Source organism: Aliirhizobium smilacinae (genome assembly GCF_006335145.1).
In the GTDB taxonomy this organism is placed as follows: Bacteria; Pseudomonadota; Alphaproteobacteria; order Rhizobiales; family Rhizobiaceae; genus Neorhizobium; species Neorhizobium smilacinae.
Genome location: NZ_VDMN01000008.1, coordinates 1 through 57,117, shown reverse-complemented (window position 1 = coordinate 57,117; position 57,117 = coordinate 1). Strand labels below are relative to the sequence as shown.

Below are 57,117 nucleotides of genomic sequence, written 5' to 3'. Positions count from 1 at the left end.
TACGCGATAGCGAAAAACTATCGATACCCCCTTATGGGCCACATCCTTGTGGACGAGAATTTCTCTCCACGTTTCTACAGGTAGAGATGATGTACACGCAAAGATTGTTTTTCGCGCGCTGGCAGTTTCATCTCTGATGGCTGGGGCATACGCCTTTCAGCAACAAAATTGCGTCAATCCGCTTCAACCGAGAGGATAGATGTTCTTGGCATTTCTTCCTTGTACGTAAGATGTCGCTAATGGCTTAGGATGATGCCTAAGCTGTTTGGGTGGAGTGCTTAATCTCGACCAGAATCACATTTATCTTATGCAACCCTGACGTTTTTCCGAGGCACCATAGTTGTCTTTTGAACAGAGCTGCGGCGAGAAATGCCTTGCAGTCCATGGCTTTCTGTCATTCATTCCTGCAACTCAAACAAAATAAACTGGGAAAGGATAAAGGTCATGTCTTCTCGTCTTCTCAAACTTTCTGCGGCTGCGCTGCTGGGCTCTGTGCTCTTCGCCGGCGCTCCTGCATTCGCCGAGACCGTCCTTCATCGCGGCAATTCCGGCGAGCCGCAGACGCTCGACCAGGCACAGACTTCGATCAATATCGAAGCTTTCATCCTCAAGGATCTTTATGAAGGCCTGACGATCTACGATGCAGCCGGCAAGATTATTCCAGGTGCGGCCGAGTCCTGGACACTATCGGATGATGGTGTAACTTACACGTTTAAGCTGCGCGAAAATGCAAAGTGGTCGGATGGATCGCCCGTTACTGCACAGGACTTCGAGTTTTCCTTCAAGCGCGTAGAAGATCCGAAAACCGCCGCGAAATACGCCAACATCCTCTACCCGATCAAGAATGCCGAGGCGATCAATAACGGCAAGGCCGAGATCGCAACACTCGGCGTCAAGGCAGTCGATGCCAAGACGTTCCAGATTACACTTGAGCGCCCGACGCCCTTCTTCCTCGAGCTGCTTGCCCATCAGACTGCCCTGCCTGTTTCCAAGGCAAGCGTCGAAAAGAACGGCGCCGACTTCGTCAAGCCTGGCGTGATGGTCTCGAACGGCGCTTTCAAGCTCATCAGCCACGTTCCGAACGACAGCCTTGTGGTGGAAAAGAATGAAAATCACTGGGATGCCGCAAATACCAAGCTCGACAAGGTGATCTTCTACCCGATCGACGATCAGGCCGCCTCCGTCCGCCGATTTGAAGCGAAGGAAATGGACCTCGCCTACAATTTTTCGGCCGACCAACTCGAACGCCTGCGGACCAGCTACAAGGATCAGGTCCACGTTTCACCGACGCTGGCGACCTATTATTACGTGTTCGATGGCAGCCAGGCACCCTATAATGACGTGCGTGTCCGCCAGGCGCTCTCCATGGCTGTCGATCGCGACTTCCTCGCCAAGGAAATCTACCGCGGATCGCAGATCCCTGCCTATTCGTTGGTCCCGCCGGGTATCGCGACCTATGGCGAACCGTCCAAAGCTGATTTCGCCACGCTTTCGCAGCTCGACCGTGAAGACAAGGCGCTCGCGTTGATGAAGGACGCCGGTTACGGTGAAGGCGGCAAGCCGCTTGAAATCGAGATCCGCTACAACACCAATCCGAATCACGAGCGTGTCGCAACTGCCGTTGCCGACATGTGGAAGAACACGTTCAACGCCAAGGTGACGATGACCAATCTCGATGTCTCGTCGCACTACGCCTACCTGCAGGAAGGCGGCAAGTTCAACGTTGCCCGTGCCGGCTGGGTTGCCGACTATGCGGATGCTGAAAACTTCCTGGCGCTCAACCTGTCGACCAACAAGACCTTCAATTACGGTAAGTACAGCAATCCGGAATTCGACGCTTTGATGCAGAAGTCCTATGCGGAAGAGAAGCCGGAAGCCCGCTCCAAGCTGCTTCATGAAGCCGAAGCGCTTCTGTCGCGTGATCAGCCGGTCGCCCCGCTTCTGACCCAGGCCGATCTCTGGCTCGTTTCCAACCGCGTCAAAGGCTGGGAAGACAATGCTGCCAATGAGCACCTGAGCCGCTTCCTCAGCATTTCCGAATAATCCGACCATCCGAGACGGCGCCCGCAGACACGCGGGCGCCGTTTTGCAGGAGACACCCGCATGCTGGCTTTTGTCCTGCGCCGCCTTGCGAGCGCCGTACCGACGCTGTTTATCGTCGTCACCATTTCCTTCTTCCTGATGCGTTTTGCTCCGGGTGGCCCCTTCAACCTGGAGCGTCCGCTTCCGCCCGCAACGATGGAAAACATCATGCGGACCTATCAGCTGGACCAGCCCCTGTGGCGGCAATATGTGACCTACATATCCAATGCCGTGCAGGGCGATTTCGGCCCGAGCTACATCTACAAGGACAACACGGTCGCCGAACTGATCGGCAAGGGCCTGCCCTATTCGATGGAGCTCGGCCTCTACGCACTCCTCCTGGCGTTGATCGGCGGCGTAACACTCGGCACGATCGCGGCGCTGAGGCAGAACAGCGTGCTGGATTTCTCCATCATGTCGCTGGCGACCGTCGGTACCACGATCCCGAATTTTGTTGTCGGCCCGGTCCTGACGCTGATCTTTGCGATCGTTCTGTCGCTGCTACCGGCCGGGGGCTGGGGGGACGGTTCGTTCTCCTATCTGCTGCTGCCTATGATCGCACTGGCTTTGCCGCAGCTTGCCGTCTTTGCCCGTTTGACCCGCGGTTCAATGATCGAGGCTTTGCATGCCGACCATATCCGCACGGCTCGCGCCTATGGTCTGCCGCCGCGGATCGTCGTCATCACCCATGCGATGCGTGGCGCCCTGCTACCGGTTGTCTCCTATCTTGCACCCTGTGCCGCAGCGCTGATGACCGGCTCTGCCGTGGTCGAGACGATTTTTACCATTCCCGGCATTGGCCGCTATTTCGTGCTCGGCGCCTTGAACCGTGACTATACGCTGGTGATGGGCACGGTCGTGCTGATCGCCATCTTCGTTATCGTTTTCAATCTCGTGGTCGATCTTATTTACGGCCTGCTCGATCCGAGGGTCCGCCATGACTGATATGATCGTTGACCCGACACCCGCGCTGCCGGAAAACCCGGACAGCAAAAGCCGCAGCCTTTTCCAGCTTGCCGCCATTCGTTTCCGCCGTAACAAGGCAGCAATGGCCGGCTGCGTCATGATGCTGCTGATCGCTCTGTTTTCGTATCTCGGGCCGTTTTTCGTGCCGCATCGCTACGATCAGGTCTACTCGTCCTATGTGACTGTCGCTCCGAGCCTTGAGCCGCGGCCCGACGAGGCTTCGCTGGAAGATGCGATGCGCGGGGTTGCCACGCGTGCGCGCGTCAATCTCGATGAATTCAATGTCGAGGGGCAGACCTTTACCGCGACGCTGAGTGCAGAGAACCCGATCGATCCGCGTGCCACCCGCTATTTTGATCGTGCCAACGAATTCAACAATACCGAAGTCGTGGCAGCGGAAAATGACGGCCGGGTGCTGAAGGTCCAGGGCCATGTCAGCCGTGAATATTTCTTCTTCGGCACCGACCCGAACGGGCGCGACATGCTTGCCCGCGTCATGCTCGGCGGCCAAATCTCGATCGCGGTCGGCCTGCTCGCCAGCCTCGTCTCACTCGGTATCGGCGTGTTGTACGGTGCGACATCGGGTTATCTCGGTGGCCGTGTCGACAATGTGATGATGCGGTTTGTCGAAATCCTCTATTCGCTGCCCTTCGTCTTTCTCGTTGTCGTGCTGGTCGTCTTCTTCGGCCGGTCGTTCATCCTGATCTTCCTCGTCATCGGTGCGGTGGAATGGCTGGATATGGCGCGTATCGTGCGCGGGCAGACGCTGGCACTGAAACGCCGAGAGTTCGTCGGTGCCGCACAGGCGCTCGGATTGAGCGACTGGCAGATCATCCGTCGTCATATCATTCCGAACACGATCGGCCCGGTCATCGTCTTCGTCACCGTCGTGGTGCCGAAGGTGATCCTGCTCGAAAGCTTCCTCTCCTTCCTCGGCCTCGGTGTCCAGGCACCGCTGACGAGTTGGGGAGCGCTGATCTCGGAAGGGGCAAGCAATATCCAGTCGGCCCCGTGGCTGTTGATCTTCCCGTCCATCTTCTTCGTGGCAACGCTGTTCTCGCTGAATTTCATCGGCGATGGCCTGCGCGACGCACTCGACCCGAAGGACCGTTGATATGATCGGAACAGAAGAAAACATTCTCTCCATCCGTGATCTGAAAGTCGACTTCTCGACGCCTGATGGCACCGTCAATGCGGTGAAAGGCATCGGCTTCGACATCAAGGCGGGCGAGACGCTGGCTGTGGTCGGTGAAAGCGGTTCCGGCAAGAGCCAGACGATGATGGGTATCATGGGCTTGCTTGCCAACAACGGCAGCGTCCGTGGTTCGGCGAAATATCGCGGCAAGGAGCTGGTCGGGCTGCCGAAGTCCGAACTCAACAAGGTACGCGGCGCCAAGATCACCATGATCTTTCAGGAGCCTATGACCTCGCTCGATCCGCTCTACACGATCGGAAGGCAGATCGCCGAACCGATCCTCTATCACCGCGGCGGTTCGCGCAAAGAAGCTCGCCAGCGAGTGCTGGAACTGCTGGAACTGGTCGGCATCCCGGACCCGGCACGGCGGATCGACAGCTATCCGCATGAATTGTCCGGCGGGCAGCGCCAGCGCGTGATGATCGCCATGGCGCTCGCAAACGAACCGGATGTGCTGATCGCGGACGAACCGACCACTGCGCTCGACGTGACGATCCAGGCACAGATCCTGAAACTCCTGCGTTCGCTGCAGGAACGTTTCGGCATGGCGATCGTCCTGATCACCCACGATCTCGGCATCGTGCGCCATTTTGCAGAACGCGTCGTCGTGATGCGTCGCGGCGAAGTGGTGGAGCAGGGCACGACCGAGCAGATTTTTGAAAGTCCGACGTCGTCCTATACCCGCATGCTGATCGACGCAGAGCCGCATGGCCGCAAAATGCCGCCGGCGAAAAATGCGCCGATCATTCTGGAAGGTCGGGACGTGACGGTCGATTTCCAGATCGGCAAGGGCCTGTTTTCCAAGGGCCCGAAGGTCTTCCGCGCCGTCGATGGCGTCACGATCAGATTGCACGAAGGCCAGACGATCGGCGTCGTTGGCGAGAGCGGCTCCGGCAAGTCGACCCTTGGGCGCGCACTGCTGAGGCTCCTGCCAAGCGACGGTGCCTACCGCTTCGGCAAGCAGGACATCTCGTGGCACGACCGCAAGCAGATGCGTTCGCTGCGCAAAGAGATGCAGCTGGTTTTCCAGGACCCTTATGGTTCGCTTTCGCCACGCCAGACGGTCGGCGAAGTCATCACCGAAGGCCTGCTCGTCCATGAGCCAGGTCTCAACAAGGCGGATCGCGACCGGCGCGCCATCGCGGCACTTCAGGAAGTCGGCCTTGATCCGAAGGCGCGTAACCGTTACCCGCACGAGTTCTCAGGCGGACAGCGGCAGCGCATCGCAATTGCACGCGCAATGATCCTCAAACCTCGGGTCGTGATCCTCGATGAGCCGACTTCGGCTCTCGATCGATCGGTTCAGGGGCAGGTGATCGATCTCCTGCGAAAGCTGCAGGCGGATCATAATCTCTCCTATGTGTTCATCAGTCATGATCTCTCGGTGGTCAAAGCCATCTCGGATTATGTGATCGTGATGAAGAACGGCGAGATCGTCGAACAGGGCGAAACGGATGCGATCTTCGAGACGCCTAAGGCCGACTATACCAAGGCATTGATCGGCGCTGCTTTCAGCGTGTGATCTTTTGTCTTATCCGGTTGATTTTGAAGGGGCGGGTATCTTACGCCTCTTCAAAATCCGGCTTGGATGCCGCGGATTGCAAACAAATTTGGTCGCATGGCTCATCGCAAACTGCGTGGTTGGGGATCAATCACGTTAGGGATCGGCCCTCTGCCTCGCCATAATTTGGCAGCTCCTGTGTAGTATCCACTGGGATACCGCTTCTACGAAACTTGCGATGCCGCATTTGTGGGCATCCCGTAAGCGCTTCAGGTCAAGCTCAGTACTTTGTGCATAGCTGCGCTGCAGCAATATCGCTTCTAAACATCCCGTCCCGCTGTATAATCGAAACATCAGAGCGATGCATCTCCTCCCGCAAGGCTCTGTGTTTCAGGTAGCCCACTCCTCCTCCCAAGGGCGCCTGAAGGAACAGCGGCACTCCTCCTCCCAGTCGCTGTTCAAATCTTTTCGAAAAGCCTGCCGTACCTCCTCCCGCGGCAGGCTTTTTTGTTTTGGGCACGGCTGTGTCGCTAAGGGTTTTTCACAAAGCTACGCCGTTTAATCTCTACCTGCAGGGAGATATGCGTGTGGCCAGGGATGAGGAGCGCGCACCCGTTGCACGCCATTCGACTCAATCCGTCAGGACAATATCTGCCAGACGGCAGTGCTCGCGGATCAAGGCACCATTTTTCAGGTCATTTCCCTCGGTTTTTGCTCTGGCGTCTTCCTCGCTGAAACCATAACCGCGCCAGCGGTTCATGAGCCGCTCTTCGAGTGTGGCAACGGGCGGAGAAATCAGGATGGAGTAGTCGAATTCTCTCTCCAATGCAGACCAGGGCGCTTGATCGAGAAGAACATAGTTTCCTTCGACCAGAACGAATCGCGTTGAGGCGTCGATGATACGCGCCGCGGCGATGGCGAGTTCCCGTGAACGGTCGAAGACGGGAACAAGGACCTCTTCTCCGGCAGTCTTCACCGCACGGATGATATCGAGAAATCCACGGACGTCGAACGTCTCGGGAGCACCCTTGCGAGCCAGCAGGCCCTTTGCCCGCAGCACATCGTCATCCATGTGAAAGCCGTCCATCGGCAAAACTTCGGCGCTTTCACCGAGCGTTTTCAATGCTGTCGCCAGCTCGTCGGCAAGCGTTGACTTGCCGGCACCCGGTGGGCCTGCGATCGCCACGACAAAACGTTGCCTTTTGCCCGCACGGCCAATGATCGTGCGGGCAATTTCTTCGGTCGTCGGTGTCATGCGGCAATCGGCTCCGGTGCCTTGGCGCCGGTCATGAATGCGACAGCATCCGACATCGTATAATCCTTCGGATTGATCACGGTCAGCCGCTTGCCGAGCCGATGGATATGGATGCGGTCAGCGATTTCGAATACATGCGGCATGTTGTGGGAAATCAGCACGATCGGGATACCGCGCGAGCGAACGTCGAGGATCAGCTCCAGCACGCGCCGGCTTTCCTTGACGCCAAGCGCTGCGGTCGGTTCATCGAGAATGATGACCTTCGAGCCGAAGGCGGCCGCACGGGCCACCGCCACGCCCTGACGCTGGCCACCCGACAGCGTTTCCACTGCCTGGTTGATGTTCTGGATGGTCATCAGGCCAAGCTCGGAGAGCTTTTCACGCGCCATCCTTTCCATCGCGGCATGGTCGAGCTTGCGCAAAACCTTGCCCATGAAGCCCGGTTTGCGGATCTCGCGGCCGAGGAACATGTTGTCGGCAATCGAGAGTGCCGGCGACAGCGCAAGGTTCTGGTAGACGGTCTCGATACCGGCCTTTCGCGCTTCGATCGGTGAGGCGAACTGAACGAGTTCGCCATCCATGCGGATCTCGCCCTCGTCCGGGCGGATGGCACCGGAAATCGCCTTGATCAGCGAGGATTTCCCGGCGCCGTTGTCGCCGATCACGGCGAGGATTTCGCCCGGATAGAGGTCGAAATCGGCATTGTCGATGGCGGTCACGCGACCGTAGCGCTTGATCAGGCCACGGCCGGTCAGGAACGGCTTTCTTGTCTGTATGTCGGTCATCAGCGGGCTGCCTTTCTGATCCATTGATCGGCTGCGACGGCGACGATGATAAGGACGCCGATCAGGAGATAGGTCCATTGCACGTCGGTGCCGAGAAGCCTCAAGCCGAGCGAAAAGACGCCGACGATCAGCGCGCCGAACATCATGCCGAGAATGGAGCCGCGGCCACCGAAAAGAGAGATGCCGCCGATCACCACCGCGGTAATCGATTCGATATTGGCAAACTGGCCAGCCGTCGGCGAGACGGAGCCGATGCGGCCGATCAGCGCCCATCCGGCCAGCGCGCAGATGATGCCGGACAGCATATAGACGGAAATCAACATGCGCTGCACGTTGACACCGGAAAGATCGGCCGCTTCCGGGTCGTCGCCGACCGCATAGAGATGCCGGCCCCAGGCCGTGTGATTGAGGACATACCAGAGCACCCCGACAAGCACGATCATGGCAATCACGCCATAGGTGAACACCGCACCACCGAGGCGGAACGTCTCACCGAAGAATTGCAGAATCGGCGCGGTCGCCTCGATTTCCTGGGCGCGGATCGTCTCGTTCGCCGAGTAGAGGAAGTTGCTGGCGAGAACGATCTGCCACATGCCAAGCGTGACAATGAAGGGCGGCAGTTTTACTCTTGCGATCAGTACGCCGTTGATGAAGCCACAGAGGGCACCGGTTGCGAAACCACAGAGAATGGCAAGTTCCGGGGGCAGTCCGTAACGAAATGTGAATTGCCCCATCACCACCGACGACAGGACCATGATCGCACCAACGGAAAGATCGATGCCGGCGGTCATGATAACGAGCGACTGGGCGGCCCCGACAATGCCGGTGATGGCCACCTGCTGCAGGATCAAGGTCAGCGAAAACGCCGAGAAGAACTTTCCGCCGAGCGTCAACCCGAATACGGTGAGCGAAACCACCAGCACGATGAGAGACACGGCGGACGGGTTCGAGTGCAGGAAGTGGCGGAATTTGTGCAACGCCGACGGCTTGTCGGTGTCGAACGATGCGACATCCTTGGAGCTGTCCTTCAGCACTTTTTCGTAGTCGTGATGCGGTGCGCCTGCAACTGGCTCGCTCATGGAATCCTCCTCCCGCGTTTCCTCATGCCCCGGCCGAAACCGGGGCTGTAAAATCTTCCGGCGAAGTAATGCTTCGCCGGAAGATGGATGTGGTTCTAGGAGATCAGCCCCAGCATTTTCCAAGGCCTTCCTTGGTGTCGATCGACTTGATCGACGGGACAGGCTTGTCGGTGACGAGCGTGACGCCGGTATCGAAGAAGTTCTTGCCTTCGGTCGGCTTCGGCTTTTCGCCGCTATCGGCGAACTTCTTGATTGCTTCGATGCCAAGTGAGGCCATCTGCAACGGGTATTGCTGTGAGGTGGCACCAATTGCACCATCGGCGACGTTCTTGACGCCCGGGCAACCGCCGTCGACCGACACGATCAGCACGTCCTTCTCGCGGCCAACCGACTTCAACGCTTCATAGGCGCCTGCTGCGGCGGGTTCGTTGATCGTGTGGACGACGTTGATGGTCGGGTCCTTCTGCAGAAGGTTCTCCATCGCCGTGCGGCCACCTTCCTCGTTGCCGTTGGTGATGTCGTGGCCAACGATACGCGCGTCATCCTCGTCGCCGATCTTGTTAGGATCCTTCGGGTCGATGCCGAAACCGATCATAAAACCCTGGTCGCGGAGAATATCGACGGAAGGCTGCGAGGGGGTGAGGTCGAGGAAGGCCACCTTGGCATCCTTTGCCTTATCGCCGAGCGTATCCTTCGCCCACTGACCGATCAATTTGCCGGCAAGCAGGTTATCGGTGGCAAAGGTCATGTCGGCAGCGTCGATCGGCTCCAGCGGTGTATCGAGCGCGATCACCAGCAGGCCCGCATCACGCGCCTTCTTGAGGTTGGGCACGATGCCCTTGGTATCCGATGCGGTGATCAGAATACCCTTGGCGCCATCGGCGATGCAGGTCTCGATTGCCGCGACCTGACTTTCCGAATCGCCATCGATCTTGCCGGCATAGGATTTCAGCGTGACGCCAAGTTCCTTGGCCTTGGCGGTCGCGCCTTCCTTCATCTTGACGAAGAAGGGATTGGTATCGGTCTTGGTGATCAGGCATGCCGAAACATCGGCGGCCTGAGCCGGTGCGGAAAAGACGACGCCAAGCGCCAGAGCCCCGAACGACAGGGACAATACGGATTTTTTCATGATCTCCTCCCAGAGACGAAGTCCGCACACTGCGGACGGGTTCGCTGAGAATGCAGGCCGGATCGTGCCCCAGTGCCTCCTCCGGCATCCCTGCATTCTTACAATCGTCAATAATCGCGAAAGAAAATCGTCTGTCAATAATTAATTCCGATTGAATTATTTATTATCCGGCTGCATGTTCGGACGACAGATCGAAATCGCATGCGGGAGGAGGTTCGGATGTCGATGATGGATGGTCCGCCTTCCGGACCTGTCACTCCGCCGAATTTTTCCGGCGGCTCTAACCAGACACGGGTGCGCGCCTATAACGAGCGGCTTGTCCTGTCGCTGGTAAGGTTGCACGGTGCCTTGTCGAAAGCGGATATTACGCGCCTCAGCGGTCTCTCTGCACAGACGGCCTCGGTCATCATGCGCGCCCTGGAGAAGGATGGTTTGCTGCTTCGCGGCGAGCCTTTGCGCGGGCGTGTCGGCCAGCCATCGGTCCCGATGCGTCTCAACCCTGATGCCGTCCTTTCCTTTGGGGTGAAGATTGGCCGCCGCAGCGCCGATCTGGTGCTGATGGATTTCGTCGGCAATATCCGCCAGCGTTATCACGAGACCTATGCCTATCCGCTGCCGCAGGAAATCCTTCGGATCATCACGTCTGGTATTGCCGACATCGAAGCCCAGATGAGCGTCGAGGAGCAGGCTCGTATCGCCGGCGTCGGCATCGCGGCGCCTTTCGAGCTCTGGAACTGGGCGGATGAGATCGGTGCACCATCCGGTGTGATGGATGTCTGGCACGGGTTCGATCTGCATGCCGAAGTGACGGCGCGGGTGGCTCATCCCGTCTACCTGCAGAACGATGCGACCAGCGCCTGCGGCGCAGAACTGGTATTCGGCGCTGGGCCTATCTATCCGGATTTCATCTATCTTTTCATCGGCTCGTTCATCGGTGGCGGCATCGTGCTGAATTCGAGCATATTTTCCGGACGCACAGGCACGGCCGGCGCAGTCGGTCCCTTGCCGGTGCGGGGAAAGAATGGCGAAAACCGCCAGCTCCTGGACATCGCTTCGATCTTCGTGCTGGAAAACATGCTGCGCGAACGCGGCATCGATCCTCAGCCGCTCTGGTATTCGGCTGATGACTGGGTCGATTTCGGCGAACCGCTGGAACTCTGGATCCAGGCGGCTGCCGCTGCATTGGCACAGGCTATCGTTGCGGCCGCGTCGATCATCGATTTTGGTGCGGCCGTCATCGACGGCGGTTTTCCGGCTTGGGTGAGGCAGCGAATCGTCGATGCCACAAACGAAGCCGTCGCTCGGCTCGACCTGCGCGGTGTCGTCATTCCCGATATCATCGAGGGCAAGGTTGGATCGCAGGCACGCGCCATCGGCGGCGCCAGCCTGCCAATTTTTGCCCGATACCTGACGGATCAGTCAGTTCTGTTGAAGGATTTCAGCGGGGAATAAGCGCCGGTTACCGCATTTTCGGCCTGTCGCCATATGGGCCGGTCATCACTTCCGATAAGACCGCAAGAGCGTCATGGAATTCAATGCGGTCGCATATGATTACCGAGCTGTTTGCCTCCTAAGTCTTCGCCTTTGAAACCAGAACGGGATTGGCTCTGAAGGTTGCCGGGAAAATGGCTTTCAGATTGTCGATCTTCGGCATGTCGTTGTAGACGATATAGGGATGGTCCGGGTTCAGCGTCAGGAAATCCTGATGGTATTTTTCCGCCGGATAAAAGCTATCCAGTTTCGAAAGCTTGGTCACGATCGGTGCATGAAACAGCCCGGCCTTGTCCAGTTGGGCAATATAAGCCGCAGCGACCTTCCGCTGGTCGTCGCTTCCAGCGAAGATCGCGGATCGGTACTGGGTACCCTGATCGGGCCCTTGATAGTCCAGCTGGGTCGGGTTGTGGGCGACGGAGAAAAAGATCTGCAGCAGCGTGCCGTAGCTTACCTCGTTTGGATCGAAGGTCACTTCGACAGCTTCCGCATGGCCCGTCTGGCCCAAGCTGACCGTTTCGTAGCTGGCTGTCTCCTTGGCTCCGCCGGAATAGCCCGAGACAGCGTTTTTCACGCCCTTCACGTGCTGGAATACGGCCTGAATACCCCAGAAGCAGCCACCGGCAAACACCGCCGTTTCGCTGTTTCCCTTCGCGGCCTCATCGACGGATGGAGCCGGGATGACGACGGCCGCTTCCGCAGCGAGAGAGGCCGTTGCCGGAACGGCAAACAGCAGTAACGCCAACATCGCTCCAAGGCTTCGGCTTGTAAATGTCGTCATGGCAACTCCTCCGGTTGTCATGACTGTGTTCCCCGTTAACGTTCCGGTCAACTCACATCGGCATAGAGAGCCGGCCGTCACAGGAGATCGCGGGCGTATCAATCTCTTGAAGCTCAATTTGGAAGATTGTTTCCCTCGGTCATCGGCTGGAACCGAGGCACCGATCAGCCATTGCCGATCGGGAAGCTTAATCGCGCGCTATTGCATGGAAAAACGTGCCGGTCACAGACCCTCGTTTTCCACCTGATGGGCCCATTTCGACGCCGCGGCCGTCTGCAATCATGGCAAGAGGTTGGTCGGTGCCGGCGTCAACGACACGTGCATAGTGGAATTCATGGCCACGCACCGCGTCGCCCACCCTACCGATTGCGCAGGTGCCGAGAAGTCGTGCCTGACGATAACCGAGATTCATCTTGCGTTGTGCAAAGCTTGTTGCGTGGGAGAGCAGTCCGGTCATGGCATGGGTCACTCCGTCGGCATCTTCCAAAGCCTCACCCAACACCATGTAGCCGCCGCATTCGCCGTGAATGGGCTTGGCTTCGGAGAAAGCTTTCAGTCCGGCTTTGAAGTTCTGAGCGGCGGCCAGCCTGCCTGCGTGAAGTTCCGGGTAACCGCCGGGCAGCCAGCAGATGTCGCAATCGGCCGGCGGCGCTTCGTCGGCAAGCGGCGAGAAGGTCATAATCTCTGCGCCCATGGCCCGCCATTGCCGCTTGATATGCGGGTAGAGGAAGGTAAAGGCCGCGTCTTCCGCCAGCGCGATCCGCTGGCCGGGCGGCGAAAGTGCCTTCTCGGTCGAGCCTTGCGGAATATCGAAGGGTTTGGCGGCCTTGAAGATCGCGTCGAGATCGAGCGATCGCTCCATCGCATCCGCAAGCCTGTCGATATGCGCGTCCATTTCCGGATGTTCACTTGCCTGTACGAGGCCGAGATGGCGTTCCGGCAAAGTCAGCGTCGGATCGCGCAGAACGGTGCCGACGACAGGAAGCCCCAATGCCTCGATCGCGTCTCCGGAAAGCTTCCTGTGCCTTTCGCTGCCCGCGCGATTGAGCACGCAGGAGGCCATTCTTACTGACGGATCATAGTTCATGAAGCCGCAGGCAATCGCTGCCGCGGTTTGGCTCTGGCCGGAGACGTCGAGCACGAGAAGCACGGGCAGGCCGAAAAGCCTGGCAAGATCCGATGCCGCGCCGGAACGGTTCGGCTCGGTAACAATGCCGTCGAACAGGCCCATGGCGCTTTCGATCAGGATCAGGTCGGCATCCTCGGCCTGTTCGCGCGCCAAGTGCCTGAGCAGGTCGGGCGCCATGGCCCAGCTGTCGAGATTGAGGCCAGGCAGGCGGGTTGCCGCCTCATGGAAACCCGGATCGATATAGTCCGGGCCTGTCTTGATGCCGCGTACCTTCACACCGCGGCGCTGGAAGGCACGCAGCAGTCCGATCGTCACGCTGGTCTTGCCGGAGCCCGAGCGCGGCGCGCCGATGATCAGTGCGCGGGCGGTCATGCGCTTTTGCCCGACAAAACGGCCTGCATCGAAACGATCCTGCCGATGACGATCAGCGCCGGTGCGGCAAAATTCTGCCTTTCCACTTCCGCTTCCACCGTTGCGAGCGTTGCCGTCATCGAACGTTCGTCAGGCGTCGTTGCCGCCATAAGAACCGCGACCGGCGTGTCCGCAGCGAGACCGCCTTCCATCAAAAGCCTTGCGATAGTGCCGATCGTGCTGACCCCCATGTAGACGACGATCGGTTCGCCGGTCTTTGCCAGCGCCTTCCAGTCGAGATCGCCCGGCGTGCCGGCAGCGTGGCCGGTTGCCAGCGTGATCGAGCGGCTGATGCCGCGCATCGTGGCGGGAATGTTGGCGGACGCCAGCGCCGCGAGCGCAGAGGTCATGCCGGGCAACACCCGGAAGGGGATGTTTTCCTTCACCAGGGCCTCGGCCTCCTCGCCGCCACGACCGAAGATGAAAGGATCGCCGCCTTTCAGCCGCAGCACGCGCTTGCCGGCCTTTGCCAGTTCGATCAGCTTGGCGGTTATATCGTGTTGCGCGACCGAAGGTTTGCCGCCTCGCTTTCCGACGAAGATAAGGTCTTTCGTTTTCGCCAGTGCCAGAACTGCGTCCGAGACCAGTGCGTCATGGACGATCACATCCGCCTTCGCCAATGCGTCGGCAACTTCCAGCGTCAGATAACGCGGATGGCCCGGCCCGGCGCCTGCAAGCCAGACATGGCCGGGCGTAAACTCGGGCGCATCGACGATCGTTTCGAACAACTCATTCACGGACATATGCAAACCTTTTGCCGGCCGGTTGCGGTCGGGCTATAGAAACGGCCATGGAAGCGGCCATTGAAGAAGAAAGCAAGAACCTGCGTCGTGGCTGGACCACGGGAACCTGTGCGGCGGCGGCCAGCAAGGCAGCCTGTCTTGCGCTGATAACCGGTGAATTTCCGGCCTTGGTCGATGTGACCTTGCCTGGTGGACAACGGCCGGCTTTCGCTCTGGCGATCGAGGAAAAGGGCAGCGGCTTTGCCAAGGCAGGCATCGTCAAGGATGCCGGTGACGATCCCGACGTAACCCACGGCGCGCTTATCATGAGCACGGTGCGTCGTGGACCTCCCGGCACCGGCATCACCTTCAAGGCGGGACCGGGTGTCGGCACAGTGACCCGGCTCGGCCTGCCGTTGCCGCCCGGCGAACCGTCGATCAATCCGGTGCCGCGCAAGATGATCGCTCAGGCGATAAGCGAGGTCTGCCATGGCGAGGAGGATTTCGAGGTCGAGATCTCCGTCGCAGACGGCGAAAAGATTGCCGAGCGGACTCTCAACGGCCGGCTCGGAATTCTCGGCGGCATATCGATCCTCGGCACGACCGGCATCGTTATTCCGTTTTCCTGCGCGTCTTGGATCCATTCCATCTGGCGCGGAATCGATGTCGCCCGCGCGGCCGGCCTCGACCATATTTCCGGTGCCACCGGCAACACGTCGGAAAAGGCGGCGCAGGCGCATCATGTCCTGTCCGAGATCGCGCTGATCGACATGGGCGATTTCGTCGGCGGCATGCTGAAATATCTCCGCAGCCATCCGGTGCCGAAAGTGACGATCGCAGGTGGTCTCGCCAAGATGACGAAGCTCGCCCAAGGTATGCTCGACGTGCATTCCAAGCGCGGGCTGGCCGATCTCGAAGCCCTTGCCAAGGTCGCGGCCGAAGCTGGCGCGAGCGCCGATCTGGTGGCCCGCATCGCTGCGGCGAACACTGTGTCGCATGCCTTCCAGCTTGCGGGAGAAAGCGGACTTGCTCTCGGTGACCGCATCGCGGCGCTCGCCTGGAAAACTGCGGCCAAGGCGCTCCATGATCCGGACATCGCGCTGGAAATCCTGGTCTTCGACCGGCAGGGCCAGTTGCTCGGCAGGACGGAATTTACGCCTTCCGATCATTCCGAGCCCTTATCCGCCTGAATTGGGTCCGTCTGATCCTTGCTCAACTGATCCCAGCCAGGGCGAAAACGCCTTACATAGTCGGCATTGTATAGCTGGCTCTCGACGAAATCGGATGCTCCCAATCCCTTGCCGACAAAGATCAGCGCAGTGCGCTCGGCTGGTTCTTCGGCAAGCTTCGCTTCGATATCGGCAAGCGTGCCGCGAATGATCCGTTCTTCCGGCCAGGAGGCGCGCACGACGATCGCCACCGGGCAATCGGCGCCATAAAGCGGCGTAAGTTCCTCGACGATCCTGCTGAGCGCATGAATGGCAAGATGGATCGCCAGCGTTGCACCCGTCGCGCCGAAAGCCTTCAGCGTTTCGCCTTCCGGCATTTTTGACGCGCGGCCCGAGACACGGGTGAGCACAAGGCTTTGCGCCACTTCCGGGATGGTCAATTCGCGCTTCAGCGCCGCGGCCGCTGCAGCGAACGAGGGGACACCTGGCGTAAGCGTGTAATCGATCCCATGCTTGTCCAGCCGGCGGATCTGCTCGGCAACTGCGCTCCAGACGGAAAGATCGCCGGAATGCAATCGGGCGACATCCTTGCCAGCCTTATGGGCGGCAACATATTCCGCCTCGATCTCGTCCAGCGACAGCGAGCCGGTATCGACGATCCGCGCATCCTTCGGGCACCAGTCGAGCAATTCCTTCGGCATGATGGAGCCGGCATAAAGGCAGACCGGCGAACGGGCGAGAATGTCGCGGCCGCGTACGGTGATCAGGTCTGCAGCACCCGGCCCGGCGCCGATGAAATGGACTGTCATGCAGGTTCTTTCATTTCAGCAAGCGCGCAGGTCGCACCCTTCGAGATCAGTCGTGGGACGATGATTTCCGATCGCTCGCCGGCGACGGCCAGCGCTGCGGCTTCCGAAAGGCTGGAGGACAGCGTCTTGGCAAGGCTGTGGCGGGAAACGGTTTTCGTCCGCGGTTCAGCATCCATCAATGCGTCGTCATTGACGATGTGGAGCGGCAGGCCCAGCGTTTCCGCCAGTTGCAGAATGCCGGGTTCTTCCCGCTTGATGTCGCCGGTTGCGAGTGCGGCGATGGATGAACGTGAAATCCCCGCTTCCGTGCAGGCGGCATCGAGCGCAGACAAAAGCTCTTCGCGTGTGCTGCCCTTGCGGCAGCCGAGACCAGCCACGATCATGATTGCATTCCTTTTGTCCATGTCCATTGCGTTACCGGCATGGCCGGCTTCCAACCCTGCATCGATCCGACGGCTGCTGCACGGGAAACATCGATGCGGATCAAGCTGCCGCCGAGTTTCGCCTGTGCCGAAAGCAGAACGGCTTCCATTTCCAGCGTCACGGCATTGGCGACCAGTCGGCCGCCGGGCTTCAGGGCCTCAACGGCTGCATCGAAGACGCCCGGCTCGCTGCCCCCGCCACCGATAAAGATCGCATCAGGTTGCGGCAGGCCATTGAGTGCTGCCGGTGCCTCGCCTTCAACAAGAACCAGTCCGGGCACGCCCAACCGGGATGCGTTGCGCCTGATGCGGGCGGCGCGTTCGGGATGGGCTTCGATGGCGATCGCCTTCATCGACGGATCCGCCAGCATCCATTCGATGCCGATCGAGCCGGAACCGGCGCCGATATCCCAGAGGAGTTCGCCGCGGCGAGGGCTGAGGGAGGACAGCGTCAGGGCGCGAATCTCGCGTTTGGTGATTTGACCGTCATGCTCGAAGAGGGAGTCATCCAGACCGAAACCACGCGGCAAAATACGCGCACCGGCATCTGCCGTCACCTCCACCGCGACGACATTGAGGACATTGATATCCTGCAGTGCAAATTCACCGGCATGGCAGGAGCGAATTCGCTCAGCCTCGCCGCCCAGCGCTTCCAGCATGGTCATTTCTGACCGGCCGAACCCGCTTTCCGCCAGCAATTCCGCCAGTTCCCGCGGACCTTTTTCGTCGGACGTCAGCGCAATGATCCGCCGGCCGGGATGCAGCAGCGGCCGAATCAGGTCGAGTGATCGACCGTGCAGAGAAACGGTTTCGATATCCTGCAGCGGCCAGCCAAGCCGCGAGGCTGCCAGCGAAAAGGCCGAGGGCGATGGATACGTTGTGAATTCGTCAGAACCGACATGGCGCGACAGGCTCACGCCGACGCCGTAAAAGAAGGGATCGCCGGAGGCGAGGACACAGACTTTTTGCCCCCTCAATGCCACGACGTCGCGCATCGCCGCATCAAAAGGGATCGGCCATGGCCGCGCATCACCTGTTATCAGCGGTGCCGCGAGTTCCAGATGCCGCTTGCCGCCAAAGACGACCGAAGCATCGGCAATCGCGGCTTTGGCATTGTCGCCCAGCCCTTTGACGCCATCCTCACCGATGCCGACGATGGACAGCCAGCGACTTTGGTTTAAAGCTCTTGTCTCTGATTCAGGAGGCAATTTGACTTACTCCATCCTCATCTTGGGCGGCACGGCCGAAGCCAAGGCTCTTGCTGCGATGCTTTTGGCGAGCCCCGATTACGAAATCCTGCTCTCGCTTGCCGGCCGCACCAAGACGCCGGCCGAGCAGCCCGTGCCGGTGCGCATCGGTGGTTTCGGTGGAGCAGAAGGACTGGCGGCGTTCATCCGTGAAAAGGGTGTGGACCTGCTGATCAATGCGACGCATCCGTTTGCGGCCCGGATTTCCCGCAATGCTGCGGAAGCGGCCATCTCTACAGGCGTGAATATCCTGGCGCTTCGGCGTCCCGCATGGTCGCGGCAAAAAGGCGATCACTGGCAGGAAGTCGCCGACATTCCGGCGGCCGTCGCAGCACTCGATATCGCCCCGCGCCGGGTGTTCCTGACGCTCGGGCGGCAGGAATTGGTGCCCTTCGCGGCCATGAAGCAGCATCGTTATCTGGTCCGCAGCGTCGATCCTGTCGAACCGCCACTCGACCTGCCGCATGTGTCCTATATCACCGCCCGCGGGCCGTTTTCCGAATCTGACGAGATCGCGCTGCTCAAACAACACGAGATTGATCTGATCGTCTCGAAAAACAGCGGCGGTACCGCCAGCGCAGCCAAGATCAATGCTGCCCGGCGTCTCGGTATCGAGGTCGTGCTGATCGAGCGTCCCCGCCTGCCGGATGTGCCGTCGGCAAAAAGCGTCGAAGAGCTTGCCGGCATGGTGCGTCACTGGGAACTCTCCGCCAGGAAGCGTGGCGAATAAACGATCGGCCTCTGGCCAATCCGTTCTATCTGCCGGGTTTCGGCCGTACCGACGATGACGCAGGTGGCCATGTCAGCCATGTCCCCTTGTGCTTCCGCCAGCGGCACGATGTGGATCGCTTCGTCGGGGCGGCCAGCCGCGCGGCCGAAAATCACCGGTACGGTGCCGGGCAGTTGGGCGCGCAGAATGTCGAAAGCCTCGCCAAGCTGGTGCGGACGTGCCTTGCTGATCGGATTGTAAAAGGCCATGACGAAACCGGCCGTCGCCGCGGCCACGAGACGCTTTTCGATGACCGCCCAGGGCTTCAGGTTGTTTGAAAGCGATATGGCACAGAAATCATGCCCGAGCGGGGCACCGGCCTTGGCCGCGACGGCCAGCATGGCAGTCACGCCGGGTACAACGGAAAGCTCGATCTCCCGCCATTCGGCCGGGCCATCGTCAATCGCTTCGCAGACGGCCGCCGCCATCGCAAACACGCCCGGATCGCCGCCGGAGACGACACAGACCTTGCCACCGTTCGCCGCCATTTCCAGTGCCGCCTTTGCGCGGGCCAGTTCCTCGCGGTTGTCGGAAGCATGCCGGAGTTGGTCAGGCCTGAGGTTTAAACGATCGATATACGGGAAATAGCCGAAAAAGTCGGTCGATGCCGTAACTGCCGCCAAAGCCTCCGGCGTTATCTGGTCTGGATTGCCGGGGCCGAGGCCGACAACGGTCAGCGACCCGGTCATTTCTTTTCCCCTTGCGGCCTGGTCGTCCAGCCGGGAACAAGCACGATGGAGAAATAGGGTGCCGGGCTTTCGTCGCGTGTTTCCAGCCGTTCCGCCGCGCCGTTTTCCATTGTGCCGCGCTCGACATAAAGCGCGCCGGAAAGTTTTCCGACGGATGCCAGCGCACGGCGAATCTTCGGCAAGTTACGGCCAACCTTCATAATCACGGCACCATCCGTAACTGCGAGCCGTTCTGCCAGTTTTTCCTCCGGCAGCGTACCGGGTAGCACGCTCAATATGTCGTCGCCCTGGACCAAGGGTAGGCCGGTCATCGACCAGCAGCCGGACATGGCGGTAACGCCTGCGATTACGTCCGCCTGATAACGATCCTTCAGCCGCAGATGCAGATGCATGTAGGAGCCATAGAACAGCGGATCGCCTTCGCTCAGCACGGCAACATTCTTGCCGGCGTCGAGATAGGCGGCGATTTCCTCGGCCGAGCGATCGAAGAAATCGTTGATTGGGTTCTTGTAGTCGGCCTCGTCCTTGTGGGTCTCGATCGTCACCGGGTAAACGAGCGGCAGTTCGATCGTGCCGGCGCGGATATGCGCCTCGACGATGGCGCGGCCATTGCCGGTCGAGCCCTTCTTGCAGAAGAAGGCGATCACATCGGCTTCATTGATGGCGCGCACCGCCTTCAGCGTCAGCAGTTCCGGATCGCCCGGACCCGTGCCGACGCCGGTCAGTTTGCCCTTGATGACGACCGCGTTCACAGTCCGGCCCTCGCAAGTGCGTTGACGGCGGCGGCGGTCATGGCCGATCCACCCATGCGGCCGCGCACGACGGCATAAGGAATGTCGTGGACGGATTGCATCAGCGCTTCCTTGCTTTCCATCGCGCCGACGAAACCGACCGGCATGCCGATGATCGCGGCCGGGCGTGGTGCGCCGGCATCCAGCATTTCAAGCAGACGGAACAGCGCGGTCGGTGCATTGCCGATGGCGACGACTGCGCCTTCCAGCTCGTCCCACAGGTCCAGAGCTGCCGCCGAACGGGTATTGCCGATCGTCCTCGCCAGCTCCACGGTGCGGCTGTCCCGCAGGGTACATATCACCTGATTTTCGGCCGGCAAACGAGCGCGTGTTATGCCATGCGCCACCATTTCGGCGTCGCAATATATCGGCTTTCCGACCCTCAGCGCTCCGCGGGCCGCCTCGACGAAATCACTGGAGAAACGGAAATGCTCCGCCGCCTCGACCAGCCCGCAGGCATGGATCATGCGTATCGCGATATCGGCCTGTTCTTCCGTAAAAGCGGAGAGATCGGCTTCCGCGCGAATGATCGCGAATGACTTTTCGTAGATCGCATCGCCGACGCGGATATAGTCGTATTGGGTCATGGTCGTCCTGTGGCTGCCGCTGCCAGCCGGTCGGAACCGATCCGGGCAAGGCAGGCGGCTGAGTTTTCGCTTGGCCTTCTTTCCGATCTGACGAGATCGGCCAGGCGGCGAAGCGTGGCGTTGGTATCGGCAAAGCTTGAGAAAGCAAAGGGTTCGTCTGCAGCTTTTCCCTGCGCAATCAGTGAAACGCGATCCGCGGTGCCGCAAAGTGCAAGCGCTGCCGGTTGCGGATGGGCGCAGCCCTTCGGGCAGCCGGTCACATGCAGCTTGAACGAGCCGTCGAGAAGGTCGGCGCATTCGGCTGCTGCAGTTGCGGCAATCTCGTGGGTGGCAATCGTCGCCGAATTGCAGGCCGGGCTGCCGGAGCAGGCGGCGATATGGCCGCGCGGGTCGGTGGCGGAGGTGACGAACCCGTTGTTTGCGGCGAAATCCCGCAATGCCCGGCAGGCGATCTCCGTGCTGAAGAAGAGCAGCGAGTGATCAAACGCCGGTTTTGCGGATTTTATTCCCAAGCGAGCAGCTTCATCGCAGAGCGCGATAAGATTTCCGGAGTTCGCCTGCCCAAAGGCTGGGCCGATGCCGACCGCATGGAGGCCGTCGGAGAGCGGAAACAGGTCGAAGGGCGAGGCCGCATTTCCGGACGTCATCGTCGGGCCTGTCCCGAGCATCTGCGACGGATCGGTTTTTTCAACGCTGGCGGATCCTCGGGAGAGGCCCGAGGATAACGGCGGAGCAGGTGGCGCCTTCTTGTTCTCCGCCAGATCGGCAATCAGATCCCGCCCGCGAGCCTTGTTTCTAAGGCTTGCCAGCCGTTTCAACAGCTCAATCACCGTGTCGACAACAAGTGTTTCACGTAAAACATTGAAAAGAAATCCAGATTGCTCTGTGCCGCCGAGAAGGAGTTTCCATTCCCTCTTGCTGAGCGCTACCAGCCTTATATCCGCAAGCAGATCCGAGAGCCGCAGAAGCCCGCCACCATCGACTACCACCGTCATTTTCGGAGCAAGTCCGGTGATGCCGCGCGAGGCTTCACGAATGGCCTCTGCCAGCGGTCGGGGATCGGCGATTTCGCTTCCGTCCATTCCGGCAAGCGGCGGCACTTCGACGGCAAGGCCATCGCGCAACGGCAGACTCATCGCCCTTATCTCGGCATCAAGGCGCGGCGCTGAGGTTTCCGTCAGACCGCGGACCTGTAGATTGCCGCGGGCGGAAATGTCGATCATGCCGTTGCCGTGCTTCAGCGCCAGCCGACATATGTCCGTAAGTTCTTCGGGCGAAATCGCCTCGATCAGCGAGATACGCGCCAGCAGGCCGTCGCCGGTCATCATTGGGGCCGAAAGCGCCGGGCAGGCGCCTCTCTGCATATTTAGCGGGAGCGCCGTCATGCGACCTCCCTCCGGCAGGCTTCGGCCAGCATTTCGAGCTCCGCATCCACAGCGTTGCGGCGCGGATGCCAGAGGCCACGATTGAGTGCTGAGCGAAAGCGTTCGCCCATATAACGCGCGCCTTCGGGGTTCTGCACCAGAAGAAATTCCCGCACGGTCTCGTCGCCCAGATAGGCGTCATAGGTCGCATCAATCAGCGATTGCGGAATGGCGTGAGTGGTTTCGGCAAAGCCGATCAGCCGATCGACGGTCTCGACCAGCTCTGCGGCCCCGCGCGGTCCGTGGCGCATCTGGCCGGCGATGAAGCGCGGATTGGTGGCCCGTGCACGCACCACCCGTGTGACGGCTTCGGAAATCGAGCGTGCTTTCGGTTTTTCCGGATCGGTCGTGTCGAGCGCGATCACATCCGCCTTGCCGCCGAGCGCTGCGACAGCCGCCGAAAAGCCGCCGATGAAGGCGACGTCGGCCGAGCCATCAAGCAGATCGCGGCCGGGATCGTCGCCGGTATGGACAAGCAGGTCGGCATTGCCAATCCGTCCGGCAAATTCGCCGGGCACATGGCTCGCTTCGCCGTTTGTGCCGCTAAAGGCGTGGCTGGTAGCGTCGAGATAGATGCGTCCGAGTTCCTCCCGTTCGCCCCAGGAGGCGTCGGCGAGCTTTTCCTCAATACCCGAGCCGTAAGTTCCAGGCGCCGAGCCGAAAATGCGCGGTGGGATCACACCCAGTTTCTGCGCCTCTTCGGCCAAGGGATTGTCGCCCGGCGCTTCCTCGCGCGCCGCAATCGCCCGCATCGCAGCGTCGAGAAGCGCGATCAGTGCCGGGAACATGTCGCGGAACAGGCCGGAAATCCGAAGCGTCACGTCCACGCGCGGACGGCCGAGCTGCGCCGGAGGCAATACCTCGATGCCGGTCACACGCCCGGTTGCCATATCCTGAACCGGCCTTGCGCCCATAAGCGCCAGAACCTGCGCCACTTCCTCGCCGCCGCTTCGAAGCGATGCACTGCCCCAGAGATCGAAGACTAGATTTTTCGGCCAGTCGCCGTGGTCCTGCAGATAGCGGCGCAGGATTTCATCGGCGGCACGTTTGCCCAGTTCGAAAGCGGTCGGTGTCGGCAGGGTGCGCGGGTCGCTGGCAAACAGATTTCGCCCGGTCGGCATCACATCACGGCGGCCACGGGCCGGCGCACCGGAAGGCCCGGGCCGGATATGACTGCCATCCAGAGCATCCAGCAGGGCCTGCTTCTCCGTACCTGCACTGGCGATCCGCAACGGGTCGTCGTCACCTTCGGCTGCTTGACCGAAAACATGCTGGCCGTCCTTGATCGCAAAATCCTTGAGATCGCAGAGGAAGGCATCGATCCGCGCCAGTGCCGTATCCGGGTCGTCGTCGCGGGAGACGCCGGCGTCGATGGCAATCGTGGTGTCCCGAGCCGCGTCGACGATCAGTTTCGCCAGCCGGTCGCGGCGGCGGCGGTCCAGCCCGTCGGCCTGCGCATATTCATCGACCAGTAGTTCCAGCTTTTTCCCGTCGTCCGAAAGGCCGGCACCGGTCAGGACCGGCGGAAGATGGCCGATGGTGACGGCGGAAATCCGCCGCTTGGCGACGGCCGCCTCGCCGGGGTTGGAGACGATAAAGGGATAGATTACCGGCAGGCCACCGGTCACCAGTTCGGGAAAACACTCTTTCGACAGCGCCACCGTCTTGCCCGGCAGCCATTCAAGCGTGCCGTGTGCACCGACATGCACGATCGCATGGGCGCCAAGCACGCCGCGCATCCATTGGCCGAACGCCACCAGCGCGTGGCGCGGCGGCAGGTCGGGGCTGTGATAATCGGCGCGGCGATCGGCGTTGCGGCCACGATCCGGCGCCAGTGCCATGGTGATATTGCCGAACTGCGCGGCGCGAAAACGATATGCGCCGTCTTCCAGATCCTCATCGCTTTCCGGCTCACCCCAGGCGACCGTGGCACCCGTTGCGGCGAGATAGTTTTCGATCGGCAGCACGCCTGACTTTTCATTCAGGCGATCCAGCAGATCACGCGCCGTTACCGGAATATTCGAAACAGAGTAGCCGGCTATCGAAAGCTCGCGCAACATGACAAGCACGCTTTGCGGAACATCCAGCCCGACGGCATACCCGGTGCGGCCCGGCGCACTTGGATAATCCGGCATCAGGATGACGATCTTTCGTTCCGCCCGCGCCGTCATCTTCATCCGCAGAAAGGCGGCGATCCGCTCCGCCACCTGTTCCACCCGATCGGGCTCCGGCTGGTTGACGAGATCGGCGGAATTTTCGCCCTGCTTGAAGGAGATAACGCCGGCCAGAATGCGGCCGTCGAGCTCCGGCAGAACGACATGCATGGCAAGATCTGCAGGGTTCAGCCCGCGCCTGCCCTCCATCCAGCCCTCGCGGCGGGTGGTTGCGACGACGATCTGGAAGACTGGAATGCCGGAGCGATCGAAGATCGTCTCGTTATTGTCGTCCGTGCCGCTGGCAAAGGCGGTGGTGGTGAGGATCGCGGCGGGCTGAAGTTCGCTCAACGCCTTTTCGAAGAAAGCAATCGCCTCGGCATCCTTCAGGCCGCTGACGAAAACCGGTACGGGGGCAAAGGCACGCGCTGCGAGCGCTTCGAACAGCGCATCAATGGGTGCCGCGTCATTCGCAAGCAGCATGGACCGGTAGAACAGAATCGGCAGGCGCGGTGCGTCCGGCGAAAAACCGGTCGTCAAGTTTTCCAGATCAACGATGCCAGCACCCGGACGATAAAAACCGGCCTTGGGCATCGGTATCGCGGCTGGTGGAATATCCGTCTCACCCTTGGCCAGGGCTCCAAGCCGCCGCACCAGAAGCCGCATATTGTCCTGCCCGCCCTCGCGAAAACAGGCGAGAATGCCGGTCAGTGTCTCCTCGGGAACCGTTGAAGCGGCAGCCAAGCGTTCGTCGCGTATGCTGCATTCGCCGGGCAACATGACGAGCGCGATCTTTTTGCGCCTTGCCAGCCGCGACAGCTCCTCGACACCATAGGCCCAGCGATCGTAACCGCCGAGAATGCGCACAAGGATGATTTTCGCATGCGCCGCCGTCTTATCGAGCCACAGATCGACGGACATGGGGTGGCGCAGGTCGGAGAGGTTGGTAAGGGTGAGGGATGGGTAACGGCCCGCGCGCCAGAGGGGGGTATCTAACCCACCGTCACCAACCGCATCCCGACCACTGTCCTCAGCCGCACTCCAAGCCGCCGCAATTCCGTTCAGGTCGCTGCCGGAAAAAGACAGCACCACCACATCGGCCGGCGACTGGTTAAGGTCGACGGGTTCGATCAGGTCGTCGAGAGACGACGATGTGGTGGCGAGTATGTGCATCCTTCTCCTCGACCGGCGGCTTTAAGCCGCCAGCATCTTTTCGATCGCGGCGCGGTCGATGCCCTTTTCGCCGATCACCACGAGGCGGCTCTGGCGGGTTTCGCCTTGTGCCCAGGCGCGGTCGAAATAATGGTTCACGCGCGATCCTACCGCCTGAACCTGCAGGCGCATCGGCTTGTTCGCGACGTCGATGAAGCCCTTTATGCGCAGTACGTTTTCCGCTTCCGCCGTGGCGGAGATACGGGCGGCAAGCGCTTCAGGATCGGTCACAGTGGCCAGATCGATGACAAAGCTGTCGAAATCGTCGTGGTCGTGGTCCAGCTCGTCATCGTGATGGGTCTTGCGGTTTTCGATATCATCCTCGACGGCAAGGCCGAGACCGATCAGCACGCTGGGATCGACGGCGCCGTTCGCTGCCGGGACGATCTTTACCGCGCGTGGCAGATGCGCCTGAATGCGGCCCTTGGCAGCAGCGAGGGATGCCTGGTCGAGAAGGTCGGTCTTGGTCAGCACGATCATGTCGGCACAGGCGATCTGGTCTTCGAACACCTCTTCGATCGGATCGTCGTGATCGATCGAATCGTCCTGGCTGCGCTGTGCCTCGAGCGCATGATGGTCGTCGGCGACACGACCTTCCGCCAGCGCCACGCCATCGACCACGGCGATAACCGCATCTACGGTCACGCGCGCCTTCACGGCCGGCCACTGGAAGGCCTGAACCAGCGGCTTCGGCAGAGCCAGACCGGAGGTTTCGATCAGGATATGATCGACGCGCGGTTCCAGGGACAGAATCTGGTCGATCGCGGGCACGAAATCATCGGCGACCGTGCAGCAGATGCAGCCGTTTGCAAGCTCGATGATATTGTCTTCCGGGCAGCTTTCGATGCCGCAACCCTTCAGCACTTCGCCGTCGATGCCGACATCGCCGAATTCGTTGACGATGATCGCCAGCCGTTTGCCGTCGAGCTTTTCGATCAGGTTGCGGATCAGCGTGGTCTTGCCGGCGCCAAGAAAGCCGGTGACGACGGTGCAGGGGACTCGATCGAAATTGACGCTCATGAAGGCATGTCCTCGTGGTGATGAAAGGGGGGAATACGGGCGGTCATGCCCTTGCCGCGCAGGCACATCGGACGGCCGCGAAGGGGCAGGAAACCGCGCTCGTCCTCAGCCAGCATCATCGCGCCGGTGACGATGTCATCGACATTGCCGGTGGAGAGATGGCCGAAGACATAGGACCAGCCGGACCGATGATTGAAGGCCGCACTCGGGCTCTTGTCGCAATTGGCAAGGCAGGTTACAGGCTTGACCGCGAGCGGCTTGCCTTCTGCCGCCTGTTTCAAGGCTTGCATCAGGCCGATACCGGGCCGGGCCTCGCTATCGGTCGCTTCGCGGCAGTTGGTGCAGACGAAGATCGTCACGTCCACGTCGCCGGCATTGCCGTCAGCGGTCGCATCGTTCTCGTCTTTTCGCGCTTCATCGGTCATCGGGCCGCAGTACCGCCGGGTTGTTCAAATCGGGGTGCGGAGCAGGACGGCAAGCCATCCCGCAGCGATAACGAAGCTTCCGCCGGAGCACCCCGCCCGGAAAAGCATGATTTTCAAACGGCAGGTCTCCTGGCTCGCGGGTCGTCACCATCCCACCTGCCTTCCCGGATCGATCCGTGGCCGGATTTTCCCAGTGGCGTTCTTGGCGGATTGGCTCGCCGCACACAGTTGCGGGGGCAGCCGCGGCATTGGACTGTTACTTAACCGTCCGCACCGCATTCTCTCTTAGCCCCTGCCGTTGCCGGTAAGGGACCGTCTTGAGGGCTCAAGTAAGCGTTCCGTGGCCAAACTGTCAATGTCGCAAAGGCGATTGCCGATGTTACCGAATTGTCTATAGTGAGCCTGTCTTTGGTGCCCGCAAGGGTTACCCAAGGGAATGCGGTGCGACGGTTTTTTCGTCAAACCCGCGGCTGCCCCCGCAACTGTAAGCGGAAAGCCTTCACCCAAAACGGCCATCCGGCCGTCACGCCACTGGAGAGATCCTGCCAAGGATCCATCTGGGAAGGCGGGTGAAAGGCGTTCGATCCGCGAGCCAGGAGACCTGCCAGAGACATCGGCAATCAAGAACAGCCCTCGGGTGGAGGGCAGAAGGACAAGTCCATGGTTACGAATTCTGCTGCTGGTGCAGTCAGCGTCTCGACATCGAAAATCATTCCTCTCGGCATGTCGGCCCTTCTCGGCCTTTTCATGGTCGGTTTCGTCGGCTTTTCGCATCTGGAAGTCGTGCATAACGCCGCCCATGATACGCGCCATTCGCTGGCCTTTCCCTGCCATTGATATAGCCCGCCACCGAGGGGATTTTCCAAATGTCGCTATTTCGTAACATCGTCTTCACGGCGGTGGTCGCCGGGCTTTTGTCCGGGCTGCTGATGACCGTGATGCAGAGTTTTTCCACCGTACCGCTGATCCTGCAGGCGGAAACCTATGAAAATGCCGGCGGCGAAGAGGCTGGGCATAGCCATTCGCATGACGCGGCGCCTGCTGCGGGAACCGCGGCACCGGTCGTTGCCGATCACCACCATGACGAAGAAGCCTGGGCGCCTGCCGACGGTTTCGAGCGGTTCATCTATACCGCTTCCGCAGACGTGCTAGCCGCAATCGGTTTCGCGCTGGTTGCGATCGCCATCGCCGAAGCTCTTGGCGGTTTCGGTGGATGGCGCGGCGGTTTGATGTTCGGCATTGCCGGCTTCCTTACCGTCAGCCTGGCGCCTGGTCTCGGCCTGCCGCCGGAATTGCCGGGCATGCCGGCCGCCGATCTCGGGCCGCGTCAGGTGTGGTGGATTTCGACCGCGATCTGCACTGCGGCGGGTCTCGGCCTTCTCGTCTATACCCGCTCGGCCCTGCTTGCGGCTCTGGCGATCGTGCTTCTCGTCGCGCCGCATCTGGTCGGCGCGCCTTTGCCGCCAACCCATGAAACGGCGGTGCCGATCGAGCTCTATGCCCGCTTCGTCAATGCCGTTTATGCGACGAACCTGATCTTCTGGGCGGTGCTCGGAGCCATTGCCGGCCTGCTGCGAGAGAAGTTTCGCAGCGGAGAGCAGGTTTCGCTGACAACCGAAAGGGAGCTTGCAGCGCGTTGAAGACTGTAGATGAAACCGCCGAGGAACGTCATCGCGCCAAGATGGCCAACCGCAAGGCGGTTCAGGATGCCGAAGTCGCCGAGAAGACCCTGGAAAAGGGTCTTCTCATTGTCCATACCGGCCCCGGCAAGGGCAAGTCGACGGCTGCCTTCGGGCTGGCTCTCCGGATGCTCGGCAACAATCGCCGCGTCGGCATCGTTCAGTTCATCAAGGGCGCCTGGTCGACCGGCGAACAGCCGGCGCTTGCCGTGTTCGGCGATCGGGTTGTCTGGCACACGATGGGCGAGGGCTTTACCTGGGAAACCCAGGACCTGAAGCGGGATATTGCGGCCGCAGAAAAAGCCTGGGAGAAGGCGCTCGAGCTGATGGCTGACGAAACGATCGGCCTCGTCATTCTCGACGAACTCAATATCGCGCTGCGTTATGATTATCTCGATCTCGAAAAGGTCGTGGCCAGCTTTCAGAGCCGCCGTCCGGATCTGCATGTCGTCGTCACCGGCCGCAATGCCAAGCCGCCACTGATCGAGGCTGCCGATCTCGTCACCGAGATGACGCTGGTCAAGCATCACTTCAAGGCGGGCGTAAAGGCTCAGGCCGGCATCGAGTTCTGAACCATGGTTGCTCGCTCGCTGATGTTCCAGGGAACGGGCTCGGACGTGGGCAAGTCGCTGGTCGTGGCCGGTCTTGCCCGCGCCTTCACCTTGCGTGGCCTGAAGGTCATGCCTTTCAAACCGCAGAACATGTCGAACAATGCGGCCGTCACCGCCGATGGCGGCGAGATCGGCCGGGCACAGGCGCTGCAGGCACGGGCGGCCGGCGTGCCGCTCAGCGTGCACATGAACCCGGTACTGCTCAAACCGCAGAGCGAGGTCGGCTCCCAGGTCGTGGTACAAGGCCGTGTCGAAGGCAATGCCAGGGCTTCCGAATACCAGCATCTGAAGCCGAAGCTGCTGCCGCGCGTGCTGGAGAGTTTCGAACTCCTTCGGGCGAATGCCGATCTGGTTCTGGTCGAGGGCGCCGGCAGTGCTTCGGAAATCAACCTGCGCCGGAACGATATCGCCAATATGGGTTTTGCCCGCGCGGCCGATGTGCCGGTCGTGCTGATCGGCGATATCGACCGCGGCGGCGTCATCGCCAGCCTTGCGGGCACGAAACTGGTGATCGATGCCGAAGACGCGGCGATGATCCGCGGTTTCATCGTCAATCGTTTCCGCGGTGATCCGGCTTTATTTGCCGAAGGCATGGATCTGATCGGCCGGTTCACCGGCTGGCAGTCAATCGGGCTTCTGCCGCATTTTGCCGATGCCGCACTTCTGCCGGCCGAAGATGCGCTGGGTCTTTCCCAGTCCTTCGCCCGCAAACCGGATGCCAAAATCCGCATCGCGGTGCCGATCCTGCCGCATATTTCCAATTTCGACGATCTCGACCCGCTGGAAGCCGAGCCGGATGTGGAGCTGATCCGTGTGCGCCGCGGTGAAGCCATTCCCGGTGATTGCGATCTCGTTCTCCTGGTCGGCTCCAAGGCCACCATCTCGGATCTCGTAGCGCTGCGTGAGGCCGGATTCGATGTCGATATCGCAGCCCATCATCGCCGCGGCGGGCGGGTGCTCGGTCTCTGTGGTGGTTACCAGATGCTCGGCCGGACGGTGTCGGACCCGGAAGGCACGGAGGGGCCGCCCGGTTCGGTCGGTGGGCTCGGTCTGCTCGATGTGGAAACGGTCCTTTCAGGTGCCAAACGGCTGGAAGCAGTGCGGGGCACAAGCTTCGACGGGATGTCCTTTTCCGGCTATGAAATGCATATCGGCCGCACATCCGGTGTGGATTGTGCCCGGCCGTTCTCTACGATTGGCGGTCATGCCGAAGGTGCATCGTCGGCGGATGGCCGGGTTGTCGGCACTTATGTCCACGGGCTGTTTTCCGATGACCGGCAGCGCTCAGCCTGGCTTGTCCGTCTCGGCGGCTCGTCCTCCGGCCTCGATTACGAGGCCAATGTCGATGCCATTCTCGATCGTCTTGCCGCCCATATGGAACGGCATCTCGATCTTACCGGGTTGCTCAGACTTGCCACATGAAAAATGCCAGGACGCCGAAAAGGCCGATCAGCAGCGCATCTGCGATACGCGCGATCTTCAGGGCGTCATGGATGTCGTCATAGACCAGCTCGCGCCGGCCGCCTTCTCCCATATAGCTCGCTTCGATCATCTGCCCGCCATAACTGCGGGGGCCGGCAAGCGCGATGCCCAGCGCGCCCGCCATCGCAGCCTCGGGCCAACCGGCATTCGGCGAGCGATGGTGCTTGGCATCCCGGCGGATCGCCTTGATGGCATTGAGGGGCGACGCATCGCGGACAAAAAATGCAGCGGCTACGAAAAGTACAGCTGTCAGGCGCGAAGCCGGCAGGTTGATGACGTCATCGAAACGTGCGGCAGCCCAACCGAAGGCCTCGTGGCGCGGCGAACGGTGGCCGATCATGCTGTCGGCGGTATTGGCCGCCTTGTAGGCAGCACCGGCAGGCAGTCCACCGATCCCCATCCAGAAGGCCGGCGCTACCACGCCGTCGGAAAAATTCTCCGCCAGGCTTTCAATCGCCGCCCGGCAGATGGCCGCCTCGTCAAGGTCCTGCACGTCGCGTCCGACAATTCTGGACACGGCCCTGCGGCCGGCCGGCAGTCCGCCATGCTTGAGAGAAGAGGCAACCTCCCGAACATGTCGTTCCAGACTTTTCTGCGCCGGGAGGCTCGCGGCGATCAGGATGAGCAAAATCGGCCCCAAGGGAATGACAAGCAGCACGTCCTGCAGGACCGCCGCAATCAGAATGACGACGACTATGACAACGGCCAGTGCCGCAATGCCCATGCGTTTGCGGATCTCGAAATCATCGGTGTCGCGGTTCCATCGAGTGTCGAGTTGCGATATCAGCCGGCCGATCCATGTGACGGGATGGCCGATCAATTTGAACAGCCAGTCCGGATAACCGGTGAGGCGCTCCACGATCAGCGCGAGGAATGCGAGAAGGAACATTGCTGTGGCAAACCCAAGGAATGAAGATGTCGTTGGCGATTTGATCCAGCACGGCGGTAATCTCGCCAAGGCGCGTGCGCTGTTTCCTCAGGCACCCGAGCCGTGGATCGATCTTTCGACTGGCATCAACCCGCATTCCTACCCGCATTCGCCGATCCCCGGCAATGTTTTTGCACGTCTGCCGGAGCCGACATCGCTCGACGAGCTGAAGGTGATCGCTGCCAGCGCCTATCACGCGCCGTCCGCGGCGCATGTCGCCGCAGGACCGGGCACGCAGATCCTGTTGCCGATCGTCGCCTCGCTAGTCGAGGGACGCAGGGCGGCCATCCTGTCGCCTACCTATGCCGAACACGCCCGCGCGGCAAAACTGGCCGGTTTTACCGTCATCGAAACCGATGATTTCGAGAAACTCGGAACGGCGGATCTTGCGGTTATCATCAATCCCAACAATCCGACCGGCCGCATCGTTGCGAAGGATGATCTGCTGTCTCTTGCCGTGATCATGCGCGAGAAGGGCGGGCTTTTGATCGTCGATGAAGCTTTCATCGATGTTTCAGAAGCCGAAAGCGTGGTCGATATGGTCAATGACGGCGGCCTTCTCGTCCTGCGCTCCTTCGGCAAGTTTTACGGCATGGCGGGATTGAGGCTCGGTTTTGCGATCTCCCGTCCCGACGTCGTCCGGACGGTCGAGGCAAGGCTCGGCCCCTGGGCGGTTTCAGGTCCGGCTCTGCATGTGGCAAGCGAGGCGCTGGCTGATCATTCCTGGCAGATGAAGATGCAGCAAAGGCTGAAAGACGATGCCGCAAAGCTTCAGAACTTGCTGTGCGGTGCCAATATCACGGTTTTCGGAGGGACGTCGCTATTCCGCCTCGTCCGCCATCCGCGCGCACAGGCACTCTATCGGCATCTCGGCGATCACGGCATTATCACCCGCCGCTTCGACGAACGCCCGGACGATCTGAGGATCGGGTTGCCGGGTGAAGATGGCTGGGCGCGGCTGGAGCAGGCTCTGGCGTGTTTCGCTAGGAGCTAACCAGTCCCTAAGAGAGGCCAGGTCTGCCGCTCGAGGTTGAAAGCGCGGCGAATGAAGCTAGCCGGTTCAATCCAGGTGCCTTTGGGGTCCGGAAATTCTGGTTCGGCGCCCGAGGGCGGAAGGTATTCGTCATGCTCGTAATTCAGCGCCTTGTTGATCTGCCAGGGTTGTACTGTATTGCCGATTGCCCTTGGAGGTCCACGGAAACCGAGTGCGCCGGAAAGCGGACTGCTGGTCGGGTCCAGGACATGGCCAAAGAAGTTGCCGAACGGAAAAGCCAGGCGAAGTACGAGATCCTTTTCGGACGCCAGAACATAGATGTGCCCGGTTTTCTTGAACGCATCGGCATACTCCTTTTCGAGGCAGGTCCGCTCTATGGCCGCAGCCATCAGGCAGGCGGACCGTGTTTCGCGCTCCAGCCGCCTGATCGTCTCTAAAGCAACGCGGGCACCCAGACTGTGACTGGCGAAGGATAAGCTTGCTGCCTGTCCCAGGTCACGGTTGCAGAACGCTGCCAGTTTCTTGCCCGTAAGGTTCGCTGTTGGTTTCTCCACCGGATAGCTGATGAAGCCGGCATAGGAGTCGCCCGGCCATAAAATACCGATGAAAACCGCAGAAGGCGGCAGGTTGAGAACTGCTTCGAGCCGGGTGAGCGCATGCACTCCGTCGCTCTGCCTATTGTTGTAGCCGTGAATGACGAAAAGGATGTCGTGGCCGGCGGTCTGCTGCCTGAATATATCCGGTCTTATCGGAGACAGGGCAAAGTCGGTATCGCTCTTTTGTATGGCCGGCGTCGTTGCGATGGCACCGCCAATCGGTGAAACCCGAAAGTTGAGGAATAGCGTCACAGCGAGGCTCTATCCCCTTACGGCCTTAAAGGCCCATGCCGCCTTTGAAATGGCCGAGGACAGATCCTTGGCAATGGGGGCAACCGGAACGGCAACCAGGCCGATCAGCAAGGCCAGAATGAAGTGCGAAGGCCCGAATTCAGGATATGTAACAACGGCCATGCCCACTTCAGCCAGAACGATCGCAATCGCCGCGGCAACGAACCGTGACGTGTTGCGATACTGCTGTTCGGCTCGCTCGAAGGCAGCGTCCAGCCGGGCGTCTATGATCGCATCGAAACGGGCCAGCACAGCCAGTTCCGTTTCGTTCGGCGTCTCGCCACTGTCTATCTTCCGGGCAATGGTGGTAAGAAGATCGTCGTCATTCGGAAGCACATTGCCGGCAATCGTTGCGGCCGTCCTGGAGTTAAAGCCCAGCCTGATCAGATTTCTCGCGGTCGCCTTCTGCTCGGCCTTGTCCATTCCGTTCAACCAGTTTGCCTTTACGACGGCAAATGGATCTTCGGCGTTGATCGTCTTGAGAGCCGGTTCAAAAGGCTGAAACGCGGACCTGATGAAATGATAGCCGACATTGGAAATGCCGCCGTTAAAAGGTTTGGTTACGTCAACAAGCCCGAATGACGCCGTGCCTAAGGCGGCAACGGCCGACAGGGCGGTGCCGAATTGACCGAGGTCGATGCTCCCGATTTCCGCAATGCTCATAAGATCCCCCATCTGGCAGCCGCGATGCCTTTTGGCAGCGTTTCCCTGCGACATTCTCTAATGAGAGGAGAGTGAAGTAATTCTCTATTGGTTGCAATATAAATAAATACAACCAAAGGTTATTGATTGGTGTCCCGCCATGCCGCTTGCGCGCCTGCGACCGGCAGTGCGGTCGCCTCGTAGATGCCGCGGGCGATGGCGCGGGCGGTCACCACTGTCGTCAGATGGCAGAGTTCGGCGAAAGCCGTGGGATCCTGCAGCGGTTTTTTCCCGGTGGCTGCGGAAAACATCGTGTCGCCATCGCCGGGCAGGTGCGCCGGCAGCACGGCACGAGCGAGCCCGTCATGCGCCATGATCGAGAGGCGATGCGCCTGCGCCTTGGTCAACACGGCATCGGTCACGATCACGCCGATCGTCGTTGCCTTCAGCTTGACGCCCTTGATGCGCAATGCCGTGTCATCGTCGGTGAAGTGGTGCGGAAAGCCGAGGCCGCCGAATTCGCCGTGTCTCTCGAAGGGAGCAGCCCAGAAATGCGGGCCATCGCCAATGGTTGCCGAGCCCAGGGCATTGACGGCAATGAGGGCGGCGATCCTGTGGCCCGAAGGTGTCACGCCGCTGGCCGAGCCGATGCCGCCTTTGAAGGTCGCTGTCGTGGCGCCTGTTCCTGCACCGACCGTGCCGAGCGCAAAAGCCCCCTTGTCCGCGGCCAGAAAGGCATCATAGCCCATGTCGCGATAGGGCGAGTGCAGGCCCCAGTCCTTGTTGCCGCCGTTCAAAAGGTCCATCAGAATCGCCTGCGGCACGATCGGCACTTTTGTCGACCCCACTTCAAGGCCACGGCCGATCTGGCGCAAACCGGCCTGCACGCCACCAGTGGCATCGAGACCGAATGCGGATCCACCTGACAGCACGAAGGCATCGACAGCCTGAACCGTCATCGACGGATCGAGAAGGGCTGTATCACGCCCGCCCGGCGCACCGCCGAGAACCGAGCCGGAGGCAATCGCCGGCGTGTCGAAGATGATTGCCGTGACGCCCGAGCCGAGCACGAGATCGGTGGCATGGCCAACGGCCACGCCCTCGATATCGGTGAGAAGATTGAGGTCCGTCACGATGCTCACATCACTCGATGTCGAACTTGACGCCCTGCGCCAGCGGCAGGGTGCGTCCGTAGTTCAGTGTGTTGGTGGCGCGGCGCATATAGGCACGCCAGGCGTCGGAACCGGATTCGCGACCGCCACCGGTTTCCTTTTCGCCGCCGAACGCACCGCCGATCTCGGCACCGGACGGGCCGATATTGACGTTGGCAATGCCGCAGTCCGAACCACGGGCGGAAACGAAGGTTTCCGCCTCGCGCATGTCGTTGGTGAAGATCGAGGAAGACAGGCCCTGCGGCACGTCATTGTGCAGGGCAAGCGCCTCATCGAAGGTCGAATATTTCATCACGTAGAGGATAGGCGCGAAGGTTTCGTCCTTCACCGGGCCAGTCTGGGCCGGCATTTCGACGATTGCCGGGCGGACGTAATAGGCATCGGCCGCTTCGCCGTCGAGCACGCGCTCGCCGCCGACAACCGTGCCGCCAGCAGCCTTGGCCGCGTCGAGGGCCGCCTGCATCTTGTCGAAAGCCTGTTTGTCGATCAGCGGACCGACGAGATTTCCGTCCGTCAGCGGCGAGCCTATCGTAACCGACTGATAGGCCTTGGAAAGGCGCGGAACCAGCGCATCATAAACGCTGTCATGGACGAAGAGGCGGCGCAACGTCGTGCAGCGCTGGCCGGCCGTACCCATGGCGGAAAATGCGACGCCACGCAGCGTCAGGTCGAGATCGGCCGTCGGGGTGACGATCGCGGCGTTGTTGCCGCCGAGTTCGAGGATCGAGCGGGCAAAACGCTGCGCCAGCTTCGGTCCGACTTCGCGGCCCATACGGGTCGAGCCGGTGGCGGAAACCAGCGGCACCTTTTCGTGGTCGACCATCACTTCGCCGATCTCGCGGCCGCCGATCAGAAGCGTCGACAGGTTCTTCGGTGCTTTACCGCCATCGGCGTTATAACGGGCAAGTGCCTTGTCGAAGATCGCCTGGGTGGCGAGCGCCGTCAGCGGCGTCTTTTCCGACGGCTTCCAGATGGTGGAATTGCCGCAGACGATGGCAAGCGCCGCATTCCACGACCAGACGGCGACCGGGAAGTTGAAGGCGGAAATGATGCCGATGGCGCCCAGCGGATGCCAGGTTTCCATCATCCGGTGTTCGGAACGTTCGGTGGCGATCGTCAGGCCGTAGAGCTGGCGGGAAAGACCAACTGCGAAATCGCAGATGTCGATCATTTCCTGCACTTCGCCGAGACCTTCGGAGGTCACCTTGCCGACTTCGATCGAGACGAGGCGGCCGAGGGCGGCCTTGCCCGCGCGCAGTTCCTCGCCGAGCAGCCGGATCAGTTCGCCGCGCTTGGGAGCAGGCACAAGACGCCATTCCAGGAAGGCTTCATGAGCTGCGTCGATGGCCTTTTTTGCCTCAGTGGCGCTTATTTCAGGCAACTTGCCGATTTCGGTGCCGGATATCGGCGAACGGACGGTGAGCGTGCCGCCCCTGTACTTGTCGGATGCGACGCCGAGATCGGCAAAGATCTTGTCCACTTCGGCGGCGAGGTCGAGTTTGGCGAGCGTCATGTCGGTCTCCGGGTGTCTGATTTGGGGGTCAATCTACAAGTCGGTAGCGTTTTCGCAACACGCCTGCCGACGGGGTGTCATTTCAGAAGCGTTCGGTGGCAAAATGGGCGATCTGGGCCCCTGCCTCGTAATAGGCTTCCTTCATCGGGCGGAAACCCGGTTCCGTTACCGGGGTCAGCGGCAGCGGCAGATCCGCTTCGGTGATCTCGCCCAGGATATGGCGGGCCAGGACCTTGCCGAATGTTGAGCCGGGTGAAATGCCACGGCCGTTATAGCCGGAAAAACCGATGACGTTCTGGCCGAACTTGTGAAAACGCGGCAGCGCATTGTCCGTCATGCCGATCTTGCCATACCATTCGGCCTCGAATTCCACGTCACCCAGCTGCGGGAAAAGCCGTTTCAACGAGCGGCGCGCCCAGGCCTTGTGAACCGTGTTGCCGGTGCCGCGCAATGCGCCGACCGAGCCAAAAACCAGCCGTCCGGCCTGATCCATACGGAAGGAGGAGAGCACCTCCTTCGTATCCCAGCATCCTTCACAATTGGGCAGGATCGAGCGGCGCAGGTTGGCGGAAAGCGGCTTGGTTGCCAGGTTGAAATAGGGGAGGTGGACCTGTTCGCGTCTCACTTGCGCCCACGGACCTGTCGAATAGGCGTCGGTGGCGACAATCACCCAGTCGGCGGAAACTTCGCCTTGCGCCGTGCTGACGATCTTTTTGCCGTTTGCCTCGCCGGTGGAGATGACAGGGCTGCCGGTATGAAGTTTCGCCCCTGCCTTGACGGCGGCATGCGCCAGTCCACGGGCATAAGCGAGCGGCTGCAGCGTGCCAGCGCGCATGTCGAGCAGCGATCCGGCATAGGCTTTCGTGCCGATCCGGCGTTCGGTCTCGGCTGCATCGAGTATTGTCAGCGGGGCGCCGCGCTTTTGCCATTGGCGAGCGCGCTCCTCCAGTTCCGTCATGCCTTCCGCGCCGACGGCACAATGCAACGTGCCATTGGTCTCCAGCTCGCAGCTTATGCCGTGTTTCTCGATCAGTTCGCGTACGAGATATGGGCCATTGCCCAACAGGTCGAGCGCGCGTTCGCCGTACTGGTCGCCGAGTTCTTTCGGAAAGTCATCGGGCATCACCCACATGCCGGCATTAATCAGGCCGACATTACGCCCGGCGCCACCAAAGCCGATCTCGGTGGCTTCCAAAAGCACGACATCAGTGCCGCGCTCGGCCAGATGCAGCGCGGCAGACAGGCCGGTATATCCGCCGCCCACGATCACTACGTCGGCAGCAATATTTCCCTTGAGGGGCATAGTTACAGGTGCGGGCGGCGCGGTCCTCTCCCAGAGGCCGTGCGAGCGTGGATCGTTCAGCATGAAAAGTTCCCGAATTTTATTGTTTGCCCGACTTTACAGAGGCGATTTCCCGATGAATATCGACATAATCTCATTAGGTCATTCGCTGGAGGAATGACATGCTCCCACCTCGCCGGTTCCTTCCATCATTCTCGCTGCTCTCCGCATTCGAGGCTGCGGCACGCACCGGCAGCGTCACGGCGGCTGCCAACGAGCTCGGCCTTACCCAAAGCGCCGTCAGCCGGCAGATTTCGGCGCTGGAAAAACAGCTCGGCGTGGCGTTGTTTCTGCGCGAGCGCCAAACGATCCGGCTGACGCTTGCCGGCGACGCCTATGCACGCGAAGTTCGCGAGGCGTTGCGACGTATTTCGAACGCCTCCCTCAACTTGCGGGCCAATCCCGCCGGCGGCACGCTCAACCTCGCCATCCTACCGTTTTTCGGTACGCGCTGGCTCACGCCGCGCATCGGAAAATTTCTCGATCAGCATCCCGGCATGGTGGTCAATCTGATCACCCGGCTGGAGCCGTTCGACTTCCGCTTCGATACGCTGGATGCGGCGATCCATTTCGGTGTGGCGCGCTGGCCGGGTGCTGCGTTGAGTTTTCTGATGGATGAGGAAACGGTGCCGGCCTGCAGCCCCGAATTCCGCATGCGCCATGGCCTGTCGGCGCCCGCAGATTTGCTGAAAGTGCCGCTTCTGCATTTGAGCACGCGGCCGGATGCCTGGGAATTGTGGCTGGGCCGAAACAAGGTCCCGTTCGATACTGTGCATGGCATGCTGTTCGACCAGTTCACCACGATGGTTGAGGCGGCACGGTCCGGCCTGGGGGCTGCACTCCTGCCCCGGTTCCTGATCGAGCGGGAACTGGAGGAGGGACAGCTGGTTCTTGGCGTTGAAGCCGAACCGATGCCGACCGGGCAATATTATCTTGCCTATATGCCGGACCGGGCGAGCTATCCGCCGCTTGCTGCCTTTCGTGACTGGATCGTCGCCGAGATCCGGTCGGATCCGCTTGCGCCTTCTGTTTCCATCGGCCAATAGTCAGTCATACGATCATCGCGGCCGCAGAGCCGGCCCGTCAGTCAGTCCACAAAGGCTAAGCGAACCCCATGAAACCAATCTTCGTGCAGCTCCGCTGCAAGCCCGGCAAGACCTACGAGGTTGCCGACGCCATTTACAAGACCGAGCTCGTGTCCGAGCTTTATTCCACTAGCGGTGAATGGGATCTGCTGCTGAAGGTCTATATCAGCGACGAGGCGGAGATCGGCCGTTTCGTCAACGAAAAGATCGCCTGCATCGAGGGTATCGAACGGTCGCTGACGACGATCACCTTCACGGCTTTCTGAGCCACGCGATCGCCGCCAGCCATTCAAAACAAAAGCCGCCTCGAGGGCGGCTTTTCTGCATCTGTCATCCGGGGGCACGCCTAGACGTGCGCGACCGGCGCCGATTTTCTCGATGCGACCAGCTTGCTGATCGCCAGACGTACATCGTCGGGCGAATCGAAACGCTGTTCGTCGAGATCGATGACGTGGAATTTCACCGCGATGAATTTCAAACGGTTTTCATCCGGTATGACGATGCCGACGGGCTCGCCGGCGAATTCAATAACTTGCTTCTGCATAACAGACTCCCGCATTGGCTGCATGTCGAGCAGCGCAAAACGAATGATAATTTCAGGAACGAATAGAACCGGAAGCGTTACATTCGACAGCACGGAAGGGAGCAGCGATCCGTGCCATTCATATCGAGCGCATGCCGAATGAAGGCGATATCGCGTGTAATATCAGACATGCAATTCTCCTTCTACGTGTTGCGCGATTAAGTCAGAATCGATTTTCTGACCACCGATCACCCTAGCCGAAACTGGCCCAGCGATCAATGAAATCCTATTTAGACAGAATATTTTTCTGCATGATGACAGGAGAAAGGCGATATTGTGAAATTACGTTCGCAATCCCGCCGGTCACTCCAGCTAGGCTAAGTTAGGGAGCGGCACTCGCCAAACAAGGGCGAGGGGGAAGTTAAATTTCACTTTGGCGGAAGACGCAGGACATTGCGGAGGTGGTCGATGCAGAGGTTTATGCTCGTCTCGCTGACGCAAAGAGGCGGTGCCAGGACCAGCCTGCCGGATCGATCGACGTCATGCAGAACATGGCCGTCAAGCGCATCCCATGATTCCGCGTCTTCTTCCAAGAGTTGTATTGTCCATGCCAATCCGCTTCCTTCGACTTTTTCGATCCGAGTGCTTTCATCGGCAAGTTGCCTCAGGCCTTTTTCGAGAATGCCGCCCATGGCAACGGCATTCGCCTGCAGGTTTTCTTGGCGCAACACCGCAAGCGCGGCCAATGCCGTGGCGGCTTCCACCGGCGAGACGGGCTCTGCCAGCGGAGCCAAGGCTTCTGCGAGATCCTCCTGGCAGAAAACGAAAGACAATCGGCCGCCATCGCTGCTGCCCGCCAGCAGGAGATCGGCCGTAACCGCCTCGCGCTCGATACCCCAGACTGTTTCGCCCAAGCGGCCGTAGCCGGTCCGGGTCTCATCGACGATGATCACCCGGCCCTCTTCCCGCGCCGCCGCAGCGTGTTCCGCCAGACCGGCAAAACCGGGCAGAGGCTCGATAATCAGCGGTGCGGCACTGCCGCCATCATCATGGCCTGCCCGTTCGTCGGTCTCGACATAGGGAAGGTCTTCTTCTTGCATCGGTTCATCCGGCTCGTCCGATGCGCTGTTTTCCTGATAGGCCGCAATCGCAGCCCTGGCTTTGGTCGCATCCATGGTTACGGCGATCTCGTTGATTGCCTCGATAGCGGATCGCCGGTCCTGAAACAGGACGACGTCGGTAAAGCCGGCCGGTGCGATTTCCAGAAGCGCCTGTCTCAAGGCCTCCGCCTCAGCACTTCCGTCATAGGCGGCGGTGATCCGCAGATGTTGCTGGTAACTGGCAGTCGCCAGTGCCGGATGCCCGTGGCCGATCAGCGGTGCGCTGCCGCTGAAATCCAGAAGCACGCCGCCGGTTTCGTCATAGACGAATTCACGCCAGCCCCGTACCTCCCGGCCCGAAATGGCAGGAGGCGCATCGCGATCGATCCCGAGCAGCGTGGAAGGTGAGGGGGCGAGGCGACGCCACACGGAAGCCTCCGACGGCCGGCAGAACAAAGGCGGTTCGCCGTCCGGGTCGCTCGACAGTCTCAACCGCAGTCCGCCGACCGAATCGGCCGCGCCGGCAACCGTGCCGAGCCTGTCTCCAGTGCCGACTTCCGCGCCTTCCTCTATCGCGGCCTCGATGCCCTCAAGAAGCAGCGTCACGGTTTCGCCGCGCAGCGACAGTTGCGGCGAGACCTGGACCACCGTGCCGCTGAACGGCGCGGCAAGCGCAGTTCCCGTCGGCAGGCAGACATCCACATGCAGGGCGACATTCTGCGGTTCGGCGTCGCCCGTTTCCGGCTTGCTTCTCGACAGGCGGTATTCGCCATAACGGGTGCTGCCCATGCCGGTATCCCAGGCGACGCGGGCAAGAAGCCGCCAGTCGCAATCGGGGTCCATCCAGTTGCCGGAATGGAAAAGCGAGCTTGCCGGGCTCAGGTCTACGAGCTGGATCCGGTCGGTATCGAGGTCCGGCAGAAGCGGGCCGAGATCGAGAGGGACTGTCTCGATGCGGCAGGTTTCCTGGATCGAGGCGTGCATATAGGCCGCCGTGACCGTCGAGGCGTTGATCAGGACCTGACGGCGCTCCCTTGCTTCCTCGGCGGCGGCCTTGTCGTCCGGTGCCAGTGCGTGGCCGTTTTCGGCCAGAGCTGCCGAAAACGCGATGTCGGCGATGACAAGCGGCCAGAGTGCCTCCAGCTCGCTGGCATTCAGCGGGTCGATCGCATGATAGGCGCCAACGGTCGGCAGGATCGACATGGGCTCGCCGCCCTGACTGGTGACGATGCGGGCGCATGCCTTGGCAAGAGCTGCGACATACCAGCTTCGCGATAATCCGCTAAGGGCGGTAATTCCCGTCGGATGCCAGTCCTTGCCATCGGTTTCGCCGACCAGGTCTCCGGCACCGAGATCCGGAATTACAAGACCGATGCGAAAGTCGGCTGTCAGCGGATGAATGCGGCGTAATGCGGAGACCATGGCGCGGGCAATCGTGTCGCGCGCTTCCTGGTCGGTGACTGCAGAAAGAAGCGACACCGTGCGCGGCCCCGCCTTTCGCAATTCGTCCTCGTGTTCGCCGTTCCAGAGATCGGGATCGAAGTCTTCAAGGCTTTTCGCAAGCCCTGCAATCAATGCGCCAAGCGCCGCGGCGGCCTCCAAGGTGACTTCCCGATCCTCGGGCGGCGGATCGCCATCGAGGACCGTCAGCAACCGGACGGCATGATCCTTCCCTCCAATCTCGACGGTCAGAAGGTCCGATCCCTGTTTGGTCGCTACCGGTTCGGGTACCGGCGGCCCGTCCGGGCTTCGGATGATATGGCGCATGACCTCGTGTTCGGCCCGCAGCGCCGGCTCGTCGGAAGCCTGCCGGATATCGAGGAAATAGCGGAGGTGGCCGTTGTCCACCAGGTATCCCGGGTGCCCACTTTCCTCCACGGGAAAGATCTGGCCGGAGAGGCCCCAATGCTCTCGCAACAGGGCATCCACCGCATCCAGCGACACGCCGTCGTCATGGTCATCGGTGATGACGGGGGCTTCAAGCACTTCGGACGCGTCGTCTGGCATTCTCACTCTCCGGTATAAACCTTCACGAGAGGATAGCGCAGGGAAACGCCGCGTCCATAGGGCTTTTCAGCTCTTGCTGAAGTGAACTATCCCATACGCTCGGATGCGTAGGAACCGGGGCTCGGCGGGAACACCACGGTGCGGTTGCCGTTGATGAAAGTCCGGTGGTGGATATGGGCATGAATGGCCCGCGCCAGAACCTGGCTTTCGACATCGCGGCCCAGCGAAACATAATCATCAGGCGACTGCGCATGCGTTACGCGCACCGTGTCCTGCTCGATGATCGGGCCTTCGTCGAGATCGGCGGTAACGTAATGCGCTGTCGCGCCAATCAGCTTCACGCCGCGCTGATAGGCCTGTTTGTAAGGGTTGGCGCCCTTGAAGCTCGGCAGGAAGGAATGGTGGATGTTGATGATCCGGCCCGACATTTTTGTGCAGAGCTGGTCGGACAGAACCTGCATGTAGCGCGCCAGAACGACAAGCTCGGTGCCGCTGGTCTCGACGACTTCCAGCAACTGGGCTTCGGCCTGCGGCTTGTTGTCCTTCGTCACCTTGATGTGGTGGAAGGGAATGTCGTTGTTGACCACCAGTTTCTGGTAGTCGAAATGGTTGGAAACGACGCCGACGATGTCGATCGGCAGGGCGCCGATCTTCCAGCGATACAGAAGGTCGTTGAGGCAGTGGCCGAAACGGGAAACCATCAACAGGACTTTCATCCGTTCTGCCGAATCGAAAACGTCCCAATCCATGCCGAGTTTTTCCGCAACCGGCGCAAAACCGGCCAAAAGCGCTTCGCGATCGGCACCCTGTTCGGAAATGAAGCTGACCCGCATGAAGAACTTGCCGGTATCCAGGTCGTCGAACTGCGAACTATCGATGATGTTGCAACCCTTTTCGGCAAGAAAGCCGGATATCGCCGCCACGATCCCTCGTGTGGACTTGCACGATACGGTCAGGACATAGCTTTTCATCGTCATTCGTCGTTTCCCCTGCAATTCCCTGGGCTGCACTCAGCAGCAATGACCTATATGCGAAGGCGCCCGATATAAACCGTATCTCTTGCCCGCGATTACTTTTTCTTCGTTTCGTGCCGCTTGTCATCGCTCCTGCCTGCGTCACATTAGGCGCGGCGGTATAAAACTCCGTCCCCATTGCGTCTTTCGCGGGTGCAGGACCGCCGTGTCGCGACGTGAATGCTTTCGTCCCCCATTAGCGATTTCATAAGTTGCTGATGCGAGGGTAGCGCGCGATACTGGAGAAGAAGCGTGAACGGACGCCTGACAGGATACAAAGCTTATGCGCGGCGGCTTGCCGTCGCCCTTTCCTGTGTTGCGGTTGCGGCAGGGTCGGCACAGTCGGCGGAGTGCATGAGAGGCATCAATCTCGCAGGCGCCGAATTCGGCAGCCTTGGTCAGGATTACGGGACGGGTTACGTCTATCCGTCCGAAAAGACGATCGCTTATTTCAAGGACAAGGGTTTTACCGGCGTGCGGCTGCCCTTTCTGTGGGAGCGCCTGCAGCCGAAACTCTACGACAAGTTCGACACCGCCGAATTGAGACGGCTGCGCGCCACGGTGAAAGCCATCCGCTCCGCCGGCATGCAGGTGGTTCTCGATCCGCATAATTATGCTCGCTACGGAGACCAGATCATCGGCTCCGAAGCGGTGCCGCAAAGCGCATTTGCAGATTTCTGGCGGCGTCTGGCGACGGTGTTTTCCGGTCAGGACGAGGTCCTGTTCGGGTTGATGAACGAGCCTTACGGCATATCCGCCGAGGACTGGCTTTCGGCCGCCAACGGGGCGATATCGGCGATCCGCCAGAGCGGTGCGGATAACCTGATCCTCGTGCCGGGCACGGCATGGACCGGTGCGCATAGCTGGTCCGGCGGGGATTACGGCATGCCGAACGCCAGCGTGATGACGGGCGTGGCTGATCCCGGCAACAATTACGCCTTTGAAGTCCATCAATATCTCGATGTCGATTTTTCTGGAAAGAACGAGGAATGCACGCGGGCAGTGGATGCCGTGAAGGCCGTCCATGACATGGGAGACTGGCTCGCTGCCCAAGGACGCCGCGGTTTCCTGGGAGAGTTCGCCGTTTCGACCATGCCGATCTGCCAGCAGGCGTTGACGGATATGGTGGCAGCGGTCGAGAGCCGGCCGGATGTCTGGCTCGGCTGGTCCTATTGGGCGGCGGGAGACTGGTGGAAACCGTCGGAACCGCTCAACATCCAGCCGACCGAAAGCGGCGACCGCCCGCAGATGCAGACGCTGCAGGCGCTGTTTGCGGAGCGCAAGACCTGCGGTGGGTGAGGACTGGTTGGCGAAGCCGACGAAACGATCTGGTCAATCGCTTCGAAGGACGAACGCCTTGAGCCCTGGCGAAAGACCGGGGACGTTTCCACTCTCCCCCTCAACAAATCCAATCCCTTACACAAATTCTCATCCCCGCCTTCCAAACCCGTGCCTACAATCCCTCCGTTCCGTCACGGATACACCGGCAGGCGTGCTGGCGAGACGGGACCGGCGCTGGTGGTGGAGGAATGACGTAAACCGTCACCACCGGGGTCCGCGGAAAATGGTCTCCCTCCGGCGACACGGGGGAAGCGGATAAGGTTTCGGACCGGCCTTTCCGTTTCTGATGCCCGAACGGCGCGTCGGATGTGCCTGTGCGGCACACCAGGGTGGCTTCAGGGATGGTTTCGCCGGGCTTATTAAGTCCGTCCGTGAAAACGGAAAACCCGGCGACACAAATCATCCGGCAAGGCCAAGGCAGAGGGACCGGAGTCGCGGATAAAAACTGCCGAACGGGACGCTGAGAGGTGTCACATAAACTAAAACTTACGAGGCAGCTTTCAGCGGCCCGGCCGATCTTGAAAATGCCGAGCATCACCAAGGGCTTACTGCGTTCGGATTTTACTCCGGTGGATACCGATGCTCGCCGCCGCGGAAATCGCTGACCGAATAACAGCCACCTTCGCCACGCACGGCGCTTTCACCGATCACCGCCTTGCCATGACCACCCGGGATGTCGAGCACATAGGTCGGCTGGCAGAGACCGGAAATCGTCCCGCGCAGCGCCGAGACGATCTTCTGGCCTTCCTCGATATCCATGCGGAAATGCCCGGTTCCGGGTGCAAGATCGGGATGATGCAGGTAATAGGGTTTGACGCGCGTCTCGACAAAGGCCTTCATCAGCGCACCCAGTACGGCCGGGTCGTCGTTGATGCCTTTCAAGAGTACGGTCTGGCTCACCATCGCAAAACCGGCATCGACCAGCCGTGCGGAGGCGGCGCGGGCTTCCGCCGTCATCTCCCGGGGATGGTTTGCGTGAAGCGCGATGTAGACGACCTTGCCGCTTTCCCTGAGCGCCGCAATCAGCGCTTCGTTGATGCGGTCGGGCTCGACCACCGGCACGCGGGTGTGGAAACGGACGATCTTCACATGATCGATTGCCGCCAGGCCGCGCATGATCTCGCCCAGCCGGCGCGGTGACAGAACCAGCGGGTCGCCGCCGGTGAGAATCACTTCCCATATCTCCGGATGATCGCGAATGTAATCGAGTGCCACTGAAAGCTCGTCGGCCGCCAGCGTACCGTCGCCCTGCGGCCCCACCATCTCCCGGCGAAAACAGAAACGACAATAGACCGGGCAGATATGCACTGCCTTCAGCAGCACCCGGTCGGGATAACGATGAACGATACCCTTGACCGGGCTGTGTGCGGCGTCGCCGATCGGGTCCTCGCGCTCTTCCGGCGTCGTCACCAGTTCGGCGGCATCCGGCACGAATTGGCGGGCGATCGGATCGTCCGGGTCCTTGCTGTCGATCAACGAGACAACCGTCGACGTCAGCGCGATCGCATACCGATCCGCCACGGCGCGGATCGCGTCCAGCCGGTCAGGATCGAGCAGTCCGGCCGCCTGCAGTTCCTGTGGCGTTTTCAGCGTGCGCGCCGTGGTCAAGACAGCACCTCCGCCACCGGCGCCCACATGACCTGGTCGATACGTGTCGCTCCGGTCGCCAGCATGGCCAGCCGGTCGAAGCCGAGAGCGGCACCGCTTGCTTCCGGCATCATCGACAGGGCGCTCAGGAAATCCTCGTCGATCGGATAGGTCTCGCCGTAGATGCGGGTCTTTTCCGCCATTTCGTGTTCGAAGCGGCGGCGCTGCTCTGCGGCGTCGGTCAGTTCGCCGAATGCGTTGGCCAGTTCGACACCGCAGGCATAAAGCTCGAAACGTTCCGCCACCCGCGGATCGCGGGCGGAAGGCCTTGCCAAGGCTGCCTCGCAGACAGGGTATTCACACAGGATCGTCGCACGGCCCTGACCCAGATGCGGCTCGATCTTCTCCACCAAAACCTTGCTGAACAGGTCCGCCCAGGTGTCGTCTTCGGCGAGCCGAATGCCGGAATTGCGCACAGATGCTGCAAGAAGATCGCGATCGGTCTCGCCCGATGCGGCAATGGAGGACAGAAGATCGATACCGCCAAAACGGTCGAAGGCCTGCGCCAGCGTCAGCCTTTCCGGCTCGGCAAAAGGATCTGCTTCCATGCCACGGAAGGAAAAACGCGTCGTGCCGGTCGTCTCGGCTGCAAGCTTCAGCATGTCGGCGCAATCGGCCATCAGCTGCTCGTAATCTTCCCCGACGCGGTACCATTCCAGCATGGTGAATTCTGGATGGTGCAACGGCCCGCGCTCGCGGTTTCGATAGACATGTGCGAAGGTGAAGAGGCGGCTCTCACCGGCGGAAAGCAGCTTCTTAGCGGCGAATTCCGGCGAGGTGTGAAGATAAAGCGGTGCCGCGCGACCGTCGATCGTCAGCGCTTCGGTTGCAAAAGCATGGAGATGCGTCTCATTGCCGGGAGATACCTGCAGGGTCGCGGTGTCGACCTCAATGAAATCGCCCTTCTCGAAATAGCTGCGCAGCGCCGACTGAACCTTGTTGCGGCCGATCAGAAACGGCCGGCGGTCGGCATGGGCCGTTTTGCTCCACCAGGGAGGTGCGGATACGCCGGGGCGGTTCATCAGACGAGCTTTCTTCGGCTTGTCGGCCAATGCCGGGGCTGGCTATTTGGCGGATTTTGCGTTAGTTGCGCCGGCAAGGAAACCTGAAAAGCATCTCCACGGCCATTTCGCCAGTCATCTACGACGTGGCCGGCCGAGTTACAAGGAACTCTTATGGTCAAGGTCATCGCCTCTTCCGTCCGCAAGGGCAACGTCATCGATGTAGACGGCAAGCTCTATGTCGTTCTTACTGCCGAGAACTTCCACCCCGGCAAGGGCACACCTGTTACCCAGGTCAACATGCGTCGCATCGTCGATGGCGTGAAGGTGTCGGAGCGCTGGCGTACGACCGAGCAGGTCGAGCGCGCCTTCGTCGAGGACGTCAACCACCAGTTCCTTTATGAAGATGGCGAAGGCTTCCACTTCATGAATCCTGAAAACTACGACCAGCTCGTTGTCGACGTCGACACGATGGGCGACCAGAAGGCCTACCTGCAGGAAGGCATGACCTGCATTCTGTCGATGCACGAAGGCATCGCGCTTGCTCTGCAGCTGCCGCGCCACGTGACGCTCGAAATCACCGAGACCGAGCCGGTCGTCAAGGGCCAGACGGCATCGTCGTCCTACAAGCCGGCGATGCTGTCCAACGGTATCCGCACTGCCGTCCCGCCGCATATCGATGCCGGCACCCGCGTCGTCATCGCGACGGAAGACAATTCCTACGTCGAACGCGCCAAGAACTAAAAATCTGCCGGGGCATCGTCCCCGGCATTCCAGACCGCATTAAAAAACCTCCGAAGCTTGCGCTGCGGAGGTTTTTTTGTTGTGCCGGATGTAAGAAGCGAGGCCGGCGGACCGGCCGCAGCTTTTAGTCCTTGACGACCTTGGCAGACGCAACCTCGGTCTTTGCCGTCGAACCAACGGCATATCCGCCGCCGATGGCAACGTTGAGCGAGACGTAATCCTGCGCCATCGTCTGAACGGCAGCGGCAAGGTTGGCCTGCGCCGTCGAAACCTGACGCTGGGCGTCGAGAACGTCGAGCAGCGAGGATGCGCCGTCGCGGTAGCTTGCCGTCGCAAGCTCGAGGGCTTCCTGGTAGGATTTCACAGTTGCACGCAGCGCTGAAACCGTACGGCCGTCGCGGGCAACTGCAGCCAGCGCATTTTCGACTTCCTCTATCGCGCCGAGAACGGTCTGCTTCCATGACAGATAGGATTCACGGGCAGCCGATTCAGACGACTTGACGTTCGCCTTAAGCGCGCCGCCATCGAAGATCGGCAGTGAAAGCTGAGGACCGAAGGACCAGGACAGGATGCCGCTTTCGCCGCCGCCCTTAACGTAGGACGGGGTGATCGAGCCACCCAGAGAAATGGACGGGTAGAGCTGTGCCTCCGCTACGCCGATGCGCGCGCTTGCTGCTGCAAGGTTCCGTTCAGCGGCGCGAACGTCGGGACGGTTGCGGATCAAGTCGGCCGGTACGCCGGATTTCGGGCTGAAGCGGGCAACCGGCTGGCGTGCGCCACGCTGCAGGTCGGCGATCAGCGAGGATGCCGGCAAGCCGAGCAGGGTCGCGATGCGGTGCGCGGCCTGACGGAACTGGGTTTCGAGGCCCGGCAGTTCAGACAGCGTCGAATTGACCAGACCTTCGGCCTGGACGACGTCCAGACGCGATGCCGCGCCGGCTTCGAGCTGAAGCTTTGTGAGGTTCAGTGTTTCGCGACGCGAATCAAGGTTCTGGCGGGTAAGCGCGATGCGTTCCTGATAGAAACGCACATCAATGTAGGCGCCGGCTACGGAAGACAGCAACGCCAAGCGTGCGACATCAACGCTGGCATAGCTTGCGTCGAGATCTGCAAGTGCGGCTTCCTTCGAACGGCGATAGAGGCCGAAGAGGTCGAGGAACCAGGAGGCCGTCGGACCGCCGGAAACCGAAGTCTGTTCGGCAAGTGCGCTCGCGCTCGGGGTGCCGCCCAGTCGATCTGCGCCGCTGCGGCTTCCCTGGGCGCTGAGATCGAGCGACGGCAATCCACCAGCGCCGGCGCTGATGACAGCTGCCTGTGCCTGATTGATACGTTCCAGCGCCTGGAGAACATCGAGGTTCTGCGACAGGCCCTGATTGACATAACCATTCAGGCGTGTGTCGGAGAATGCTGTCCACCAGGCATTCTTGGCGACGTCACCATTGCTGGTGGCGGAGCCTTCGGCAAACTTTGCCGGAAGCGAAATCTGCGGTGCAGTATGGTCTGGACCAAGTGTGCAGCTGGACAGAAGAAGCAGTACGAGGGGGGCGGCTGCGCGAGTGGAAATCATATTTTTGTCCCAAAGCCCTTACTTACAAGCCCGCCCGTCGCGGAGCCGACATAATTGAACTGGCGACCGTAATCAGAGTCGATGACAGAATGCCACCCACTGGTAAACGGATTTAACTAGTCTTCGCCTGTTTTTCACGATTTGATAACTGCCTGACGACAACAAAAAACGTCGGAACGAAGAAAATTCCGAGGAGTGTTGCAGAAAGCATACCACCGAGCACGCCAATGCCGATTGCATTCTGTGCGGCAGAGCCTGCTCCTGTCGCAATCGCCAGTGGTACGACGCCGAGGATGAAGGCGAGCGACGTCATGATGATCGGGCGAAGACGCAGTCTGGCGGCTTCGAGGGTCGCTTCGATCAGCCCCATACCCGTCGCCTGCCGGTCCTTGGCGAATTCGACGATCAGGATCGCGTTCTTGGCCGCCAGACCGATTGTCGTCAGCAGGCCCACCTTGAAATAGACGTCATTCGACTGGCTGAGCAGATAGGCCGCCGCCAGCGCGCCGAGCACGCCGATCGGTACCGCAAGGATGACCGAGAACGGAATGGACCAGCTTTCATAAAGAGCTGCAAGGCACAGGAAAACGATTAGGACGGACAGGGCGTAGAGCATCGGTGCCTGCGAACCGGACAGACGTTCCTGATAGGAAATGCCCTGCCATGCGACGGTGTAGCCGCCTGGCAGTGCTGTCACCAGCCGTTCCATCTCGTTCATCGCTTCGCCGGTGCTGACGCCCGGCTGGGTCGAGCCGTCCAGCGAAATGGCGCTTGTGCCGTTATATCGGGCAAGCTGCGGCGTACCGGTGACCCAGTCCAGTTTGCTGAACGAGGAGAAGGGTACCATCTCGCCATCCGTGTTGCGGGCATACCAGTATTTGAGGTCGTCCGGCTGCATGCGGTAGGGCGCATCGCCCTGTACGTAAACCGGCTTCAACTCGTTGGCGAGGGTGAAGTCGTTGACGTCGCGTCCGGCAAATATGGTTGCCAGCATCGAATTGACGGCCGCAAGATCAACCCCCATCGCACCGAGCTTTTCCTGGTCGAGCAGGATCTTCAGCTGGGTTTCACTGCGCTGGTTGTTGGTGCGCAAGGAACTGATGAGAGGATTGGTCGCGCTTTCGCTGATCAACTGTTGCGAGACCTGGGTGAGCGCGTCATTGCCGTTATTGCCGCTATCGACCACATAGACGGAAAAGCCGCTGGAATTGCCGAGACCCTGGATGGCAGGCGGCAGAAGCGCGAAAACCTGGGCATCGCGCAGGCCGAAGAAATGGCCCTGGGCACGCTGAAGAACCTCGGCCGCAGACTGGCCGGCTCCCTCACGCGCCGAGAAGTCGCGAAGCTTGGTGAAGACGATGGCGTTGTTCTGGCCCGTGCCGCTGAAGCTGAAGCCGAGCGCCCCGAAGACCGCGTCGACATTATCCTTCTCCTTTTCGAGGAAGTAGGATTCCACCTGCTTGACCACTTCCTCCGTCCGCGCCGTCGTGGAGCCGACCGGCGTCTGGATGATCGTCATCAGAACGCCCTGATCTTCCTGGGGAAGGAAGGAGCTCGGCAGTCTGGAGAACAGCAGGCCGCAGCCGCCGACGATCAGCGCGAAAAGCAGCATGACGCGCAGTGGACGCTTGAGCAGATAGCCGATCGTGCCGACATAACCGTTTGTCGTCTTGTCGAAGCCGCGGTTGAATTTCGCGCCTAGGCCGCTCTTCTTCTTGGCGTGATCGATCGGCTTCAGCATCGTGGCGCAGAGTGCCGGCGTCAGTACGATGGCAACCACCGCCGAGAGCAGCATGGCGGAGACGATCGTCACCGAGAACTGGCGATAGATGATACCGGTGGAGCCGCCGAAAAAGGCCATAGGGATAAAGACGGCCGTCAGGACCAGTGCGATACCGATGATCGCACCGGTGATCTCGTGCATCGACTTTTCGGTCGCCTCGAGAGGAGACAGCCCTTCCTCATCCATGATGCGCTCGACATTTTCGACCACAACGATCGCGTCGTCCACCAGAAGCCCGATCGCCAGCACCATGGCGAACATGGTGAGCGTATTGATCGAGTAACCGGTCAAAGCAAGGATGCCGAATGTGCCGAGAAGAACCACGGGCACCGCAATCATAGGAATGAAGGTCGCACGCAGGTTCTGCAGGAATATGAGAAGAACGACGAAGACGAGAACGATCGCCTCGATCAGCGTGTGCACGACCTTCTCGATCGAGAGCTTCACGAACGGCGTCGTATCGTAGGGATAGGTGATCTCGACGCCATCGGGAAGCGAGCCGGCAACCCGATCGAGCTCGGCCTTGACGCGCGCTGCCGTATCGAGCGCGTTGGCGCCCGTAGCAAGGTTGACGGCGAAACCTGTCGCCGGTTTGGTGTTCGAGCGGGAGCTGCCGCCGTAGGATTCCTGGCCGATTTCAACGCGGGCCACGTCGCTGAGGCGAACCGTTGCGCCGTCCTGCTCGACCTTGAGAATTATGCGTTCGAACTCGTCGACGGTGGTCAGCTGGCTCTGGGCCGTCATGGTGACGGTCAGCTGCTGGCCGTCGGTCACCGGCTGGGCGCCGAGCGAACCGACGGAGACCTGGGTATTCTGGGCTTCGATCGCAGACGTCACGTCGGCGGCGGTCAACTGGTATTTCTGCAACTTGAAGGGATCGAGCCAGACGCGCATGGCATAACCGGAGCCGAAGACGTTGATGCTGCCCACGCCTTCAAGGCGCTGAACCTGATCCTCGATCGAGGTCGCGAAAATATCGCCTAGATCGACGGAACTGCGCTTGCCGTCCTGAGAGACAAGAGCGCCGACCATCAGAATGCTCGAGGTCGATCGCGTAACCGATATGCCTTGGCTCTGCACGACGTCGGGCAATTGCGACTGCACCAGCTGCAGCTTGTTCTGCACCTGAACCTGAGCGATATCCGGTAAAATGCTGTTGCCGAAGGTCAGCGTCACGCTGGCACTGCCTGTCGAAGATGACGAGGTCATGTAGGTCAGGTCATCAAGGCCGGTCATGCCGTCCTCGATGATGCTGGTCACCGATTTCTCGACCGTTTCGGCGCTGGCGCCGTTATACGTCGCGCTGATGCGTACTGTGGTCGGTGCGATATCGGGATATTGCGAGATCGACAGCGTGCTGATGGCAAGCGCGCCACCCAGCATGATGACGATTGCGATAACCCAGGCGAAGACCGGTCGCCGAATGAAATAATGCGCCATTTCGAAATTCCTTGCCGCGTTCGTTCCGCGTTCCTGGGCGAGCTTCAGCCTTAAGGCTTGGCTTCATCGACCTTGGGCTGTTCGACCACAAAACCCTGGTCGTTGACCGTGGCTTCGACGGGCTGGACCGCTGCACCGTCGCCGATCCACTGGAAACCGTCGACAATCAGGCGATCGCCATCGTTTACGCCATCGGTAACAAGCCAGTTGTTGCCCGAGGATTTGCTGGTGCTGAATGTCCGCGTTTCCACCTTGTTGTCGGCGGTGACGAATTTTGCCGAAAGCTCGCCACGGGCGTTACGCGTGCCGGCTCTTTGCGGAATGAGGTAGCCGTTTTCAGTGCCGACCGTCACACTTGCCCGAACATACATGCCGGGAAGGATGATGTGGTCGGGATTTTCGAATATGGCGCGGATCTGATATGTGCCGGTGGTTTCGCTGACGGCGAGTTCCGCCATGTTGAGCTTGCCGGTGCGGTCGTATTTCGTGCCGTCTTCGAGCATCAGACTGATATCCGCCGTGCGCGGATCGCCATGGAGACGGCCGGAGGCGACTGCGGCGCGCAGTTCCAGAAGATTGGTGCTGGAATCGATGAGATCGATGTAGATCGGATCGATATTGCGCAGGGTCGTCAGCGCCGTCGTCTGGTTGGCGGTGACGATATTGCCGATGCTGACCGTGGAAATCGTGGTCACACCGTCGAAGGGCGCGCGAATCTTGGTGAAGTCGAGATCGATCTGGGCCGCATTCAAGGCTGCCTTGGCCGCTTCGACATCCGCCTCGGCCTGCAGCAGCGTGACCTTGGCGTTCTCGTATTCGATCTGGGTTGCGCCGCTGTTCACCAGTCTCTCGTAACGGGTCAGGTTCGCCTGGGCCGACGGAATGCTGACCTGGGCTTTCTGCAATGCAGCCTGCGCCTGGGCAACCGTTGCGGCATAGGTGTCGTCATCGATCTGGTAAAGAACCTCGCCGGCCTTGACCTCGCTTCCTTCCTTGAAAGCGATCTCGTTGATGGCGCCGTTGACGCGCGGGCGGATCTCGGTCGTCTGGAAAGCGACAGCTCGACCGGGAAGCACGTTGGTGATCGGCCGGTCCGTCTTTTTCATGACGACAACGCTGACGGGTGACGCGGGCTTCTGCTGCGCGGTGCCGGCGGATTGCTGGCCCTGATCGCTGCAGGCGGAAAGCGCCGTGGCGAGGAGAAGTGGGAGCACCAGTTTGCGAAGAATCATGATTTTTTCCAGACGCGGGCGGGGGCGAATATCTTGATTGCCGCCATACATATGGCGAAGGCGGCAATTAGCCGGCAGGATACCGGCGGAACTAGGGCAGAGGTCTCATGGTCGCATCTGCATGGTTGAAAAAGTGACGTAATTTAATTTTCATCACTTTGCAAGCGGGCTTTGCAGGGCGGCATTGGCAAGCGCGACGAGACCGTTCAACCGCTCGTCGAGTTCAGCCTGCGTCTCATGGGCGAGAAACACCGGGTGGAGAACGCTGGCAAAGGACGCTGCGACGTATCGGCTCGTCGCCCGACAGTCGGCGCAGTGATAGACGCCGGCTTCGACACCGTCCCGGATAAGATCGAAGAACAGGTCTTCGATCAACCGCCTGTAGTGAAAGCCGCTTTCGAGCTCGGTCTTTGCCACGAGGAAGATCATCTCGAGGAAGAAGGTGTTCTCGCGAATGTCTTCCAGATGGGCCTGCATCAGCCGACGGACGATGATGCCAAGCTTTTCGGGCGGCGGCGCAGGTGTATCGAGCGTGTCGAAGCGGCCGATCATGTGATTGATGTGGCGGTCGCAAATTGCGTCGACCAGCACGGTTTTTGAGTGAAAATGCTTGAACACGTTTGCCGGCGACATGCCCAGTTCCTGGGCGATGTCGGCTATGGAAGATTTGGCGATGCCCTTTTCGCGAAAAAGAGCATCGGCAATGCGTAAAATGTCTTCACGCGTCTCTTCGGCTTTGCGGCGCGGTTTTCGCACGCTCTATCCTCTTTCTTCAATATGCATATTCCGGCGGAAACTCTATTTCGTAAAATAGGGTTCCAGGTTGGTGCGAATCCGTTGCAGCACCGTTTCGCCGCTCGTGTCCGGTACGAAGTTTGTGCCGGTGATCATCTCGAATGCGTGCCGGTAAACGGCGGCCGTCTCTTCGATCAGCTCCGAGGGAATCGGCGGCAGCTCGTCCTTATAGGGATCGCAGCGTTCGACCACCCAGGCCCGGACAAAATCCTTGTCGAAACTTTTCGGCCGGCTGCCGGTGCGCAACGCCTCTTCATAGCTGTCGGCAATCCAGTAACGACTGCTGTCGGGCGTATGGATCTCGTCGGCCAGAATGATGGTCCCGTCGGCATCGGTGCCGAATTCGTATTTGGTATCGACGAGAATCAGACCGCGTTTTTCCGCCATCTCCTGGCCGCGGGCAAAAAGTGCCAGCGCATAGGCCGAAAGCGTCTGCCATTGTTCGACGGTCAGCAGGCCCTGATCCATAATGTCTTCAGGCGAAAGCGGTTCATCATGACCGCCATCGAAGGCCTTGCTGGTCGGGGTGATCACCGGTTCAGGCAGCGCCTGGTTGTCCTTCAGGCCATCGGGCAGGCTCAATCCGTACATGCTGCGCTCACCCTTCTTATAGAGAGTGAGAAGCGAGGTGCCCGTGGTGCCGGCAAGATAACCGCGCACGACGATCTCGACCGGCAGGATGTCGAGCCGTTTGCCGACGACCACATTAGGATCCGGATAGGCGATCACGTGATTGGGGCAAATGTCCTTCGTCGCCTCGAACCAGTAGCGGGCGGTCTGTGTCAGGACATGGCCCTTGTCGGGGATGCAGGTGATGATGCGATCGAAGGCGCTCAGGCGATCGGTGGCGATAATGATGCGCTCGCCGCTTGGCAGATCGTAGTTCTCCCGCACCTTACCGCGGTAATATTGGGGGAGTTCGGCAATAAAAGCTTCTTCCAAGACGCGCACGACGATCGCTCCGAAAAGGGCCCGGCAGGGCTGAGGTCTATATATAGAGAGCCTCGCTATCGCATATTTCTGCTTTTCGGCACAAGGACATTGCGGCATGCGCGGGTTTCGCAGTCGTCCGGCGCACGTTCGGCGAAGTTAACGCCGGTTAACCCGTTCTGGCGACGGCTTCCCCTGTGGAAATCCGGTAAATCCTTTAAAATCAATATTTTCTGGTTTTCTTGAAGTTTTTGCGACAAAGCGTGTTGACTTGGAAAAGGGGTTCCGACTATAACCCGGTCACTGACGAGGGCGGCGGCGCTGCTAGCGACGATGACCTTCGTTCTAAAGAAAACCACGAAAGATTGGCGGAAGCTGATTGAGACCGGGCTTCCGGTTTGGTCTCGAGGGCGACG

General features: G+C 60.5%; 50 protein-coding genes and 2 riboswitches. Of the genes, 16 read left to right on the top strand and 34 right to left on the bottom strand.

Annotated elements, in window-relative coordinates; genetic code table 11:
* Window positions 1-444 precede the first annotated feature (444 nt).
* The 4 genes from FHP24_RS25090 to FHP24_RS25075 are packed head-to-tail and all read left to right on the top strand — an operon-like array spanning window position 445 to window position 5,765.
* Window positions 445-2,043, top strand: coding sequence for a peptide ABC transporter substrate-binding protein (locus tag FHP24_RS25090; RefSeq protein WP_139678987.1), 1,599 nt, complete (start codon window positions 445-447; stop codon window positions 2,041-2,043).
* Window positions 2,044-2,103: 60 nt separating this feature from the next.
* Window positions 2,104-3,027 carry an oligopeptide ABC transporter permease OppB gene (gene oppB, locus FHP24_RS25085; RefSeq protein ID WP_139678986.1) on the top strand — a complete coding sequence of 308 codons (924 nt, stop codon included), beginning with the start codon at window positions 2,104-2,106 and terminating at the stop codon, window positions 3,025-3,027.
* Window positions 3,020-4,162, top strand: coding sequence for an ABC transporter permease (locus FHP24_RS25080; protein ID WP_139678985.1), 1,143 nt, complete (start codon window positions 3,020-3,022; stop codon window positions 4,160-4,162). The genes oppB and FHP24_RS25080 overlap by 8 nt, the downstream gene beginning before the upstream one ends.
* Window position 4,163: 1 nt before the next feature.
* Window positions 4,164-5,765: an ABC transporter ATP-binding protein gene (locus FHP24_RS25075; RefSeq protein ID WP_139678984.1), complete on the top strand. Its 1,602-nt coding sequence runs from the start codon at window positions 4,164-4,166 to the stop codon at window positions 5,763-5,765.
* Window positions 5,766-6,375: 610 nt separating this feature from the next.
* On the opposite strand, the gene FHP24_RS25070 is transcribed toward FHP24_RS25075, so the two are convergent.
* The 4 genes from FHP24_RS25070 to FHP24_RS25055 form a co-directional block, all read right to left on the bottom strand.
* Entirely contained in the window at window positions 6,376-6,999 is a 624-nt protein-coding gene (locus FHP24_RS25070) for a nucleoside triphosphate hydrolase (RefSeq protein ID WP_139678983.1), read from the bottom strand.
* On the bottom strand, window positions 6,996-7,808 hold the full coding sequence (locus FHP24_RS25065) for an ATP-binding cassette domain-containing protein (RefSeq protein ID WP_139678982.1): 813 nt from the start codon (window positions 7,806-7,808) through the stop codon (window positions 6,996-6,998). The genes FHP24_RS25070 and FHP24_RS25065 overlap by 4 nt, the downstream gene beginning before the upstream one ends.
* On the bottom strand, window positions 7,784-8,863 hold the full coding sequence (locus FHP24_RS25060) for an ABC transporter permease (RefSeq protein WP_139678981.1): 1,080 nt from the start codon (window positions 8,861-8,863) through the stop codon (window positions 7,784-7,786). The genes FHP24_RS25065 and FHP24_RS25060 overlap by 25 nt, the downstream gene beginning before the upstream one ends.
* 103 nt (window positions 8,864-8,966) lie before the next feature.
* The gene (locus tag FHP24_RS25055; protein WP_139678980.1) at window positions 8,967-9,992 is read right to left on the bottom strand and encodes a sugar ABC transporter substrate-binding protein; all 1,026 of its coding nucleotides are present in this window, start codon (window positions 9,990-9,992) and stop codon (window positions 8,967-8,969) included.
* A 219-nt stretch (window positions 9,993-10,211) separates the two neighbouring features.
* Between FHP24_RS25055 and FHP24_RS25050 the strand changes: the two genes are divergently transcribed.
* The gene (locus FHP24_RS25050; RefSeq protein WP_139678979.1) at window positions 10,212-11,444 is read left to right on the top strand and encodes an ROK family transcriptional regulator; all 1,233 of its coding nucleotides are present in this window, start codon (window positions 10,212-10,214) and stop codon (window positions 11,442-11,444) included.
* A gap of 118 nt (window positions 11,445-11,562) precedes the next feature.
* Here the strand turns inward: FHP24_RS25050 and msrA are convergent, their stop codons facing one another.
* The 3 genes from msrA to cobA form a co-directional block, all read right to left on the bottom strand.
* Complete coding sequence (gene msrA, locus FHP24_RS25045; protein WP_139678978.1) at window positions 11,563-12,264, bottom strand: peptide-methionine (S)-S-oxide reductase MsrA; 702 nt, start codon at window positions 12,262-12,264, stop codon at window positions 11,563-11,565.
* A gap of 187 nt (window positions 12,265-12,451) precedes the next feature.
* Window positions 12,452-13,765 (bottom strand): cobyrinate a,c-diamide synthase, encoded by a 1,314-nt coding sequence (locus tag FHP24_RS25040; protein WP_139678977.1) that lies wholly within the window; start codon window positions 13,763-13,765, stop codon window positions 12,452-12,454.
* A complete protein-coding gene (gene cobA / locus FHP24_RS25035) occupies window positions 13,762-14,547 on the bottom strand; it encodes a uroporphyrinogen-III C-methyltransferase (RefSeq protein WP_139678976.1) in 786 nt (261 codons plus the stop codon). Before cobA ends, FHP24_RS25040 begins: the two co-directional genes overlap by 4 nt.
* Window positions 14,548-14,594: 47 nt before the next feature.
* Here cobA and FHP24_RS25030 point away from each other — a divergent pair, with 47 nt between their 5' ends.
* Window positions 14,595-15,716 carry a cobalt-precorrin-5B (C(1))-methyltransferase gene (locus tag FHP24_RS25030; RefSeq protein WP_139678975.1) on the top strand — a complete coding sequence of 374 codons (1,122 nt, stop codon included), beginning with the start codon at window positions 14,595-14,597 and terminating at the stop codon, window positions 15,714-15,716.
* Here FHP24_RS25030 and cobM read toward each other — a convergent pair.
* From cobM to cbiE, 3 genes are read right to left on the bottom strand one after another with little or no spacing between them, the layout of a single operon-like run.
* Window positions 15,692-16,504, bottom strand: a complete 813-nt coding sequence (gene cobM / locus FHP24_RS25025) for a precorrin-4 C(11)-methyltransferase (RefSeq protein WP_139678974.1) — start codon at window positions 16,502-16,504, stop codon at window positions 15,692-15,694. The two genes, FHP24_RS25030 and cobM, sit on opposite strands and share 25 nt — an antisense overlap.
* Window positions 16,501-16,887, bottom strand: coding sequence for a cobalamin biosynthesis protein (locus FHP24_RS25020; RefSeq protein WP_139678973.1), 387 nt, complete (start codon window positions 16,885-16,887; stop codon window positions 16,501-16,503). Before FHP24_RS25020 ends, cobM begins: the two co-directional genes overlap by 4 nt.
* Window positions 16,884-18,134, bottom strand: a complete 1,251-nt coding sequence (gene cbiE / locus FHP24_RS25015; RefSeq protein WP_139678972.1) for a precorrin-6y C5,15-methyltransferase (decarboxylating) subunit CbiE — start codon at window positions 18,132-18,134, stop codon at window positions 16,884-16,886. The genes FHP24_RS25020 and cbiE overlap by 4 nt, the downstream gene beginning before the upstream one ends.
* A 1-nt stretch (window position 18,135) precedes the next feature.
* On the opposite strand from cbiE, the gene FHP24_RS25010 reads away from it, so the two are divergent.
* The gene (locus FHP24_RS25010) at window positions 18,136-18,903 is read left to right on the top strand and encodes a cobalt-precorrin-6A reductase (protein WP_139678971.1); all 768 of its coding nucleotides are present in this window, start codon (window positions 18,136-18,138) and stop codon (window positions 18,901-18,903) included.
* Here FHP24_RS25010 and FHP24_RS25005 read toward each other — a convergent pair.
* Genes FHP24_RS25005 through FHP24_RS24975 form a run of 7 tightly spaced genes read right to left on the bottom strand, consistent with a single transcriptional unit; the run spans window position 18,867 to window position 27,243 of the window.
* Window positions 18,867-19,631 (bottom strand): precorrin-3B C(17)-methyltransferase, encoded by a 765-nt coding sequence (locus tag FHP24_RS25005; protein ID WP_139678970.1) that lies wholly within the window; start codon window positions 19,629-19,631, stop codon window positions 18,867-18,869. The genes FHP24_RS25010 and FHP24_RS25005 overlap by 37 nt on opposite strands.
* Window positions 19,628-20,383: a precorrin-2 C(20)-methyltransferase gene (locus FHP24_RS25000; protein ID WP_139678969.1), complete on the bottom strand. Its 756-nt coding sequence runs from the start codon at window positions 20,381-20,383 to the stop codon at window positions 19,628-19,630. Before FHP24_RS25000 ends, FHP24_RS25005 begins: the two co-directional genes overlap by 4 nt.
* Window positions 20,380-21,009: a precorrin-8X methylmutase gene (locus FHP24_RS24995; protein WP_139678968.1), complete on the bottom strand. Its 630-nt coding sequence runs from the start codon at window positions 21,007-21,009 to the stop codon at window positions 20,380-20,382. The genes FHP24_RS25000 and FHP24_RS24995 overlap by 4 nt, the downstream gene beginning before the upstream one ends.
* Window positions 21,006-22,394: a precorrin-3B synthase gene (cobG, locus tag FHP24_RS24990; protein ID WP_139678967.1), complete on the bottom strand. Its 1,389-nt coding sequence runs from the start codon at window positions 22,392-22,394 to the stop codon at window positions 21,006-21,008. The genes FHP24_RS24995 and cobG overlap by 4 nt, the downstream gene beginning before the upstream one ends.
* On the bottom strand, window positions 22,391-25,759 hold the full coding sequence (cobN, locus tag FHP24_RS24985; RefSeq protein WP_139678966.1) for a cobaltochelatase subunit CobN: 3,369 nt from the start codon (window positions 25,757-25,759) through the stop codon (window positions 22,391-22,393). Before cobN ends, cobG begins: the two co-directional genes overlap by 4 nt.
* A gap of 21 nt (window positions 25,760-25,780) precedes the next feature.
* Complete coding sequence (gene cobW / locus FHP24_RS24980) at window positions 25,781-26,818, bottom strand: cobalamin biosynthesis protein CobW (protein ID WP_139678965.1); 1,038 nt, start codon at window positions 26,816-26,818, stop codon at window positions 25,781-25,783.
* The gene (locus tag FHP24_RS24975) at window positions 26,815-27,243 is read right to left on the bottom strand and encodes a DUF1636 family protein (RefSeq protein WP_139678964.1); all 429 of its coding nucleotides are present in this window, start codon (window positions 27,241-27,243) and stop codon (window positions 26,815-26,817) included. The genes cobW and FHP24_RS24975 overlap by 4 nt, the downstream gene beginning before the upstream one ends.
* Window positions 27,244-27,345: 102 nt before the next feature.
* A riboswitch (cobalamin riboswitch) is annotated at window positions 27,346-27,575 on the bottom strand.
* A gap of 60 nt (window positions 27,576-27,635) precedes the next feature.
* Window positions 27,636-27,866, top strand: a riboswitch (cobalamin riboswitch).
* A 37-nt stretch (window positions 27,867-27,903) separates the two neighbouring features.
* Here FHP24_RS24975 and FHP24_RS24970 point away from each other — a divergent pair.
* The 4 genes from FHP24_RS24970 to FHP24_RS24955 are packed head-to-tail and all read left to right on the top strand — an operon-like array spanning window position 27,904 to window position 30,955.
* Window positions 27,904-28,080: a CbtB domain-containing protein gene (locus FHP24_RS24970; protein ID WP_139678963.1), complete on the top strand. Its 177-nt coding sequence runs from the start codon at window positions 27,904-27,906 to the stop codon at window positions 28,078-28,080.
* Between the two features lie 29 nt (window positions 28,081-28,109).
* Window positions 28,110-28,883 carry a CbtA family protein gene (locus tag FHP24_RS24965; protein ID WP_139678962.1) on the top strand — a complete coding sequence of 258 codons (774 nt, stop codon included), beginning with the start codon at window positions 28,110-28,112 and terminating at the stop codon, window positions 28,881-28,883.
* The gene (cobO, locus tag FHP24_RS24960) at window positions 28,880-29,494 is read left to right on the top strand and encodes a cob(I)yrinic acid a,c-diamide adenosyltransferase (RefSeq protein ID WP_139678961.1); all 615 of its coding nucleotides are present in this window, start codon (window positions 28,880-28,882) and stop codon (window positions 29,492-29,494) included. Before FHP24_RS24965 ends, cobO begins: the two co-directional genes overlap by 4 nt.
* A 3-nt stretch (window positions 29,495-29,497) precedes the next feature.
* A complete protein-coding gene (locus FHP24_RS24955; protein WP_139678960.1) occupies window positions 29,498-30,955 on the top strand; it encodes a cobyric acid synthase in 1,458 nt (485 codons plus the stop codon).
* Here FHP24_RS24955 and cbiB read toward each other — a convergent pair.
* Window positions 30,939-31,904 (bottom strand): adenosylcobinamide-phosphate synthase CbiB, encoded by a 966-nt coding sequence (gene cbiB, locus FHP24_RS24950; RefSeq protein ID WP_139678959.1) that lies wholly within the window; start codon window positions 31,902-31,904, stop codon window positions 30,939-30,941. The genes FHP24_RS24955 and cbiB overlap by 17 nt on opposite strands.
* 4 nt (window positions 31,905-31,908) lie before the next feature.
* Here cbiB and cobD point away from each other — a divergent pair, with 4 nt between their 5' ends.
* Window positions 31,909-32,937 carry a threonine-phosphate decarboxylase CobD gene (gene cobD / locus FHP24_RS24945; RefSeq protein ID WP_246091936.1) on the top strand — a complete coding sequence of 343 codons (1,029 nt, stop codon included), beginning with the start codon at window positions 31,909-31,911 and terminating at the stop codon, window positions 32,935-32,937.
* Here the strand turns inward: cobD and FHP24_RS24940 are convergent.
* The 5 genes from FHP24_RS24940 to FHP24_RS24920 all read right to left on the bottom strand — a co-directional run bounded on the left by FHP24_RS24940 (window position 32,934) and on the right by FHP24_RS24920 (window position 38,517).
* Complete coding sequence (locus FHP24_RS24940) at window positions 32,934-33,785, bottom strand: alpha/beta hydrolase (RefSeq protein WP_139678958.1); 852 nt, start codon at window positions 33,783-33,785, stop codon at window positions 32,934-32,936. The genes cobD and FHP24_RS24940 overlap by 4 nt on opposite strands.
* 9 nt (window positions 33,786-33,794) lie before the next feature.
* Window positions 33,795-34,487: a hypothetical protein gene (locus FHP24_RS24935; RefSeq protein ID WP_139678957.1), complete on the bottom strand. Its 693-nt coding sequence runs from the start codon at window positions 34,485-34,487 to the stop codon at window positions 33,795-33,797.
* A 119-nt stretch (window positions 34,488-34,606) separates the two neighbouring features.
* A complete protein-coding gene (locus tag FHP24_RS24930) occupies window positions 34,607-35,602 on the bottom strand; it encodes a P1 family peptidase (protein ID WP_139679103.1) in 996 nt (331 codons plus the stop codon).
* A gap of 7 nt (window positions 35,603-35,609) precedes the next feature.
* The gene (gene amaB / locus FHP24_RS24925) at window positions 35,610-37,151 is read right to left on the bottom strand and encodes an L-piperidine-6-carboxylate dehydrogenase (RefSeq protein WP_139678956.1); all 1,542 of its coding nucleotides are present in this window, start codon (window positions 37,149-37,151) and stop codon (window positions 35,610-35,612) included.
* A gap of 82 nt (window positions 37,152-37,233) precedes the next feature.
* Complete coding sequence (locus FHP24_RS24920) at window positions 37,234-38,517, bottom strand: NAD(P)/FAD-dependent oxidoreductase (RefSeq protein WP_139678955.1); 1,284 nt, start codon at window positions 38,515-38,517, stop codon at window positions 37,234-37,236.
* Between the two features lie 98 nt (window positions 38,518-38,615).
* On the opposite strand from FHP24_RS24920, the gene FHP24_RS24915 reads away from it, so the two are divergent.
* Complete coding sequence (locus FHP24_RS24915) at window positions 38,616-39,539, top strand: LysR family transcriptional regulator (RefSeq protein WP_139678954.1); 924 nt, start codon at window positions 38,616-38,618, stop codon at window positions 39,537-39,539.
* Between the two features lie 68 nt (window positions 39,540-39,607).
* The gene (locus FHP24_RS24910) at window positions 39,608-39,844 is read left to right on the top strand and encodes an Lrp/AsnC ligand binding domain-containing protein (RefSeq protein ID WP_139678953.1); all 237 of its coding nucleotides are present in this window, start codon (window positions 39,608-39,610) and stop codon (window positions 39,842-39,844) included.
* An 80-nt stretch (window positions 39,845-39,924) separates the two neighbouring features.
* Here FHP24_RS24910 and FHP24_RS24905 read toward each other — a convergent pair whose 3' ends face one another.
* From FHP24_RS24905 to purU, 3 genes are all read right to left on the bottom strand, one after another.
* On the bottom strand, window positions 39,925-40,122 hold the full coding sequence (locus FHP24_RS24905) for a hypothetical protein (RefSeq protein WP_139678952.1): 198 nt from the start codon (window positions 40,120-40,122) through the stop codon (window positions 39,925-39,927).
* 407 nt (window positions 40,123-40,529) lie between these two features.
* Window positions 40,530-43,208: an aminotransferase class III-fold pyridoxal phosphate-dependent enzyme gene (locus FHP24_RS24900; RefSeq protein ID WP_139678951.1), complete on the bottom strand. Its 2,679-nt coding sequence runs from the start codon at window positions 43,206-43,208 to the stop codon at window positions 40,530-40,532.
* A gap of 86 nt (window positions 43,209-43,294) precedes the next feature.
* Window positions 43,295-44,179, bottom strand: coding sequence for a formyltetrahydrofolate deformylase (gene purU, locus FHP24_RS24895; RefSeq protein ID WP_139679102.1), 885 nt, complete (start codon window positions 44,177-44,179; stop codon window positions 43,295-43,297).
* Window positions 44,180-44,473: 294 nt separating this feature from the next.
* On the opposite strand from purU, the gene FHP24_RS24890 reads away from it, so the two are divergent.
* The gene (locus FHP24_RS24890) at window positions 44,474-45,520 is read left to right on the top strand and encodes a glycoside hydrolase family 5 protein (protein ID WP_246091934.1); all 1,047 of its coding nucleotides are present in this window, start codon (window positions 44,474-44,476) and stop codon (window positions 45,518-45,520) included.
* Between the two features lie 603 nt (window positions 45,521-46,123).
* On the opposite strand, the gene FHP24_RS24885 is transcribed toward FHP24_RS24890, so the two are convergent.
* Together FHP24_RS24885 and epmA are read right to left on the bottom strand one after the other, a co-directional pair.
* Window positions 46,124-47,170, bottom strand: coding sequence for a lysine-2,3-aminomutase-like protein (locus FHP24_RS24885; protein ID WP_139678950.1), 1,047 nt, complete (start codon window positions 47,168-47,170; stop codon window positions 46,124-46,126).
* Window positions 47,167-48,231 carry an EF-P lysine aminoacylase EpmA gene (gene epmA / locus FHP24_RS24880; RefSeq protein WP_139678949.1) on the bottom strand — a complete coding sequence of 355 codons (1,065 nt, stop codon included), beginning with the start codon at window positions 48,229-48,231 and terminating at the stop codon, window positions 47,167-47,169. Before epmA ends, FHP24_RS24885 begins: the two co-directional genes overlap by 4 nt.
* Window positions 48,232-48,384: 153 nt before the next feature.
* On the opposite strand from epmA, the gene efp reads away from it, so the two are divergent.
* Window positions 48,385-48,954, top strand: a complete 570-nt coding sequence (gene efp / locus FHP24_RS24875; protein WP_139678948.1) for an elongation factor P — start codon at window positions 48,385-48,387, stop codon at window positions 48,952-48,954.
* A gap of 124 nt (window positions 48,955-49,078) precedes the next feature.
* On the opposite strand, the gene FHP24_RS24870 is transcribed toward efp, so the two are convergent.
* From FHP24_RS24870 to FHP24_RS28930, 6 genes are all read right to left on the bottom strand, one after another.
* Window positions 49,079-50,521, bottom strand: a complete 1,443-nt coding sequence (locus tag FHP24_RS24870; RefSeq protein WP_139678947.1) for an efflux transporter outer membrane subunit — start codon at window positions 50,519-50,521, stop codon at window positions 49,079-49,081.
* Between the two features lie 112 nt (window positions 50,522-50,633).
* Window positions 50,634-53,744 (bottom strand): efflux RND transporter permease subunit, encoded by a 3,111-nt coding sequence (locus tag FHP24_RS24865; protein WP_139678946.1) that lies wholly within the window; start codon window positions 53,742-53,744, stop codon window positions 50,634-50,636.
* A gap of 50 nt (window positions 53,745-53,794) precedes the next feature.
* Entirely contained in the window at window positions 53,795-54,976 is a 1,182-nt protein-coding gene (locus tag FHP24_RS24860; RefSeq protein WP_139678945.1) for an efflux RND transporter periplasmic adaptor subunit, read from the bottom strand.
* 153 nt (window positions 54,977-55,129) lie between these two features.
* Window positions 55,130-55,732: a TetR family transcriptional regulator gene (locus FHP24_RS24855; protein WP_139678944.1), complete on the bottom strand. Its 603-nt coding sequence runs from the start codon at window positions 55,730-55,732 to the stop codon at window positions 55,130-55,132.
* Between the two features lie 42 nt (window positions 55,733-55,774).
* Window positions 55,775-56,722, bottom strand: coding sequence for a phosphoribosylaminoimidazolesuccinocarboxamide synthase (locus tag FHP24_RS24850; RefSeq protein ID WP_139678943.1), 948 nt, complete (start codon window positions 56,720-56,722; stop codon window positions 55,775-55,777).
* A gap of 56 nt (window positions 56,723-56,778) precedes the next feature.
* The coding region (locus FHP24_RS28930) for a hypothetical protein (protein ID WP_210237873.1) at window positions 56,779-57,117 on the bottom strand (339 nt) is incomplete at its 5' end.

Excerpts from the sequence above, each read along its gene's own strand:
- FHP24_RS24910 (WP_139678953.1), top strand. The coding sequence starts at position 39,608 with ATGAAACCAATCTTCGTGCAGCTCCGCTGCAAGCCCGGCAAGACCTAC.
- cobM (WP_139678974.1), bottom strand. The coding sequence starts at position 16,504 with ATGACAGTCCATTTCATCGGCGCCGGGCCGGGTGCTGCAGACCTGATC.
- FHP24_RS24915 (WP_139678954.1), top strand. The coding sequence starts at position 38,616 with ATGCTCCCACCTCGCCGGTTCCTTCCATCATTCTCGCTGCTCTCCGCA.
- FHP24_RS24920 (WP_139678955.1), bottom strand. The coding sequence starts at position 38,517 with ATGCTGAACGATCCACGCTCGCACGGCCTCTGGGAGAGGACCGCGCCG.
- FHP24_RS24905 (WP_139678952.1), bottom strand. The coding sequence starts at position 40,122 with ATGCAGAAGCAAGTTATTGAATTCGCCGGCGAGCCCGTCGGCATCGTC.
- FHP24_RS24860 (WP_139678945.1), bottom strand. The coding sequence starts at position 54,976 with ATGATTCTTCGCAAACTGGTGCTCCCACTTCTCCTCGCCACGGCGCTT.
- FHP24_RS24975 (WP_139678964.1), bottom strand. The coding sequence starts at position 27,243 with ATGACCGATGAAGCGCGAAAAGACGAGAACGATGCGACCGCTGACGGC.
- cobG (WP_139678967.1), bottom strand. The coding sequence starts at position 22,394 with ATGACGGCGCTCCCGCTAAATATGCAGAGAGGCGCCTGCCCGGCGCTT.
- FHP24_RS24970 (WP_139678963.1), top strand. The coding sequence starts at position 27,904 with ATGGTTACGAATTCTGCTGCTGGTGCAGTCAGCGTCTCGACATCGAAA.
- msrA (WP_139678978.1), bottom strand. The coding sequence starts at position 12,264 with ATGACGACATTTACAAGCCGAAGCCTTGGAGCGATGTTGGCGTTACTG.
- FHP24_RS24870 (WP_139678947.1), bottom strand. The coding sequence starts at position 50,521 with ATGATTTCCACTCGCGCAGCCGCCCCCCTCGTACTGCTTCTTCTGTCC.
- FHP24_RS24955 (WP_139678960.1), top strand. The coding sequence starts at position 29,498 with ATGGTTGCTCGCTCGCTGATGTTCCAGGGAACGGGCTCGGACGTGGGC.
- purU (WP_139679102.1), bottom strand. The coding sequence starts at position 44,179 with ATGAAAAGCTATGTCCTGACCGTATCGTGCAAGTCCACACGAGGGATC.
- FHP24_RS25090 (WP_139678987.1), top strand. The coding sequence starts at position 445 with ATGTCTTCTCGTCTTCTCAAACTTTCTGCGGCTGCGCTGCTGGGCTCT.
- amaB (WP_139678956.1), bottom strand. The coding sequence starts at position 37,151 with ATGACGCTCGCCAAACTCGACCTCGCCGCCGAAGTGGACAAGATCTTT.
- cobN (WP_139678966.1), bottom strand. The coding sequence starts at position 25,759 with ATGCACATACTCGCCACCACATCGTCGTCTCTCGACGACCTGATCGAA.
- FHP24_RS24935 (WP_139678957.1), bottom strand. The coding sequence starts at position 34,487 with ATGAGCATTGCGGAAATCGGGAGCATCGACCTCGGTCAATTCGGCACC.
- FHP24_RS24865 (WP_139678946.1), bottom strand. The coding sequence starts at position 53,744 with ATGGCGCATTATTTCATTCGGCGACCGGTCTTCGCCTGGGTTATCGCA.
- FHP24_RS25080 (WP_139678985.1), top strand. The coding sequence starts at position 3,020 with ATGACTGATATGATCGTTGACCCGACACCCGCGCTGCCGGAAAACCCG.
- epmA (WP_139678949.1), bottom strand. The coding sequence starts at position 48,231 with ATGAACCGCCCCGGCGTATCCGCACCTCCCTGGTGGAGCAAAACGGCC.
- cobW (WP_139678965.1), bottom strand. The coding sequence starts at position 26,818 with ATGAGCGTCAATTTCGATCGAGTCCCCTGCACCGTCGTCACCGGCTTT.
- cbiB (WP_139678959.1), bottom strand. The coding sequence starts at position 31,904 with ATGTTCCTTCTCGCATTCCTCGCGCTGATCGTGGAGCGCCTCACCGGT.
- FHP24_RS25070 (WP_139678983.1), bottom strand. The coding sequence starts at position 6,999 with ATGACACCGACGACCGAAGAAATTGCCCGCACGATCATTGGCCGTGCG.
- FHP24_RS25065 (WP_139678982.1), bottom strand. The coding sequence starts at position 7,808 with ATGGATCAGAAAGGCAGCCCGCTGATGACCGACATACAGACAAGAAAG.
- FHP24_RS25055 (WP_139678980.1), bottom strand. The coding sequence starts at position 9,992 with ATGAAAAAATCCGTATTGTCCCTGTCGTTCGGGGCTCTGGCGCTTGGC.
- oppB (WP_139678986.1), top strand. The coding sequence starts at position 2,104 with ATGCTGGCTTTTGTCCTGCGCCGCCTTGCGAGCGCCGTACCGACGCTG.
- FHP24_RS25020 (WP_139678973.1), bottom strand. The coding sequence starts at position 16,887 with ATGATCGTGGCTGGTCTCGGCTGCCGCAAGGGCAGCACACGCGAAGAG.
- FHP24_RS25030 (WP_139678975.1), top strand. The coding sequence starts at position 14,595 with ATGGAAGCGGCCATTGAAGAAGAAAGCAAGAACCTGCGTCGTGGCTGG.
- FHP24_RS25050 (WP_139678979.1), top strand. The coding sequence starts at position 10,212 with ATGTCGATGATGGATGGTCCGCCTTCCGGACCTGTCACTCCGCCGAAT.
- FHP24_RS24965 (WP_139678962.1), top strand. The coding sequence starts at position 28,110 with ATGTCGCTATTTCGTAACATCGTCTTCACGGCGGTGGTCGCCGGGCTT.
- FHP24_RS24900 (WP_139678951.1), bottom strand. The coding sequence starts at position 43,208 with ATGCCAGACGACGCGTCCGAAGTGCTTGAAGCCCCCGTCATCACCGAT.
- FHP24_RS24995 (WP_139678968.1), bottom strand. The coding sequence starts at position 21,009 with ATGACCCAATACGACTATATCCGCGTCGGCGATGCGATCTACGAAAAG.
- FHP24_RS25075 (WP_139678984.1), top strand. The coding sequence starts at position 4,164 with ATGATCGGAACAGAAGAAAACATTCTCTCCATCCGTGATCTGAAAGTC.
- FHP24_RS25040 (WP_139678977.1), bottom strand. The coding sequence starts at position 13,765 with ATGACCGCCCGCGCACTGATCATCGGCGCGCCGCGCTCGGGCTCCGGC.
- FHP24_RS25060 (WP_139678981.1), bottom strand. The coding sequence starts at position 8,863 with ATGAGCGAGCCAGTTGCAGGCGCACCGCATCACGACTACGAAAAAGTG.
- cobA (WP_139678976.1), bottom strand. The coding sequence starts at position 14,547 with ATGTCCGTGAATGAGTTGTTCGAAACGATCGTCGATGCGCCCGAGTTT.
- FHP24_RS25005 (WP_139678970.1), bottom strand. The coding sequence starts at position 19,631 with ATGACCGGGTCGCTGACCGTTGTCGGCCTCGGCCCCGGCAATCCAGAC.
- efp (WP_139678948.1), top strand. The coding sequence starts at position 48,385 with ATGGTCAAGGTCATCGCCTCTTCCGTCCGCAAGGGCAACGTCATCGAT.